The sequence below is a fragment of the Streptomyces sp. NPDC057271 genome (genome assembly GCF_042668715.1).
GTDB lineage: Bacteria > Actinomycetota > Actinomycetes > Streptomycetales > Streptomycetaceae > Streptomyces.
Genome location: NZ_JBHUYJ010000058.1, coordinates 1 through 45,961, shown reverse-complemented (window position 1 = coordinate 45,961; position 45,961 = coordinate 1). Strand labels below are relative to the sequence as shown.

The window sequence follows — 45,961 nt, the reverse complement described above, 5'->3', positions numbered from 1 at the left end:
CCAACCCTCCCCCCCCCCCCCAACAGGGCTGTCACCGGGGGCTCGGCCGTGCCTCGGGAGCGGGCGTCAGTAGCGGAGGGCGGCGGCGATCCGGCCCGAGCCGGACAGGGTCTCGTCGGGGACGAAACGTACCGCCGCCCCGGTCGAGAGGGCCTGTTCGACGATCTCGTCCACGATGTCGTCCCGTGAGTCGAGGTCGGTGGGGTCGGCCGGTTCGAGGTGATCGCCGTAGTCGCGTACGACCGTCTGGTAGTGCTCCTCCACGGCGAGCAGGCGCACCCGGCCCTCCTTCGCGGCCACCCAGACCTCGTCGACTCCTCCGGCGAACTCGCGGCGGCCCTGCGCGGCGTCCAGCTCGGAGACGACGGCGGCCGTGTCGGACTCCTGTCTCGCAGCACGAAGGGGCTCCAGTGCCTGCCGGACAGCCGAGGCCGGTCCGGAGGCCAGGCCGCCGCTCCGGACGGTCGTGGTGTCCTTGGCGAGCGGTCCGACCTCCTCCAGCAGGGCGATCGCCGCCGCCTCGCCGATCACGTACAGGGGCCGGGGGGACGAGCTGAGCACCACGCGCATCGCCTCGTGGGCCTCGCGCAGGAAGTGACGGGTCTGCTCGTCCCGGAAGGTGCTCGGCATGTCACCGATCTGCTGCTTGCGTTCGGCGTCGGGGTCCTCCAGGCTCCGCGTCCGCGGGAAGCCGTCCGCGGTGTGCTCGTGGACGCGTTCCTGGTCGCCGCTCCACAGGGCGATCCGGTCGGCGGCCACGGTCAGCGCCCAGAAGGGCTGCTCGGCGGCCTGGGCGGCGACGAGATTGCGCGTGAGGAAGGTGTCGGCGACGACGACCCGCTCCGGGACCGCCCGGGCCACCGTCCACACCAGGTGCTCTCCGGGCGCCGCGTAGATCACGAGACCGTCCTCGGCACGGGCGAGGTCGACCTCGGCGAGGGCCTGCTCCAGCTGACTCAGCACGTCGAGCCGCCGCTCACGGGTCACGGCCGGGTCCTGCCCGATCTGCTCTCCGGCCCGGGCCACGAGGTTGCGGAGCCGGACGGGATCCTGGGCGTTGTCGGGCTCCCGGCGGTGCGTCGGCATGACGAGCGACACGGCCGGATACGGGCGCGGCTGACGCAGCTTCGTGAGCAGTTCGGTGCTGAGCGCGGGATGCATGGAACCAGGCCTTTCGTGGGCGATCGCAGGGGTGTGGACGGGGCCGCGGCACACGGGCCTCTCGGGAAACCGGCCGATCAGGACGCACGATATGCCCGCATTCGTGTGTCGGCGCGCTGTGCGCTCGCGCGCTGCTCCACCGGGCGCGAACGGGGTTCCGTTCGGGTCCGCCGGACTGCGCGGGCGGGTGGGAGGCGCCAGGCTGGACGTCCCACCCGGAAGGAGCGTGACCAGCGTGGCCCGGAACCGCCGTCTGATCCTGAGCTCACCGTCCGAGGTCTGGCGCCTCCTCTCCGAGGGCCGACGTTACGGGGAGTGGGTGACCGGCACCCGGCAGGTCCTCGCCGCGGACCCCCACTGGCCGGACGTGGGCGCCCGCCTGAAGGTCCGTGTCGGCGTGGGGCCCATGACCCTCGACGACACCTGCGTGGTCCGCGTCTGCGAGCCGGAGCGACGCCTCGAACTGGAGGCGAAGGCCGAGCCCTTCGGCGCGGCCCGAATCGCCATGTACCTGACGCCCTGGGGTGAGAACACCCTCTTCACCCTGGACTGGCATCCCCTCCGCGGCCCGGGCACCCGGATGCACGGCCTCCCGGTGGACTACATCGTCGCCGTCCGCAACGGCATGATGCTGACGAAGCTGGCCCGGATCGCGGTCCGCGAACACATGGCGAGGGTGTGAGCGCGGACCTCGCGGGTACCCGCGAGGTCCCGGACACAGGAAGGACGTCGTCATGGGTAAGGGCAAGGCCAGGATGGACCAGATGAAGGGCAAGGCCAAGGAGAGCGTCGGCGACGCCATGGACGACCGCTCCATGGAAGCCGAGGGCCGCCGTGAGAAGACGGCCGGCAAGGTGAGGGAAGCGGCCGAGGAAGCGGTGGACCGCGCGAAGAAGGGCCGCACGAGCTGATCGCGGCGGCCCGAGCGTCCGAAGCCCGTGGTGCGCGACCCGCGTTCGCGTACCACGGACGTCCGCGCCACGCGGCGCAGGGCTGTCCGAAGGTGCTCGCACAGGGCGCGGGACGGAGAGAGGCGATGAACGCAACCCCGGCTACGGCCCCCTCCCGGGACGGCGCCCTTCCCGCCGATCACACGCAGGCGATCCTGGAGGCAACGAAACGCGTGGGCTCCCTCCTGAAGGCCGTCCGGTCACCCCTTCGCACTGGTCGGCAGCGTCGCGGTCTACGCCCACGGCGTCCCGCTCACGCTCCAGCACGACACCGACTTCGCCGTACGCCGCGAGGACGCCGAGGACGTCGTGAAGGCGCTGGCGGACCATGAGGTCGAGATCGTCAGGCCGCCCGAGGACTGGCTGGTCAAGGCCCGGACACGGGGCGAGGAGATCGACCTCATCTTCGCGCTCGCCAACCGGCCGGTCACCACCGAACTCCTCGAACGCGCCGAGTCGCTGCCCGTCGACTCCGTACACATGCCCGTCCTCGCCCCCACCGATCTCCTCAGCAGCCGCCTGGCGGCGCTGTCGGAGCACCACTGCGACTTCGGCGCCCTGCTGCCCGTCGCCCGCGGGCTGCGCGAGCGCGTGGACTGGGCGCGGCTGCGCGAGGAACACGGCGAGGAACCCATGCCGGACGCCTTCCTGTACCTCCTGGAACGGCTCGGCGTGATCCCGGGCGAGGGGGAGGCGTGATGAACGGGCGCGACGCCGGCGAGTACCGCATCGCCCGGCTGCGTGAGCGGCTGGCGGGCGGGGAGACGGCCGAACTCGGCGTACGGATCGAGATGCGCGGCGAGGCCGTGCTCCTGTCCGGCACCCTGCCGACGGCCGACCACCGGGAGGAGATCCTGCGGATCGCCGACACCGAGCTGGCCGGCATGCCCGTCCTCGCCGACCTGGGCGTCGCGAGCGCCGATCCCCCCGAGGGCCACGAGGACCTGCCGTGAGCGCCGATCCCCCCGAGGGCCACGAGGACCTGCCGTGAGCGCCCCCGTCGACCGCGCGGAACCCGGCGGCTCCGGGCCGGTCGTCCGCGTGGCCGCGGTGGGCGACATCCATCTCGGCCCCGACTCCCGCGGCCTGCTCCGCCCCTCCTTCGCGACCCTTCCGGACCGTGCGGACCTGCTGCTCCTGGCGGGCGACCTGACCCGCCACGGGACCGTGGCCGAGGCCGAGGTGGTGGCCGGCGAGGTCGCCGACGTGGGCGTCCCGGTGGTCGCGGTGCTCGGCAACCACGACCACCACTCCGAGGAGGAGGCCGCGGTGTCCCGTGTCCTCGAGGGCGCCGGTGTCGCCGTCCTCGAAGGCGCGACCGCCGTCCTGTCGCTGCACGGTGAGAAGACCGGTGTCGCGGGAACGAAGGGGTTCTGCGGCGGCTTCGCGGGCCGCTCCGCCGGCGAGTTCGGGGAGCGTGAGATGAAGGACTTCGTACGCGTCACCCGGCGCAGCGCGGAGGCGCTGCGGAGGTCGCTCACCGAGCTGGCCGACGACGGTTGCGCGCTCCGGATCGCGCTGACGCACTTCGCGCCCGTGCCGGACACCCTGGCGGGGGAGCCCCGCGAGATCTACCCCTTCCTCGGCAGCTACCTCCTCGCGGAGGCGATGGACGAGGCAGGTGCCGACCTCGCGGTCCACGGCCACGCCCATCTCGGGACCGAACACGGCATGACGGCGGGCGGCATCAGGGTCCGAAACGTCGCCCAGCCCGTGATCGGCAAGGCCTACGCCCTCTACCACCTCCCGCTCGCGGCCTGACCGACGCGCCGGGCCGCTACCGCGAGGTGCTGTGCGTCGGCCGAAAACCGGGAACGGGGAACGACGTATCCGGTCCGCGGTTCGACCTCTCGAGTTCGAGCCTGCATTCCGGCCGCCGTCGTCAACCCGGGGGCCGTACTCGTCACCGGCCGAGAGCGGCCGGGGCGCGTCCGGCGGAGAACCAGCAGGCCGGGGCGGGAGGCGTGCGGTACCGGGCGCGTGTGGCCCGAAGCGACGCGGAGTGACGAATTCCATGCACGTTCGACCACGCCGTGCTACAGTCGAGTCAGTTGCAGTTGTGGTTCCCATAAACTTCAAGTGCCTTGGGTGAATTCATTTCGCCGGGCACTTTTTGTATTTTCGGTGCTGTTTCCGGACGGGGCAATCGCGCGGCGACGCCGGGATTCACGCGGTGTGGATCCCCGGGTAGTGCCTCGAAGGAGATTTAAAATGGCTAATGGCACCGTGAAGTGGTTCAACTCGGAAAAGGGCTTCGGCTTCATCGAGCAGGAGGGTGGCGGCCCGGACGTGTTCGCCCACTACTCCAACATCGCGACCTCCGGCTTCCGTGAGCTCCAGGAAGGCCAGAAGGTGACCTTCGACGTCACCCAGGGCCAGAAGGGCCCGCAGGCGGAGAACATCCTCCCCGCCTGACGCCGAGCCTTCCGACGCAGCTGGGGTCCTCACCGACGAGGTGAGGGCCTCAGCTCGTCGCATTTTCGGACGAGGTCTCTCTGATGAACGAATTCGCATCCCCGGTCACCCACACCCCGGCTCTTCCCGCGGTCGCCGCCTTCGGCGAGCTCGACCTGCCCGCCGAGGTGCTGGCGCTGCTCACCGAGCTCGGTGTCGACACGCCCTTCCCGATCCAGGCCACCACGCTGCCGAACGCCCTCGCCGGACGTGACGTCCTCGGGCGCGGACGAACCGGTTCGGGAAAGACGCTCGCGTTCGGCCTTCCCCTGCTCGTGCGCACCGCCGGCCGCCGGGCCGAGCCGCGCAAGCCGCGGGCCCTGATCCTCGTCCCCACGCGTGAGCTGGCCCAGCAGGTCACCGACGCGCTCACGCCGTACGCCCGCGTCCTGAAGCTGCGCCTGGCCACCGTCGTCGGCGGCATGTCGATCGGCCGTCAGGCGGCCACTCTGCGCGAAGGCGCCGAGGTCCTCGTCGCGACCCCCGGCCGGCTGAACGACCTCGTCGAGCGCAAGGACTGCCGCCTGGACCGCGTGGACGTCACCGTCCTCGACGAGGCCGACCAGATGGCTGACATGGGCTTCCTTCCGCAGGTCACCGAGGTGCTCGACCTCGTACGCCCCGACGGCCAGCGGATGCTGTTCTCCGCCAGCCTCGACCGCAACGTCGACCACCTGGTGCAGAACTACCTCCACGACCCGGTCGTGCACTCGGTCGACCCCTCGGCCGCCGCCGTCACCACCATGGAGCACCACGTCCTCCAGGTCCACGGCGCCGACAAGTACGCCACGGCCACGGAGATCGCCGCCCGCGACGGTCGCGTGATCATGTTCCTGGACACCAAGGCCTCCGTCGACCGCTTCACCAAGCACCTGCGCGGCAGCGGAGTCCGCGCGGAGGCACTGCACGGCGGCAAGTCGCAGCCGCTGCGCAACCGCACCCTGGAGCGGTTCAGGAGCGGTGACATCACCGTCCTCGTCGCCACCAACGTGGCCGCGCGCGGAATCCACGTCGACCAGCTCGACCTCGTCGTCAACGTCGACCCGCCCGCCGACCACAAGGACTACCTGCACCGCGGCGGCCGGACCGCCCGCGCCGGAGAGTCCGGCAGCGTCGTCACGCTGGTCGTCCCGGACCAGCGCAAGGACGTGGTCCGCCTCATGGGCGAGGCGGGGATCCGCGCACGCGTCACCCAGGTCCGCTCCGGCGAGGCCGAGTTGAGCCGCCTCACCGGCGCCCGGGCCCCGTCCGGCGTGCCCGTCGACGGCGCCGCGCCGAGCACCGAGGGCCCCAAGCGCGGCGGCGCCCCCTTCCGCGGCATCGGAACCGTCCCGGGGAAGCCCGGCCGCGCCAAGAACGAGTCGCGGCGCTCCGCCGAGGCCCGCAAGACCGCCGAGGCCCGGCAAGCCGCCCGGATCCGCCGCGGACGCTAGGGCGGATCGCGAGAGTCCCGCCTGCCCCGCGGCGTCCGGCGCGCACTCCCCGTAGCCCTTCGGGCACGGGAGGTGCCGCCACGCCGCGTTGTCGGGGTCGTCCGCTTGCGCCCGGTACGAGGACGGCCCTCCGCCTTGCGCTCGCACGCTCCCCCACGCTCTCGGCTGCGCTCGAGCAGGGGGGACCCATGACGCCGCGGGGCCCGTCCTTCGGGCGGACGGCGCTCCCTTCGCAACACCCCCCAGGGACGCGCGAGCGCGGCACTGCTCGGCCGGAGCGGCGCTGTCGGACCTGGATGGTGGAATGTTCCTCGTCGCCATATGAGCGCGAGGGGGATCAAGACCATGTCCGGTGCATCCACGGCCCCGGCCGAACTGCGTCGTCTGATCGACGCGTTGATCGGCCCCGGCGGTACGGCCCAGGAGGGCGCGGCCGTCGTGGCGGAGCGGAACGACGACCGTGCGGCCGTCGCGGCGGTCCGGTCGGCGCGCCCCGCGCGCGCCCTGGCGCGAGCACTCGCGCGCGAGCTGCCGCCGACGAGCGCCGCAGCCGTGCTGCTGAGCGAGCTGACGGCTCGCCACCTCGCGGGATCCGGGGCGCGCTGGCGCCGGCTGCACGATGCCCTCACCACCGCACAGGGCACGCTGCCGGAACTGCTTGCCGCGCTGCCCGTTCCGACCGGGGCCGAAGCGGACCGGCTCCCGCCCAGGTCGGTCTGTGACACCCTGGCGTTGCTCCTGGAGCGGGCAGCGCCCACGCATACGGCGGCCGCGCTCGCCGCGCTGCCGGAGCGGACCCTGGAGACGATCCTGGCGGGAGGCTCCCTCCCCGGCCCCCTGCTGACCTCCGCCATCGTGCTGCACGGCGACACCCGGGCCCGCACCGCGCTGGCCCGGCACCCCCGGATCGACGCCAGGGTCCTCAAACAGCTCGTCGCCGCTGACGACCCGCACGTGAACGCGGCCGTCTACCGCAACAACCGCTGCACGCCGTCCCTGCGCCGCGCGATCGTCCAGGCCCACGCGCAGGACCGCGTCTCCCTGGAGGAGACGCTCAGGGCGGAGCTGCTGTCACCCGCCGGCGCCGCGTCACGTGCCCGGACCGCGCCCCTGCTCGTCAGCGGGGACCCGGAACTGGTCGGACAGGCGCTGACCTGGGGCGTACGCGGAGTGGCACAGCGCCACGCCCTGCTGCGGGTCCTGGAGTGCCGGGGCGCCGACACCCTGCGCACCATGCTGGCCGACCCGTCCGTGGTACCGCTCGTCCACCCGGAGATCCGCGCCGAGGTCGCCGGTGCGATGAAAGGCGCGGACGCGGCGCTTCGGCTGCGGGCCTCGGGCGAACCGTACGAGGACCCGGCCGTGCTGCCACGGCTCCTCGGCGTCTCCCGTGGCACCAGCACCCTTCGCGACCTTCTCAACGAGCCGTACGCCCACGACTTCCGGGCACTGGCGGCGGCCAACCGGACGAGCCCCTACATGCCGAAGGCGGCGGAGGAACTGATCCGCCACGAGGACGCCACCGACGCCGAGCGCGCGGAGTTCCGCCTGACCCTGCTCAACGGCCCGTGGCGGGCCGGAGGCCGTATCGCGGGCAACCTCACTCCGCCGGACCGCCGACTGGCCGAGGAGGCGCTGGACGCGTCGGCCGCCGAGTGGGCCGTCGGCATGGTCGAGGCGGGGTTGCTCGACCCCGCCGAGCTGGTGACGACGGCCAGGCCCGCCTCCCGCGCCGTGGAGGCGCTCCGCGCCCTGGCCGAGCGGGGCCTGGCCGTCGATGGACTCAGGAACACGCTCACCGCGCTGTACGAGGAGCATCTGGCGGTCCGCCCCGATGCCGTGGACACCCTCCTGCGGAACCTTCCCGACCACCCGGGCACGCTGAGCGAGGCGGCGAGGGCCGCGGGCGTCCGGCAGCCGCCGCCGCCGCGACCGACGCCGACCCGGACCGACGCCGGCGACGGCGTGTCCCGCGCGGCGAGCGGTCCCGCGCCGGGCGTCGACGCGGCCGCACCGCCGACGCGACCGGTCGGTGAGCGGGCGCGTGCCGCGCTCGGCGCGCTCGACCTGCTCAGGTCGTTGGCCGCTCCCGGCACCGCACCGCTGCCGGACGATCCGGAGGTCCTGCGCCGCCTGTCCGCCCACACCAGGGACGACGCCCCCGGCCGACGCCACCCCGACTGGCTGTACGAGGCCTGCCTGGCCCAGGGGCTGAACGACCTCGCGCACCGGTGCCACGGGCCCACGCGGGCGGACGCGCTCGCACGGATGGCGGAGACACCGGAGTCCGGCTCCCTCGCCCGCGTCGCCGAAGAGGCCTATCTGCACGGCATCGTGACGGCCGACGACCTGCTGCACCATCTCCCGGCCGTCCCTCTGCTGCGCGTGCCCCACGAATGGAACGACCTGGCCTTCCTCGCGGCCTGGCGACGTTCCCTCGCCGCCTTCCTGGAGCGCGAACTGGAGACGGACGCGGACGCCTGGCTGCGGCTCGCAGCCGCCGCCCGACGGTCGATGACCGAGCCGGACGGGGCCGCGACCGCTGGTGGCCGCGCACCCACCTGGCCCGAACTCCTCGACCGGTCGCGGCGCGACGCCCAGCGCACGGCACTCGCTCTGGAAGAGGCGAGCACCCCCGTCGGCCATGCCTCGACATTCGCCCCCACCGAGCCGCCCACCTCGCCCGAGTCGGCGATACGCCTGCTCGCGCGTGGCAACCATCTGTGGGCATGGCCGCTGGGGACGCTGCTCTGCCTGGCGGAGCCCGCCGCCCTCGCCTCGGTGATGGCCCGACTCGGCCCCGACGGGCCGTGGATGCTGGCCGCGTTCGTCCTTCGGTCCCGTGTGACCGAACCCACCCCTTTCGCGTACCTCCTCGACCAGCGAGACCCGTCGGCCCTGACGGTGCTCTCGGAGCAGTCCCGTTGGCTCGACTCCGCCGCCCTGCACCGGCTCCTCGACCTTGCCGACCCGGACGTGGATCTCGCCGTGCTGCGCACCAACGGTGATCCGGACGTGTCCCGGCGCATCGCCGCCCGTCCGGGCGCTCTCACGCCGCGCCTCGCCGCCCGTCTGCGCGCCGACCCCCTCGCCGAACTCCCCGGCGGGCGCACGGCATGGCTCGAGTCGGCCGAACCGGAGCTCATCGAGCTCGTCTTCGACAGGGCCGGCAAGCGCCTGACGATGGCCCAGCAACTCGTGGGCGGGCTCAGTCTGCTGCGCCACGGCGGGCCCGGACGACTGGCCGCGCTCGTGGCGAGCGGACGGCTCGGGGCCGCCGTCACCCGCCTGTGCCAGATGGCGCTGGCCAGCGACGACCCGTCCTCGGTTCTGGCCGCCCGGGCCGCGAAGGAGTCGGCGCCCGGACGCCTCGCGGCGCGGCTGCGGAGGTGCCGTACGCACGGGGATGCCCGCGCCCTCCTCGACAGCACCCCGGGCACCCCGGAATGGGAGGCGCTGGAGGCCGAGCACGCGCGGGACCCCGTCCCCTACTGGGAGGCGGTCGTCCGGCACCCGGCCGCTCCCCGGGACTTCCGGATCCGCCACGCCGGGTACCTCCACCGGCTGTCGGCGTTCGGTACGCCGCCGGACCGGGAGGTGACCCTGGCCCGCGTCCGGCACGGCGTCGACACGTACGGGCGCGAGCCGGTGGACGCCCTGCTGGACCACCTGCTGAGGACCGGTCGGCTGACCGGCCGCGACCTCGTCCGAGAGGCCGCGCCGGCGGCCGTGGTGCTGAGCTATCTGGGCCGCGCCCGCCGCCGGCCCGACGCTCCCGAGGAGGTCGGGGCCGCCCTGGAGGAGTCCGCGCGGCTGGTGGCCGAGCGGCTCGGCGACGACCCCGACGCCTGGCGTGCCCTTCACGCCCGTCTCACCCACCCGGCCGTGAACCGGGCGTCGGCCCTCGCCACGCCCGAGCTGCTCCGGCCCCGAGCGGCCTGACCGGCCCGAGTGGCCCGAGCGCCCGAGTGGCCCGGGCGCCCGGGTGGCCCGGGCCCTGAGCGGCCCGGGCCCTGAGCGGCCCGAGAGGCGAGCTGCTCCGGCCATGAGCGGCCCGGGCGCCCAGGTGGCCCGAGGGTTCCGGGCAGCCCCCGCGGTTTGAGCGACCCCCAGCGTGCCTAGGGAGCCGATTCGCAGCGGTAGGTGAAGCGGGTCTCCGCCGAGTGCCGGGTGGGGGAGACGACGACGAGCCGTGCCGTCGCCCGGTGCTCGCCGGGGCCGTGGAACGTCCACAGCAGATGCAGGCGTGCCTGTGTCTGGTGGCGGGCGAGCCGCTCCCGAAGCAGCCCGGACGAGGTGCCGTCGCTGCGCTCCCAGCGGTACGTGACGGTGCCGGGCCGCCCGTCGGTCTCGAGCACCGCCACGACGTCGGCGGTGCCGTCGCAGCCGGGCGGCCGTGCCGGGGCGGCGACCGTGACCCCGCGTACCGCGACCTCCGGCCCGAGCCGCTGCCAGGCGAGGAACGCGAGGACGGCGAGCAGGACGGCGGCGGGCAGGGCGTACCGGCGCAGTGCCCTACGGCGGCGCGGTGGGGCCTCGGGCGGAGCGCCGTGCCAGATCTGAGCGGTCGTCGGGCCGCCGGCCATCCGGTGCCGGGTGGCCGGAGTCACGCCCGGGCCGAACCGCAGGACCGCGCCCTCCACCCGGTCCGGCTCCGCGTCCCGCGCGGGTCCCTCGAACCAGTGGCTGCCGAGCACCGTGGCGCTGTATTCGTCGGAGTCGTCGCCGCTCATGAGATCGTGCACCTCCATGTGAGGATCTGCTGCGTGGAAGCGCCGTTCGCGGCCGCCGGGTCCGTGGTGGCCCGGACGCCCCAGTAGCAGCCGCCGGCCCTCGGGAAGGTGTGCGGGAGCGTGATCGTGTACCGGGTCGCACCACTGCGCCGCACGGTCTCGGAGCCGTCCGGCACGCCTGCCGAGCCCTTGGCGTCGGCCGTGAACCAGGAGAGCCGCAGGACCACCGGACCGGGCCCGTGCGTCACGACCTCGAACGAGGCCTCCGCCGTGCTCGAACCCGTCTGACGCAGCGCGGTGACGGAGACCGCCTTCACGCCGACCGGACGTGTCGTGGGCGGTGTCGTCGGCGGAGTGGTCGGGGGTGTCGTGGGCGGTGTCGTGGGCGGTGTCGTCGGGGGTGTGGTCGGCGGATCAGTGGTCGGCGTGGGTACGAGGGTCGCCGTCGGCGTCGGGGACACCGTGAGTGTCGGGGTGGCCGACGGGGTCGCCTCCTCGGACATCGAGGGTGTGGTCTCGGGAGACGCCGTGCCCGTGGGCGGGGCGGCCGTGGGGGACGCCGGGGCGGTCGGCAGCGCGCTCGTGGTGGCGAACGCCTCCGCCGTCGTACGGCCCCCCTCGTCGCCCGCCCGGGCGGCGACGGCCGCGAGCAGGGCGAGGATCAGCGCGGTGATACCGGCCGGGACGACGATCTCCGGCCACAGCCGGCGCCCGCGACCGGCCGACCGGGGCAGGGTGGTCGTGGCCAGCGCGGTCGTGCCGGTGGCCGGCTCGCCGCCGCTGGTGGGGAGGCCCAGCGGCAGGAGCGCGGCGAGCGCGGCGAGCCTGCGCTGCCCACGCTCCTCCCAGTCGGGCCCGTAGGTGGCCGTGGCGACCCCTTCCAGCTCGGCCACGAAGGCCGTCGCGTGCGCGGGGCGTTCCCCGGGGGCCTTCGCGAGACCGCGCCGGATCAGCGGCCGCAGCGGCTCCGGGACGTCCGCGTCCGGTACGGGCGCGTCGAGGTGCTGCAGCGCCAGTTCGGCGATGTTCTGGCCGGTGAACGGCTTGCGTCCGGTCAGGCACTCGAAGAACGTCGCTGTCGCCGCGTACACGTCGGCGGCCGGGGACGCGGGCTCGCCGTTCCACTGCTCGGGCGCCATGTACGCGGGTGTGCCGGCGACACCCGGCGTGCTGCCGTGGTCGGTCGCGATGCCGAAGTCCACGAGCGTGGACGAGCCGTCGGCCGCGACCAGGACGTTCTCCGGCTTGTAGTCACGGTGCACGACCCCGGTCCGGTGCGCGGCGGCCAGGCCGAGGAGCGAGCCCTTGAGGACCATGAGCGCGGCCTCGGGGCCGGTGGCGCCCTCCTGGGCGAGCAGCGCGCGCAGGGCGACCCCGTCGACCAGTTCCATCACGATCGCGGCGCCCCACGGCGCCTCCACGTACTCGTACAACCCCACGACGTGCGGCGATTCGAGTGCCGCGAGCCGCTGTGCCTCCGCCCGGAACCCCCGGACGAAGGCGGGATCGGACCGCAGGCGCTCGCCGAGGTACTTCACGGCCACCGGCAGCCCGGTCGCGTCGTGGACGGCGAGCACCACCCGCCCGCTCGCGCCCGCTCCCAGCTCCCGGAACTCCGTGTATCCGGGCACCACCCATGCGTTCATCACGCCCCCCAGTCCTCTTCAACGGGGACAGATTCCGGCCACGACCGGTTCCCGGCAAGGGCGCGCGCGTGGGGTGCGGGCGGCGCGAGGGCGGCGTACGGGCGGCGCACGGACTTCTCGTGCGACTCCGTGGACTCTTCGCACACGGCCCCGCCGGGCGGCGCCCGCGCGGCGGCAAGCGCTGGTACGACCTGTCGGTCGTCGCTGGCGGGAGCAGCACCTTTCTCCGGTGCTTGGCGGGCCATGTCGAGAACGGCACGGCGGGCGTCGGCGCCCCGGGGGAGCATCACCGGCTGAGGCCGGACGGGCGGTGTGGCGGCCGGTCAGACGGTGACGACCCCCGGGCGGTGCGTCGGCCGACGACCCCGTCGGACGGGCGGTGTGGCGGCCGGTCAGACGGTGACGACCCGCACATCGGCGTCGGTCAGCCGCCGCACCGCCTCCGCCGGGAGGGCCGCGTCGGTCACCAGCACGTCGACGCGGTCAAGGCCGCAGATCCGGGCGAAGGCGCGCCGCCCCATCTTCGAGGAGTCGGTGACCACGACGACCCGGCTCGCGCGCTCGGCGAACAGCCGGCTGATCCCCGCCTCGTCCTCGTGGTGCGCCATGATGCCGAGCTCCGGGTCGATGCCGTCGACGCCGAGGACCACGACGTCGAGCACCACCTCGTTCAGGACCCCGGCGGCGAGCGGGCCGACCAGTTCGTACGTCTGTGGGCGGGCCACACCCCCCGAGACGACGATCTTGATCTGGGGTCGTACGGCGAGTTCGCCGGCGATGTTGAGCGCGTTGGTCACCACGGTCAGCGCGGGGGCGGGCGGGGTGCCGGGCGGCTCGGTCCTGCCGCCGCCGAAGCGCAGTGCCAGCGCGCGTGCCACCTCGGTGGTCGTCGTCCCGCCGTTGAGGCCGAGCACCTCGCCCTCGTGGATCAGCTCCGCCACCGCGGCGGCGATGCGCTGCTTCTCCGAGGCGTGCCGGGAGGACTTGTAGCGCAGGGGCAGCTCGTACGAGACGCCGTGCGGGACGGCTCCGCCCCGGGTACGTACCAGGAGCCGCTGTTCGGCGAGTTCGTCCAGGTCCCGGCGGATCGTGGCGGGGGAGACGTCGAGCGTGGCGGCGGCCTCCTCGACCTCCAGCCTGCCGGTGGAGGAGAGGAGTTCGAGGAGCGTGTTCCACCGCTCGTGCTTCGACATGATCGCGATTTTAGCGCCGTGCCGACGCCGTGGGCCCTGGACCGTACGCCGCCGCTGATGGATACTGCGCACAGTGATCGATGCTCGAAGATGCTCGAAAATAATCTCTTACGAGCATGATTGAGCATCTTCTGTCAGTGAAGGAGTCGCACGTGCCCCCTACGGGACCCTCCCGCACCGCCGCCGAAATCGCCTCCCAGCCCGCCTCCTGGCGCAAGGCCGCAGAGACCCTGCCCCAACACCGCGCGGCGCTGCCGGTGCGCGGCGAACGCCTCGCCGTCGTCGGCTGCGGCACCTCCTGGTTCATCGCCCAGGCCTACGCCCAGCTTCGCGAGACCGGCGGCCACGGCGAGACCGACGCCTTCGCCGCCTCCGAGTTCCCGCCCGCACGGAGCTACGACCGGATCCTCGCCATCACCCGCTCCGGCACCACCACCGAGGTCCTCGACCTGCTCCGCCGCGTCCAGGGGACCGTCGCCACCGGTGCCCTCACCGCCGACCCGACGACCCCCGTCATGGCCGCCGCCGACGCCGTGGCCGTCCTCGACTTCGCGGACGAGGAGTCGGTGGTGCAGACCCGCTTCGCCACTACCGCCCTCGCCCTGCTCCGCGCGCACCTGGAGGCGGAGGACGCCCTCCCGGCCGGCGTGCGTACCGTCGAACGGGCGGCCAAGGACGCCGAACGCGCCGTCGACGAACCCCTCGCCGCCGAGATCACCGGTGCCGAGCAGTACACGTTCCTCGGCACCGGATGGACCTACGGACTCGCCCTCGAAGCTGGCCTGAAGATGCGCGAGGCCGCAGGCGCCTGGACCGAGGCCTACCCGGCCATGGAATACCGCCACGGCCCGATCAGCATCACCGCGCCCGGCCGGGTCGCCTGGGCCTTCGGCCCTGTTCCCACCGGCCTCGCCGCCGACGTGGCCCGCGTCGGCGGCACCCTCGTCGCGGAGTCGGGCGCCGCCGACGCCGAACTCGACCCGATGGCCGACCTCATCCGCGCCCAGCGGCTCGCGGTCCTGCTCGCCGAGGCACAGGGCCAGAACCCGGACCGCCCGCGCAACCTCACCCGGTCCGTCGTCCTCGACCACGGCGCGTCGGAGGAGAGCTGATGCCGCTCACCACCACCGGGGAGATCGTCCTCGAAGCCCGCGAGCGCGCCGCCGGCGCCGGGGCGTTCAACGTGATCCAGATCGAGCACGCGCAGGCCATCGTCGCGGGCGCCGAGGCCGCGGACCGTCCCGTGATCCTCCAGATCAGCGAGAACACCGTCCGCTACCACGGGTCCCTGGAGCCCATCGCCCTCGCGACGCTCGCCATCGCCCGCCGCGCCGCCGTCCCGGTCGCCGTCCACCTCGACCACGCCGAGTCGCCCGACCTCGTCCGCGAGGCCGTCGCCCTCGGCTTCGGTTCCGTCATGTTCGACGCCTCGACCCTCCCGTACGAGGAGAACGTCACCGCCACCCGCGAGATGACCGACTACTGCCACCGTGAGAACGTCTGGGTGGAGGCCGAACTGGGCGAGGTGGGCGGCAAGGACGGCGCCCACGCGCCCGGCGTGCGCACCGACCCCGCCGAGGCGCGCGCCTTCGTCGCCGCGACCGGCGTCGACGCCCTCGCCGTCGCCGTCGGCAGCTCCCACGCGATGCTCACCCGGGACGCCGTCCTCGACCTCGACCTCGTCTCCCGACTGCGCGAGGCCGTGGACGTACCCCTCGTTCTGCACGGCTCCTCCGGCGTCGGGGACGCCGACCTCGGCCGGGCCGTCGGCGCCGGGATGACGAAGGTGAACGTGGCCACGCACCTCAACAAGGCGTTCACCGGCGCCGTCCGGACCCACCTGGGGGAGAACGCCACGACCGTCGACCCGCGCCGCTACCTCGGACCGGCGCGCACGGCCGTCGCGGAGGCGGTCTCCCATCTGCTGCGGGTGCTCGGAGCCGAGGCGCCCCTGGTGCGCAGCTCAGTCGCCGGTCCCTGAGCCCTGCGGGGCCGAGTTCTGCGCGGGCGCGTCCTGAGAGCCTCCCGGGTCCTCCCCGGCTCCCGCTTCCTCGCAGGTGACGCGGTCGCGCGGGGTGTAGTGCGTACGGAAGGTCTCCCGGCCGACCTCCGCCCCGCCGTCGCGGAAGACCCGGTCCACGGTGATGTCGAAGCCCTCCAGCGGCGTCTGCGGCTCACACTTCGGACCCGAGCCGGTCCGCTCGGAGGGCTCCGTGAGGTTGGTACGGGGGCCCTCCACCGCCTCGACGGCGTCGAACTTCTTCGTGCCGAGGAAGCTGACGGTCACGGAGGAGTCGGTGGAGCTCGCCTTGACGTAGATCCAGGCGTCGGAGTTGTTGCGGAACTTCAGGTCCAGCGTGCCCCAGGCCACCGTCGCCTCCCGGCCCGGCGGGTACCGCTCGATGTAGAAGGAGTGCGCCCCGTACTCGACCGGCTTGACCCCCGCGAAGAAGATCGCGTTGAAGACCGTGGTGGCGACCGCGGAGACCCCGCCGCCCGGCGCCGAGTGGTACTGCCCGTCCAGGATCATCGTGCCGTCCACGAAGCCGTTGGCCTTGGTGCGCTCCCCGACGGTCCGGTTGAAGCTCCAGACCTCGCCCGGTCGCACCAGCGAGCCGTTGATCAGCTCGACCGCCCGGCCGATGTTGATCGTCCGGTACGGCGCTGTGGGGAAGTCGACCGTGAACGTGGACATCTGCTCCTTGATCCCCATCTCCGCCACCGACTTCCTGGTCAGCACCGGCTGGATCAGTTTGGTGGCCACGGGACCGGTCCGCGCCGTGTCGCCCCGCTTCGGCAGCAGCGGCATGACCGCCGCGCCCAGGGACTCGGCCGTCACCTCGTGTCCCGGCCGCCCGTCCGCGAGGACCACCACCCGACCGTCCTCCACTCCGAGACGCGCCTCGACCGGCCCGGTGGCGACCCTGTCGAGCGGGCGCGCCACGGCCGGGTCACGGATCAGCCCCTGCTCGTCGAGCGTGGGGACGAGCCGGCCCTCGTCGTCCGCCTTCACCGTCAGATGCGCGCCGAGCGTCGTCGGGGTGATCCGCAGGCTCTCGCCGTCGACGGTGAGGGTCACAGGTCCCGACATCGCGGGCGTCCCGAACGCGTCGAGGAAGCGGGCCGTCTCCGCCTCGCCGACCTTGGGCGGGGACACGGCGGTCGGCAGCGCCACCGGGTGCTCGTCCCCGGGCTCGGGATAGTTCGCGCGCAGGGTGTCCACGGCGCCGTCGACGTCCAGCTTCTGTCCGATGCGGGGCTGTACGGTCACCGCCTGACCGTCCTCGAAGGAGACGGCGCCCTCGACGGTCGTCCGGTCGTAGGTACGGGCCGCCTCGGTCATCGCCGCCCGGGCCTCGGACTCGTCGAAGGCGACGACCGGTTCGACGTTCCGCTCGTCGGTGGAGAACAGCCGGCCGATCACGGTCGCCGGATCACGCGAGGGATCCGCCGCCTTGTCGACGGTCTTCTCCACATCGACGCTCAGCCCGGCCGTGGCCGGATCGACGGTGCCGGTGCTCGCGCCGATGCGTACCGGTATCGGAGCCGTCCAGGACGCGGGCGCAGCCGCCGTCAGCGTCGCCCGCGCCTCCTGGCGGCTCATGCCGCCGATGTCCACGCCGTCCACCCGGGTGCCCTCGGAGATGTCGTTCCCCGTGGCGAGGAGACCCGCCGCGTACAGCCCGCCCGCGGCGACGAGGGCCACTCCGGCCGCCGTCACCGCGATGCGTATGCGCCGACCGCGAGAGGACGACGGCGTCGCGTCGTCCTCGTGCCTGGAGTCGCTGGAGTCGCTCACACGGCCTCCCGGTGGGTCGGGGTACCCGAGATCCAAGCGTGACGTTACGCCGAGCGGGTGGCTCACGCATGTCGGACGGCTCTGACCTGCTCCTATGTCACGGAACCCGGCACGTCGCGGCCGGGCCGGGCCGGCGCCGGCACGTCGAGCGAGATCCAGGTGTCGGGAGGTACGTCCGGCCGTCCGGGGACCGGCCTGCGCTCCTCGGACCAGGCCTCGCCGGCGATGTCGGCGGCGACCCGGCGCCAGAACCGCACGGCTCCGGTGTTCTCCTCCTGGAAGGCGACCTCCCAGCGTCCCGGGTGCGCGGCCACGACCTCCCGCACCGCCCGCAGCCCGACTCCCGCCCGCCGCGCGGCGCGCACCACGAAGAAGCTGTTGAGCACGCGCGCCGGGGCGGACAGGCCGCGGACGAAGGCGAGACCCACCGGGTGCCGGCCGCTCGTCACGAGGTACGCGGCCCAGTCGGCGTCCGCGATGGCCGAGTCGAGCCGTTCCCTGCGGAAGGTTCCGTCCAGGTGCGGCAGTACACCGCTGTACTCGGACATGTCATGGCGGAACATCAGCCAGAGGCGTTCCAGGGTGGGGTGGTCGGCAGGACCGGCGCGCCGCACGGACACGCCGGGCAGGGGCCGCCTCGGGGCTCGGGCTCGTGGCAGGGGGCTTCTCGGGTTCTGTGGCATGAAAAAAGCCTCCCGGGCGGGGCGACGGCCCAGCCGGAGAGGCGCATTGACGTACGGACAGATTACCAGCCGCCCCGGAGGCGAAGGAGGCCGGGGGTGGTGCGTGAGGGATGAACTCTCCCTCACACACCACGGTTCAGCCCTCCACCGGGTCCACCAGCTCGTTCGACCGAGCCACGCGCGCGTACCAGTGCGCGCTCGACTTGGGGGTGCGGGCGAGCGAGTCGTAGTCGACGTGGACCGCGCCGAACCGCTTCGCGTAGCCGTACGCCCACTCGAAGTTGTCCATGAGCGACCAGAGGAAGTAGCCGCGGACGTCCGCGCCGTCCCCGATCGCCCGGTGCACGGCCGCCAGGTGACCGTGCACGTAGGCGATCCGGTCGGGGTCGTGGACCGAGCCGTCCGCGCCGACCTCGTCCTCGTACGCGGCGCCGTTCTCCGTGATCAGCAGCGGCAGGTCCGGATACCGTGCGGAGATCCGGGTCAGCAGCTCGTACAACCCGTTCGGGTCCACCGCCCAGCCCATGGCCGTGCGTTCGCCCGGCGCCCGGTGGAAGGCGACGTCGTCCGCGCCGGGCCAGGGGGAGTGGTCGCTCGCCCCGTGTCCGTCGTCCTGCGGCTTCGCCATCCCCTCGGACACCGACGACACCACCGTCGGTGTGTAGTAGTTGATGCCGAGCGCGTCCAGCGGCCGGCCGATCGTGGCCGTGTCGCCTTCGCGTACGAACGCCCAGTCGGTCAGCGACGCGGTGTCGGCGAGGAGGGCCGCCGGATACGCGCCGTCGAGGAGCGGGCCCAGGAAGACTCCGTTGCCGACCGCGTCGATCCGACGCGCCGCCTCCCGGTCCGCCGCCGAGGTGGTGAGCGGACGGACCTCGTGCAGGTTCAGGCTGATGGAGACCTTCGCCCGCCCGGGGTGCGCGGCGCGCAGGGCCTGCGCGGCGAGCCCGTGGCCCAGGTTCAGGTGGTGCGCCGCGCGCAGGGCCGCGACGGGGTCCGTGCGGCCGGGGGCGTGGACCCCGGAGCCGTAGCCGAGAAAGGCGCTGCACCAGGGCTCGTTGAGGGTGGTCCAGCGGGAGACCCGGTCGCCGAGCGCCTCGCCGACCAGCGCCGCGTACGCCCCGAACCGCTCGGCCGTGGCCCGCTCGGGCCAGCCGCCCGCAGTCTCCAGCTCCTGCGGCAGGTCCCAGTGGTAGAGCGTGGCGACCGGCTCGATGCCGGCCGCGAGCAGCTCGTCGACGAGCCGACGGTAGAAGTCCAGGCCCTTCTGGACGGCCGGTCCGCGGCCGGTCGGCTGGACGCGCGGCCACGCCACCGAGAAGCGGTAGGCGCTCAGGCCGAGGTCCGCCATCATCCGGACGTCGTCCCGGAAGCGGTGGTAGTGGTCGACCGCCACATCGCCGGTGTGGCCCTCGAACACTCTCCCCGGGGTGTGCGAGAAGGTGTCCCAGATCGACGGCGTACGGCCGTCCTCGGCCGCCGCTCCCTCGATCTGGTACGCGGCGGTGGCGGCGCCCCACAGGAAGCCGGGCGGGAACTGACGGACCGTCGTGTGCGGTCGGGGATCTGTCGCGGTCATGCGGAGGTGCTCCCGGGTGAGAGGGGTGTACGGGGAAAGGGCAGGGGCCGGTCACCGGTCCGCGAGTCGGCTCGTGACCCCCGGACCGGCCCGTGACCTCAGGTCAGCTCTTGACCGCGCCCGTGGTGATGCCGCCGACGATGTGCTTGCCGAGCACGGCGAAGACCAGCAGCAGTGGCAGGGTGGATATCAGCGCGCCCGTCAGCACGATCGACTGGTCGACGGTGTGGTTGCCCGCTCCCAGACCGGCCAGGGCCACCTGGAGCGTGGGACTGCCGTCCGGGGTCAGCGCGATGAACGGCCAGAAGAAGTCGTTCCAGGCCTGGACGAAGACCAGCATGCCGAGCACCGCCATCGCGGGCCGCGCGACCGGGAACACCACGTGCCAGATGATTCGCAGGCTGTGCGCGCCGTCCACCCGGGCCGCCTCCACGAGCTCCACGGGCAGTGCCTCGATCAGGTACTGGCGCATGAAGAAGACGCCGAACGCGGCGACCAGGGACGGCAGGACGACGGACTGGAGCTGGTCGACCCAGCCCAGGTCGGTGATGATCCGGTACAGCGGGATCACGCTGAGCTGCGGCGGAATCGTCATGGTCGCCACGACGAGTGCCAGCATCGCGCCCCGCCCCTTGAAGGGCAGCTTGGCGAAGGCGAAGCCGGCCAGGGTGGCGAAGAGCACGGTGGACACCGCCACGAGCCCGGCCACGACGGTCGTGTTGACCAGCGCCTCGCCCATGTCGACCTGGTTCCAGGCGAAGGCGAGGTTGTCGAAGAGCCGCGGACCGGGCAGCAGCGGTGCCGGGGGAGAGACGACACGCTCGCCCGAGTGGGAGGCGGCGACCAGGTTCCAGTAGAGCGGGAAGAGCGAGATCAGGGCCGCCAGGCCGAGCAGGACGTAGGTCAGCGGGCCGGCCCCGTGCTGATCACCGGCCGGCGGGCGGGGACGGAGACGGAGAGGAACACGCAGTCGTGACATGAGGTCAGGCCCCCGGCTTCTTGAGGTTCGCCCGGGCGAGGAGCGTGCGGACCGCACCGATCACCAGCAGGAGCAGCAGCATCACCCAGGCGATGGCGGAGGCCTGGCCAAGGGCGCCGGTCACCCAGCCCTTCTCGTACATCAGCAGGCTCAGCGTCTGGAACTGGTTGCCGCTGCCACCGCTGATGCCGAGGCTGCCGCCGAAGATCATCGGTTCGCCGAACAACTGGGTGGCGCCGATCGTGGAGACCACGATCGTGAAGAGGATCGTCGGACGGATCGACGGAATCGTCACGCTGAGGAACTGGCGCCACCGGGACGCCCCGTCCAGCGCCGCCGCCTCGTAGAGGTCCTTCGGCACCGCCTGCATCGCGGCCAGGTAGATGAGCGCGTTGTAGCCGGTCCAGCGCCAGGTCACGATCGTCGAGATCGCGATCTGCGCGGGCCACTTGGAGGACTCCCAGTCGACCGGCTCGAACCCGACCCAGCCCAGGACGGTGTTGATCAGGCCGTAGTCGGTGTTGAAGAGCTGGGCGAAGACGAGGGTCGCCGCCGCGATCGAGGTGGCGTAGGGGGCGAGGACCGCGACCCGGAAGAACCCCCTGGCGCGCAGCCGGTAGTTGAGCAGATGGGCCAGGCCGAGCGCCATCAGCAGTTGGGGGACGGTCGACACGACACCGATCGTGAAGGTGTTGGCCAGCGCGTTCCAGAAGAACTCGCTCTGCGCGAGGGAGCGGTAGTTGTCCAGGCCCCGCCACTCCGCCTCACCGCCGAGCTCCACCCGGTGCAGGGAGAGCCAGCCGGTGTAGATCAGCGGGAAGAGCCCGAAGGCGGCGAAGGTGAGGAAGAACGGGGCGACGAACGCGTAGGGGCTGAACCGCAGGTCCCAGCGGTAGAGCCGGCTGCGGATGCCTGCGCGGGGCGGTGTTGGAGGGGGCGGGGCGGGAGAGGGCGGAGCGGGCGGCGGGGAGCCGTCGGCCGCCGCCCGGAGGGAGGTGGCCACGGGGGCGTCCCTTCGGAATCGGTACGGAGTGCGCGGCGCGCGGTCGGTGCGGTGCGCGCGGCGGTGCGGTGCGCGGTCGGTGCTGCGGTGCCGTGCGGTGCGCGCGGTGCTGCGGTGCCGTGAGGTGCGCGCGGTGTGTGCGGTGCCGTGAGGTAGGTGCGGTGCTGCCGTGCTGTGGTGCTGCGGTGCTGCGGTGCTGCGGTGCTGTGGTGCTGTGGTGCTGCCGTGCTGTGGTGCTGCGGTGCTGCGGTGCTGCGGTGCGTGTGGTGCCGTGCGCTGTGTGCGGTGCTGCGGTGCGAGCGGTGACGTGAGCTACGTGCAGTGCATGCGGCGTGTGAGGTGCTGCGGTGTGTGCGGTGCCTTGCGGCCGTGGCGCGTGCCGTCGGTGCGGGTTCGGGTTGCGGCCGTACGGCTCCGGAGCGTGCCGTCGGCGCGGGCGCGTGACGTCGGCGGGGCGGGGGCCGGTGGCCGCCCGGCGGGGGAGCGCCGGGGCGGCCACCGGCCTCGCGTCCCCGGCTACTGCTCGATCTTGTCCTCGACCAGCTTCCTGACGTTCTCCCAGGCCTTCGCGGGATCCGTGCCACGCTGCTCGATGTCGAGGATGCCGTTGTCGGTGAGGAAGGTCTTCACCTGGCCGTCCCAGCGGCTGATCGGGGCCGGGGTGATGCCGGCCGCGGCCTGCGAGTAGATCCGGCCGACGGGCGTGTCCCCGAAGTACGGCAGCTTCGCGTCCTGCACGGTCGCCGACGAGAGCGTGTCCTTGGTCGAGGGGATGTTGCCGTTCACGCCGAAGACCTTGGCGTGCTGTGCGGGCGCGGTGAGCCAGGCGGCCAGCTCCGCCGCCTCCTTGGCGTGCTTGCCCGACTTGGGGACGGCGAGGAACGAGCCGCCCCAGTTGCCGGCCACCGGCGGCGCGGCGATGTCCCACTTGCCCTGGTTGCCCGCGCCCGCCTGGTCCTTGATGATGCCGGTCATCCAGCTCGGGCAGGCGACCGTGGCGAACGTGGAGTTCTTGAAGGCCGCGTTCCAGGTGCCCTTCTCGTCGAACTGGCGGAGCTTGGCCGTGAGGCCGCCCTGCGCCGCCGCGACGGCGGTGTCCCAGGCCTTCTTCACGCCCGGGCTGTTCTCGTAGTCCAACTCGCCCTTGGTGTCGGCGTACTGCACGGCCTCGCTGGAGACGACGGCGTTGAACAGACCGCTCGCGGAGTCGTGGAACGACGTTCCGGGCGGAGCGGCCTTCTTGTACGTCTCGCCCGTCGTCAGGAACTTGGCCCAGTCCCCCTGCCACAGCGCGCCGACGGCGGCCCGGTCGGTGGGCAGCCCGGCCTTGGCGAAGAGCTCCTTGTTGTAGCAGATCGCCATCGGGCCGATGTCGGTGCCGAGTCCGATGACCTTGCCGTCGGCGGTGGTGGCCTGCTTGACCTTCCAGTCGAGGTAGGCGCCCAGGTCCGCGCCGCCGGTCGTGCCGAGGTCGACCCACTTGTCCGCCATGGCGGGGCCGGTGGCCTCCGCCACGTAACCGACCTCCAGGGCCTGGATGTCGGCGAGTCCGCTGTTGCGGGAGAGCCGCAGCTTGAGGGTGTCCCAGTACTTCTGTCCGTCGGCGACGTTCGACTCGACGATCTTGATGTTCGGGTGTGCCTTCTCGTACTCGGCGTAGAGCTTGGCGCCCGTCTTGTCGTCGTAGCCGAACGACCCGAACGTTCCGATGCGCAAGGTGATCTGTCCGTCGCCGCCGGCCTCGTCGGAACCGCCGTCGCCGCCGCAGCCGGTGATCAGGGCGGCGCAGACGGCGACCCCGGCGACCGCGGCCCGCGCGGTGCGGCGCTGTGCCTGTCTGCTGCGGCTCGTGCTGGAAGTGCGCATTCGACTCTCCTCGTCCGGGGTGGTGCGATGCGTGGCTCGGTACGGCCCGCGGCTCATTGTGTGGGAGCGCTCCCACTGCGTCTCGCCCGAAGGTTGCTGTCTGGTCCGTACGGGTGTCAAGAGGCGGGCCGGAATTCGTTACGCCCCGCCTGGGAGCGCTCCCACGCTTGGTACAGTCACGGGACACAGGGGGATACGAGGGGAGACGGCAGATGGTGGTGAACGGGCGCCAGACCGGCAGGCCCACCCTGGAGGAGGTCGCGGCCAGGGCCGGCGTCGGCCGGGGCACGGTCTCGCGGGTGATCAACGGCTCCCCGCGGGTGAGCGAACACGCCAAGGCCGCCGTCGCCCGGGCCGTCGCCGAGCTCGGCTACGTACCCAACCGCGCCGCCCGGGCGCTGGCGGGCAGCCGTACGGACGCGGTGGCGCTCGTGATCCCCGAGACCGAGGCCCGGCTCTTCGCCGAGCCGTACTTCCTCGACATCATCCGTGGAGTCAGCGCCGAACTCGCCGACGCCGACAAGCAGTTGCTGCTCACGCTGATCCGGAACGACAAGGAGAGGCAGCGCTTCGAGCAGTACCTCGCCGCCCAGCGGGTGGACGGCGTGCTGCTCGTCTCGGTCCACGGCGACGATCCCCTGCCGGACCAGGTGCGGGCGCTCGGGCTGCCGGCCGTGCTGAACGGACGGCGTACCGGGGCGGAGGAGGTGGCCTACGTGGACTCCGACAACGTCGGTGCCGGGCGGTCGGCCGTCGCCCATCTCGCCGGGCGCGGCCGTCGCCGTATCGCGACCATCTCCGGCCCCCTGGACATGTACGTCGCCCGCTGCCGCCTCGACGGCTACCGCCGGGGTCTCGCGGAGGCCGCGATCGCCGCGGACGAGCGGCTCGTGGCCACGGGAGACTTCACCGAGGAGGGCGGACGGCGGGCGATGCGGGAGCTGCTCGACCGCGTACCGGACCTCGACGCCGTCTTCGCCGCCTCGGACGTGATGGCGGCCGGAGCGCGCGGTGTGCTGAGGGAGTCGGGGCGCCGGGTCCCGCAGGACGTGGCCCTCGTCGGGGTCGACGACTCGGCCGTGGCCCGTCACATGGACCCGCCGCTGACCAGCGTGCGGCAGCCCATCGAGGAGATGGGGCGCACGATGGCCCGGCTGCTGCTGCAGGAGATCGCGGAGGAGTCCGGGGAGCAGTCCCACCGGGTGCTGCCGACGGAGCTGGTCGTCCGCGAGTCGTCCTGAACCGCCTCCCAAGATGCACCGGGCCCTCGATGCCCGGAGAATTGCAGCAACAGGGCCCGTTTCCGCCACCGGGCGCAACCTGGCAAGGGGGCGGTCGACGATGCCGCTGCGACAGGAGTACCGGTCGTTCACGGCCGGGACTCTGCGGCGGTGGGTCGTCCTCTATGCGTGCGTCGTCGCCCTGCTCACGGCCTTGTACCTCACGGTGCCGTCCCGGCACACGCTTCTCTGGGCGCTGATCGGCCTCAGCGGCGTCGTGGCGATCCTCACCGGTGTCCACATCCACAAGCCCGCCAGACGGTGGCCGTGGCTCGTGCTCGCAGGCGCCAATCTCACCTTCGTCGCCGGCGACACCGCGTACAACCTTCTGGAGAACCTGTTCGGCCAGACCAATCCCTTCCCCTCGGTCGCGGACGCCCTGTACCTGGCCACGTACCCGCTGTTCGCCATCGGGCTCTTCGGTTTCATCCGCTACCGCGCCGCCGGGCGCGACCTCGCCGTGGCGCTCGACGCTCTCATCCTCACCTCGGGGCTGGCCCTGCTCTCCTGGGTGTACCTGATCACCCCGCTCAGCAAGTCGCCCGACATGACGTGGACCGAGAAGGCCATCTCGATCGCCTATCCGCTCGGCGACGTCCTGATGCTCGCGATGCTCGCCCGCCTCCTGGTGCCCGGCGGGCTGAGGTCGCGAGCGGTGCAGCTGCTCACCGTGGGGACGTGCGGAATCCTCGCGTCCGACGTCATCTACGGAACGCTCCAGCTGCAGGGGACCTGGACGGTCGGGACCGGCTGGGACCTCGGCTGGGTCGTCTTCTTCACGGCCTGGGGCCTCGCGGCGCTGCACCCCTCCATGACCGGGCTGACGGAGCGTGTCCCCCAGCCGCCGCCGGTCATCGCCGAACGACGCCTGGCCCTGCTCGCCGCCGCCTCGCTCGTCGCACCCGTCCTGCTGCTCTACCAGTCGCTGCGTGACCACCGGGAACAGGACATCGGCGTCATCGCCGTCTTCTCCGCGATCATGTTCCTTCTGGTCCTCACCCGCCTCTGGTACATGATGGCCGAACACCGGAGCGCCGAGGCCCGCGAGCGCAGTCTGCGGGTGGCCGCCGCCTCCCTGGTGGCGGCGCTGAGCCCACGCGAGGTCGCCAGCGCCGTCGAGGCGGCCGCCGCCACCCTCGTCGGGCCCGGCACGCCGCACAAGACGATGCTCCTCGCCCGCGACCGCAGGCGCTTGCTCTACGCCGTCCCGACCGGGCACCTGCCCTGGAACTTCCGCGGCACGGACCTGTCCGGTCCGCGGAGCCCTCCGTGGGCGGAGCTTCTCGCCCAGGGGAGCCGGCTCGTCGGCACCGACGAGCTCGATCCGGTCGTCGCGCACGCCCTCGGACCGCTGTCGCACGCGCTGCTGTGCCCGCTGGCCCTGCAGGCCCCCGCCGCGGGCGAATCCCAGCTCGGTGTGCTGCTGCTCGCGGCTCCCGAGAAGAAGCTCCGCGAGATCTCCGGGTCCGCGCAGTCCCTCGCCTCCCAGGCGGCCCTCGCCCTGGAGCGTTTCGGGCTCAGCGAGGAGGTCAACCGCCGCACCAGCGAGGCGTACTTCCGCACCCTCGTGCACAACACCTCGGACGTCATCCTGATCGTCGACGACGACGACACCGTGCGGTACGCCAGCCCGTCGGCCGAGTCGATGTTCGGACACTCGCTGATGCCCGGGACGCCGCTGACCGAACTCCTGGCTCCGGGCGATGCCGCCAGCGCGCTGCGGATCCTCGCCGGCGTCCGCTCCCGCGACGACGTGGACGCCCGGGACGACTGGAAGCTGCGCCGCGGCGAGTCCACGGACCTGCACGTCGAGGTCCGGTGCAGCAATCTCCGTAACGAACGGACCGTCCACGGTCTCGTCCTCACCCTGAGGGACGTGACGGAGCAGCGGAAGCTGGAGCGGGAGCTCACCCACCGTGCCTTCCACGACTCGCTCACCGGACTCCCCAACCGGGTCCTGCTCCTCGAACGGATCGAGCGGGCACTGCTGCGGGGCCGCCGCGACTCCACCCTGACCTGCATGCTCTTCGTCGACCTCGACGACTTCAAGGTCGTCAACGACACCATGGGGCACTCGGTCGGCGACGAACTGCTCGTCGCCGTGGCCCGTCGGCTGACCTCCGTCCTGCGGCTCAGCGACACCGCCGCGCGGCTGGGCGGGGACGAGTTCGCCGTCCTGATCGAGGGAGCCAAGGAGCCCGGCGACGCCGAAGCCCTCGCCGCCCAGATCGTGCACACCCTGAGCCAGCCCTTCCACCTCACCGACGGCGCCGTCTCCGTGTCGACGAGCGTCGGCATCGCCACTGTCCTGGACAGCGCCCACGCCGAGGAGCTCCTCGGCCACGCCGACCTCGCGCTGTACGCCGCCAAGGCCGCGGGCAAGAAGCGGTGGCGGCGGTTCCGGCCGGAGCTGCACGCCCGCCTCGTCGCGCGCCACGAGCTGCAGGAGGGTATGGACACGGCCATCGCCGACCACGCCTTCGCCCTGCGCTACCAGCCGATCGTCGATGTCGCCGCCGGGGCCGTCGCCGGCTTCGAGGCACTGATCCGCTGGCCGCACGCACGGCGCGGGATGGTCCCGCCCGACCAGTTCATCACCCTGGCCGAGGAGAGCGGACACATCATGCCGCTCGGTGCCTGGGTGCTGGAACACGCCGCACTCGACGTCGCCCGCTGGCAGCGGGCCCGCCCGGGGCGTCAGCCACCGCTGTACGTCAACGTCAACGTCTCGCCCCGGCAGTTCCGCGACCCGGGTCTCCTCGACGACGTGCGCCGTACCCTCAGCTCCTCCGGGCTCGCCCCCGGCACCCTGGTCCTGGAACTCACCGAGACCGTGCTGATGCGCAGGGACGAGCAGATCCGCACCACCATGCGGGAGCTGCGGGAACTCGGGGTCTCCATCGCGATCGACGACTTCGGCACCGGGTTCTCCTCGCTCAGCTATCTGCGGGAGTTCCCCATCGACGTGCTCAAGGTCGACAAGTCGTTCATCGACGACATCACCACCGACCGGCAGCAGCTGGCACTCGTCGAGGGGATCGTCCGGATCGCCGACGTCCTCGGCCTGAACGTGGTCGCGGAGGGCATCGAGCACGAGGGGCAGCGCGAGCTCCTCGCCGACATGGGCTGCCAGTACGGCCAGGGTTTTCTCTTCGCCCGGCCCATGACCGCCCACCAGGCCGAGTCCTTCCTGCGCCGCGCCTCGCCCGGCCTCACGTCCGCACCGGCCGGGACCGCCGTCGCCGAGCGACCCCGTGCGTCCGTCCGGCCTATGACGGCGCAGCAGGCCGCGGCCGAGGCGGCGCAGGCACAGGCGGCCGCGGCGCAGACGGCCGGCACCCGGCCGACCGGCAGCGCGCCGCGCGGTCCGGCGCAGCGCGATCGCCGGTGGCGCGACCTGGAGCGGCTGAAGCGAACCAGCCCGATGTGCGACGCCGTCATCGACGAGATCGACGGCCGCAAGGTGCGCGTCGAGAACGATTGGCTCGTCGACTTCGCCTCCTGCAACTACCTCGGCTTCGACCTCGAACCGGAGATCATGGCGTCGATCGGCCCGCAGGTCGGCAGCTGGGGCACGCACCCCAGCTGGTCCCGTCTGATCGGCAGCCCCCGGCTGTACCCCCGGATCGAGGAGCGGCTGACCGAACTGCTCGGCGCGCCGGACACCCTCCTGCTGCCGACGATCACCCTCATCCACCAGTCGGTGATCCCGCTTCTCGCCGGCGACGGACGGGTCTTCGTCGAGGCGACGGCCCACCGCACGGTCTACGACGGATGTGTGGTGGCCCGCGGCCAGGGGGCGAGAGTGCAGCGCTTCCACGCCGACAGCCCGTGGGAGCTGGACATGCAACTGCGTTCCGTCCCCGGCGGGGAGAGCCGCCTGGTCTGCATGGACGGCGTCAACAGCATGACCGGCAACTTCCCGGACCTCGGCGAGATCGCCCGGATCTGCCGCGAGAACGGCGCCCTGCTCTACGTGGACGACGCCCACGGCTTCGGGGTGATCGGCGAACGGGCAGACGGCGAGTCCTCACCCTGGGGCTCCCGGGGGAACAGCATCATCCGCCATCTCGGCGAGTCCTACGACGGTGTCGTCCTGGTCGGCGGATTCTCCAAGGCGTACTCGTCGCTGCTCGCCTTCCTCGCCGTACCGAAGTGGCTGAAGGACCACCTCAAGGTCGCGGCCGCGCCCTATCTCTACTCCGGGCCCTCCCCGACGGCCTCGCTCGCCACCGCACTCGCCGGACTCGACGTCAACGCCGAGCGCGGGGACGCCATCCGGGCCGACCTGTTCCGCAAGACCGCGCGGATCCTCGACCACGTGCGCGCCCTGGACATCGCGACCCCCAACACCGACGGACTTCCGATCATCGAGATCCCGCTCGGCGACGCACAGGATCTCGAAGCGGTCGCCTCGTTCCTGTGGGGGCGCGGGATCTACGTCACGCTGGCCAGCTATCCCCTCGTCCCGCGCGACCGTGTGGGCTTCCGCATCCAGGTCACGGCCGCCAACACCGACGAGGAGATCGACCAGCTCAACGCGGCGCTGACCGACCTCTCGCAGCGCTTCGCCCTGCAGCGGGTGCACGCAAGCTCCCATCCCGGCGTCACCGCCGGCCGGCCCGCGGACTCCCGATGAGCTCCTCGGCGCGGGCGCTCCGGCACAACCGCGACGCGGACTGGGACTCCTGGCCTGTCGCCGACTACCTGGCGGAGAACTACCGGCAGCTGCACCCGTGCGACATCGGCGTCATCCACCACCACGCGGCCTTCTACCGGCGGTTCGCGCCCGGCAGCATCGCCCGCGCCCTGGAGTTCGGCGCCGGGCCCAATCTGTATCCCCTGATGCTGGCCGCCGCCGCGAGCCGGCGCGTCGACGCCCTCGAACCCAGCAGGGCGAGCGTCGGATATCTCCGCGAGCAGCTGGCCCACGGGCCCGACGCGAGCTGGCAGGCGTTCTACGCCCTCTGCCGCGAACTCGACCCGAACCTCCCCGAGACGCCCGCCGAGGCCCTGGCGCGGGTACGGATCGTCCCCGGCGGCGCCGACGACGTCCCCCCGGGGACGTACGACCTGGCCTCGATGAACTTCGTCGCCGAGAGCGTCACCGAGGACTTCGCCGAGGTCGCCGCGCTGTGCGCCGACTTCGTCCGCTCGGTACGGCCGGGAGGGCATCTCGTGGCCGCTTTCATGGAACGCATGCCCAGCTACCGCATCGGCGACGGCCCGGACTGGCCGGCCTGCCCGGTGGACGCGGGCGCGGTCCGCTCCGTCTTCGCGCCGCTGACCGAGGAGCTGCGCATCAGCCGGCTGGCGAAGGACCGCACCCTTCCCGAGTACGGCGACACGGGCGTGCTCCTGCTGACGGCCCGGCGACCGGAGACGCCGTCGCGCTCGTGGCGCCGGTGACCTGACCCCCGTGACCTCATGCGATCCGCCCGTGCGATCCGCCCGTGACGTCACCCGATGCGCCCGTGACCTCAGCCGTGCCGCCGGATCATCCCCGCGTAGTCCTTCAGCGACGAGCCCGGCGTCCCGTCGTAGAGGTTCTGGTCGAAGGCCCACATCATGCCTTCGAGGCCGCAGGAGGCCATCTGACGCGCCGCCGTGTCCATCACTCCGGGGTGGTACGCCGCCACCTGCGGCCCCGCGCTCTCCCCGCTGAGCCGGGTGAAGCCCTCGGCGCGCGCGACGGCCGCCACCCAGCGGGTGGACGACCAGCTCCGTACCGTCGCCTCGTCCGGGGCGTCGACGTCGACGGCCGCGTCCGCGGGCGCGCAGCCGTTGTCCCCCGGCGCGCCCGTGCCGTCGACGAGCGCCGTCGACACCAGGACCACGTTGCTCTGCCGCTGGACCAGCCCGATCGTCTCGAAGAACGCGACCCCGCGACCGACCAGCCGCGCCGGATCCGTGACGCCCAGCCGGACGGCGAGCGCCGCCCGCTGATCGGAGGGGAGGATACCGGCCCCGGGGATCAGCACCTTCAGCGGACCGGCGTGGCCCAGGGCCGTGTACACCCCGATCTGCCAGTTCACGGCGTCGGCCAGCGACGCGAGGTACCAGTCGTACCAGAGCCGTACCTGCCGCTCGGTGAACGCCTCGCCCCGGTACGCGTGCTCGCCGGGGCGCCAGCCGGGGAAGGGGTTCTGCGGCACCGTCGCCGGGCGGTCCGTGTCCGGGCTCGTGGACTGGGCGTTGTCGTCGAACGCCCAGAACTCGTCCTCGTCCCGGTCCCGGGAGACCGGCGTCGGATAGCTGAACTCCCCGGACTCGTTCACCCCGATCCGCAGGGCCCAGAAGTCGTCCAGACCGATGCGTGCCTTCACCTCCGTCAGATACTGCTCGGCCTCGAAGCGGACACTGTGGCTGAAGACGATGTTCGGGGTCCAGGGGGACTGCTCGCCGAACTGGTTGACGTACACAGCCCATGGATAGACCTCTCCGAGCCAGTCCGGCGGGTGATGGAGGCCGAGGCCGGCCTCGATCAGCAGCCCCGCGTCCCGGAACGAGCGGATCCGCTCCCTGATCTCCTCGGCGTAGGCTTCGTCGAAGACGTCCTGCTCCGGTTCGAACCGGTCCCAGTCGATCTGTAGATGGGCGACCCGGATACCGTTCGCGTACTCGGTCCGCGCCTGGTCCGACTCGGTCTGCAAGGTGCCGAACCAGTACGCCTCCGACGCACTGCCCGCCGTCTCGTCGCGCCGCAGCAGCCCGACCGTCGCCAGCACCAGGATCAGGGCGACGAGCGCTCCGAGCGCGGCACGGCGGCGGTCCGGCGGCCTCATGCCAGCAACTCCCGGTAAAGGGCCCCGTACTGGGCCGCGAACCGCTCGGGCCCGAAGGACTCCTCCACGTTCGCTCGGCCGCGTTCCGCGAGCATGTCCCAGACCCGGGGCTGACCGAGCAGCCAGCCCAGCTGCTGCCCGGTCCTGCGGGCGTCACCTGCGGGAGCCCGCAGGACCGCGTCCCCGAAGTCGGCGAACTGCGGAAGGTCGCTCAGGATGGCCGGCCGCCCGGTGGCCAGCGCCTGCAGCACCGTGAAGGGGATGTCCGCCGTGCCGCCGATCACCGGCGGCGGGAAGAGCAGGACATGCGCCGAGGCCAGCAGGGCACGCATGTCGTCGACATAACCCCGCACCTCCACATCGGCCAGACCCCCGGCCCAGGCCCGCTCCCTCAGTTCCTCCCGCAGCGCGGCCGCGTTCTGCCCCGGCCGCCCGCGCATGGCCAGGACGAGCCGGAAGAGCGCCCCGGACCGCGTCGCCTCGGCCGCCGCCTCGACGGCGGTCACGGCCCCGCCCAGCGGGTCGAGATGGCCGGCGAAGAGGACGATCGGCATCCCCTCGGGGCGCGGCAGGAAGGGCCACTCGCTCAGCCGGATCATCGGCGGGATCACCCGGACGTCGCCGAAGTCCGCGGCGCGCAGCCGCCGGGCCATCGACTCCGACAGCGCGACCGTCGTCCCCAGCGGCCGGGTCCTCGTGAGCAGCCGCGCCTCCATCACACCGGGCACGGTGTGGACGACCGGCCGCGCCCCCAGCATCAGAGGACGCAGCCAGGAGAAGGCGGGGAACGCCCGCCCGATCGTCACGAACGCGTGGACCAGATTGGCGCGGCGTGCCGCTACGGCCCCGGCGAGCGCCGCCTGCAGGCGGACCGGCGCGTGCGGTGAGCCGTCCGGGGACCAGAGGCGGACCGCCCGCCCGACGGGCGGCGGCGGCCGGCCACGCCGCGCGGGCCACCGGCAGAACCAGAGGAACTCCACGTCGGGCAGGGCTCCCAGAACATCCCTGGCCAGCGCCACGTCCGAGCCGTCCGCGCCGTCCAGCGGGCTGCTGGTCAGGAGCAGGACACGCGGCGGCCGCGCGCTGACGGTCATGATCCGTTTCCGGGGACGGCCGCCGGGTCGGTTCCGTCCGGCAGCGGGATCCGGTAGAGGGCCAGCGTCCCGTACATCTCCCCCTCGAAGGAGAACAGGAGCTCGCCCTGCTCGGCGAGCCGCTCGACCTCGGCCAGGCTGGAGTTGCCGTACCCCTGCTCGATCACCTTCCAGGGGACGATCAGGTACTCGACGCGCTGGAAGGCCCGGTCCTCCGCCGACACCCAGTGGTCCAGCCGGTACCGGTCCGTCAGCGCGTAGTAGGACACGCCCCGGCTCGTGCCGCCGTCGACGGTCGCGATGGCGGTCCCCCGTGGGAGGTGCTCGGTCACATAGGACCGGAGCCGCACGAATCCGTCGTCGGCCTGCCCGCGCTCCGCCGCGTACACGGCGGCGGGCGCGAGCACGGCGACGGAGAGCAGCGCGGCGGACAGGCCGGCCGCGACGGCCGCGCGGCGGCTCACGGCGCGCCGGGAAGGCAGGGGCAGCGTCAACGCCAGCGCCATCAGGTTGGGCACCATGAGGAGATAGAGCGCCTGCTCCTCCAGCGTCCCCAGGGTCAGCGCGTAGAGGAGCGTCAGGATCGCCGAGGCGTGGAAGAGGGCCAGCAGGCGGTGGACCGGGTCCCGGCGCCGCAGCAGCAGGAAGAGGGCCAGCGGCGTGAGGGCGAGCAGCAGGTAGCTCATGGCGTAGTCGGGGAGCTGCGCGGTCAGCCGGCTCGTCAGCGAAGGCGCTCCGGGCGCGTTGAATCCGGTCTCCTGCACGATGCCCAGGAGCCTCTGCAGGCCCATCGTCTTCGCGTACCAGAAGGCGTCGAGGTGGCCGAAGGCGGTGAGCAGAAGGACGTACGCGGTGTACGGCACCGCCGCCGTCGCCAGCGTGACGGCCACCAGCCTGCGCGGCGGCCCCCAGTTGAGCGCGAGCGCGACCAGCAGCGGCAGCACGGTGATCAGCGCCGCGTGGTCCTTCGTCAGGATCGCGAGCCCGAAGAAGAGCCCGGCGAGCAGGGCCGCACCGTCCGCCCTGCGGGGCGGTTCGCTCCGGGCCAGGGAGACCAGCACCAGGTATCCGGCCAGGACCCAGACCATCGTCCCGGTCTCCAGGAGCGCCCGGTCGTTCTGCCGGATGCAGTACTGGTCCACGGCGAAGACGAGACCGGCCACCAGCCCGGCGGGGCGCGACCTGACGCGGGCGACCAGGTAGACCAGCAGTGCCGCCGTGGCGCCCGCGAGCAGCGCGTTGAGTACCCGGACACCGTGCACCTCGGTGAGGACGTCGGAGTCGAGACCGATCAGCCGGACCCAGGCGGCCTGGAGGTAGAAGAACCCCGGCGGGTGCAGGAAGAACAGGCCTTCGTCCGTACGGGGAAAGCCGCCCTCACCCGCGCTCCTGCCCAGCTCCGTGTAGATCAGCTCGTCCACGAACACGTCCCCCGAGCGATCGACGGCGACGAGGCGCAGGGCCATGGTGAGAGCCGCGGCCAGGGCGGCCAGGACCGCCGTCGGCACGGGGCGCCGCGCGTCGCGGCCCCGGACCTGATCGGACCGGCCCGGACCGGGGTCCGCGGACGGGGCGGGGGGCGCGGTCGTGGGGGGCGAGTTCACGGCCCGCCTCCCGCAAGTGGCGGCGCCGCGGCGTCGACGTCCTTCGGCATCAGGAAGACCTCGGCCGCCGGCGGGATGGACCCGCCCGGGAACAGCGCGTCCGCCTGGGTGCGGTAGCCCCGGATCAGCTCCCGCTTGTCGGCGAGCCCCTCCTCCCAGGCGCACGCGACGAACGCGTGGCGCCCGGTGAAGGAGGCGTCGGGCTCGAACTGCTGGTTGTACGGGAAGTCGCTGTAGTACGCGACCCGGCGGCCGCTCAGCTCCGCCGCCGTACGGACCAGGACGTGGTCGGCGTGTCCGCCGACGCCCAGCGGCGCGAGGACGAGCCCCCGGTCCGAGGGCGGCAGCGCCCCGATCGCGTCGGCGACCGTACGCAGGGTCCGGGCGTCGTGACGGGAGACCCGGCCACGCGACAGATGCAGCCGGTACGTGGGGTACACGTGATCGATCTCCGGCAGCCGCCCCGCGAGGCCTCCCGTGCGCGGCGACCGGCCCTCCTTGCGACGGAACAGCCCGTCCACCAGGCCGAAGTGGCGCCAGGCGACGCCCATCTCCGCCATCACGGACCGGTCCTCCTCGCGCCGGGAGGCGTACAGTTCCTCCGCGTCCGAGGCCCTGGTCTGCCGCAGGTACTGGCGCCCGGACAGGGTGTACGGAGGCGGGGCCGCCTCGGTGAAGAAGGACACGACGGTGACCGGGGCCCGCCGACGGGCCCGCAGCAGCAGCGCCCCGCACGACAGCACCCCGTCGTCGAGGTGCGGCGACAGCACGACCAGCGGGTGGCCCGACGCGATCGCGGCGGTCAGCGGGTCGTCGGCCATGGCTCACCCCTCCTGTCCTTCCTCGGCCGTCGCCCGCGGACGGAACCGTCCACCAGGCGGCGGGTCAGGGCCAGATACCGGCCCGTCATCTCGTCCCATGTGTAGTGCTGCGCCGCATGTCCGGCCTGGCGCCCGAGCGCGCGCCGCGCCCGCTCGTCGGAGGCCAGCATCCGCATCCGGTCGCCCAGCGCGGCGACGTCGAACGGCGGCACGGCGACATCGCCTCCGTCGCGCATCCACCGCAGCGCGGGCAGATCGAAGTGGAGGATCGGCTTCCCGTACGACATGCCTTCGAGCGCCACCAGGCCGAAGGTCTCGTGCCGCGACGGCATGACCAGGAAGGCGCTGTTCCGCAGGAGGTCCCGCTTGCACTCCTCCCCGGCGAACCCCACCCAGCGGACGCTGCCCGGATGCGCGGCGAGCAGCGCCGCCAGCTTGCGTTCCTCCGGCTGCGTACCGCTGCCCGCCAGCACCAGCGGCAGCGGAGGACGGCTCCGCCGGTACGCCTCCAGGAGCAGGTCGAGCCCCTTGACCCAGGTGTCGATCCGCCCCAGGAACAGGATGTAGTCGCCCGCGCCGATCCGGGCGTCGTCGATCTGACGCTGCTCGACACCGTTGGCGATCACCTGGACGTCCGCCCGGGGGCTGAGCCGCCGGACGGCGGAGGCGTCGGCCTCGTTCATCACCACGATGTGCCGGTAACAGCGCAGCCCGAGCCGCTCCACCAGGAAGAACGGGATGTGGTAGCGGCGCCACAGCGCCTCGGCGCTGCGGCCCTGGTCGATCCCGACGACCGGCGCGCGCGAGAACAGCGGCAGGAAGCTCGTCGAGAACGGCGGCGTGAAGCTCTCCAGCCACGCGTCGTGCGGAAGCCTTCGGGCCAGGAAGGGGAGCAGCGTCAGGAAGAGCAGCTGCCCGGCGCGCGGACCGGCCCAGCGGACCGGGAGACAGATGTAGCGGATGCCGTCACGGCGGAGAGAGACACCGCGTCTGCCCGCCGTCACCACCGTCACGTCGAAGTCGTCCGACAGCCGCCGGGCGACCTTCTCGACCACCAGGGCGCCCCCGCCCCGGTAGTCGGGATTGCCCGCGTCGTCGTAGATCGAGACGACGATCCGCTTCCGCCGCGCCGGGCGCGCCCCCTCCCCGGCGTCCGGGAGACGCCGCGTCCGGACGGTGTCGAGCACCCGCTCCAGCGCCTCGTCCGCCACCCGCGACGGGGCACGCTCGCCGTCGAGCCGCACCACCCGGGGCAGGCGCGAGGCCCAGGCGCGGTAGCGCGCCCACCGGAAGGCCGGCGACCCGGCCGCGCGCTCGCCGGCGCGCCCACGCGACGTGGCGGGAGCCGTCTCCACCAGCAGGGTCAGGTCGTTGCGGCGGACGAGCCGGGTGAAGCGGTCCGAGGCCCGGTGCCCCGGCGGGAAGCCGAACGCCACCAGCCTGTCCAGCGGCCCACCGTCGGTCAGGACGATCGCCGGACGGACCCGGGAACGTGCCGACAGCGCACGGCGGGTGGCACGCGTCCGTACGGACAGGTCACCGGCGTCGAGCACGGCGTGGGTACGGCGCGCCCACGATCCCCGGCGCGTGGGATCGTCAGGGCGCCGTACCGTCTCCTCCTCGTCCCTCACCCGCGGAGGAGAGCCGGATCCACGGCACAGGACGCAGCCGCGGCAGTCGAGCGTGGTCACCGCGAAGCCGCGCTGCCGCAGCAGCCCGGCCACGCGCCGGACCAGCGAGGACCTGCCCGCGCCGTCGGGGCCGGACACCGCGATCAGGAGAGGCCGCGCCGTGTTCATGAGGTGCGCCTCCGCAGTCGCTCGGTGACGACGAGCGGCACCCGCAGAGCGACCTCACGTGCCGCCGTGGAGGGCCGCCCGTGGGTCAGCAGGTGCCCGGCGTGCGCCATGCCGGTGCGCAGCGACGCCGATACGGGCAGCGGCAGGGGGAGCCGTACGGGCTCGCCCCGGTCGAGCGCGGCCATCGCCTCGGTCGCGAGGTCCAGGGCCCGGTCCGCGCCCGCGGACCAGCCCTCCCGAGCGGTCTGGGTGCGCGCCTCGGTCACGACCTCGGGCGCCAGCAGCTCGCGCAGCGCGAGAAGTTCGGACAGGTCGAGCGACTGGTTCCGGAACAGCCCGTGGGCCAGCCAGATCCTCAGCCGGTCGGCGGGGCACGGGACGAGCCAGGCGCGGCCGTCGTGGTCGGGGACGGCGTGGGCGAAGAGACGGTCCGGCGCCATGACCTGGACGCCGCGCCAGGCCACGGAGGTGTGGAGCTGGGCCGAGGGGCCGTCGGGCGGCTCCAGCAGCACCGAGGTGGACCGCTCCAGCCAGTGCGCCGACCGCTCCGCGTACCAGCCGCTGAGCACCACGGGGGCGTCCTTCCAGCGGTCCGGGGGGACGACCAGGTCGAAGTCCCCGTGCACGAGATCGCCGGAGAGGCCGGCCTTGATGAGCACCGTGGGGATGTCCGCCGCGTCCAGCCGGTCCGTCGACTCGACGAGGTTGCGCCGGAAGAGGCGGGCGGCGTCGGTCACCGCGTCGAGCGTCGTGGCCAGTTGGCGGGGGTAGGCCCGCGCGAGCCGGCCCTCGACCTGGTTGTCGCGGGCGACGGCCAGCGCGGCCCGCAGCTCCTCGTCCGACGCCGGCCCGGCGTCGCCGCGCCAGACGGCGTCGACGAGCAGGCGGACGGCGCGCTCGGGGTCCTGGCCGGTGCCCCACCCGTGCCCCACCCCGTCCGGCCTGGTCTCGCCCGGTCCGGTCTCGTGGGGCCTGGTCTCGTGCGGTCCGGTCTCGTAGGGCCTTGTCCCGTCCGGTCCGGTCTCGTAGGGCCTTGTCCCGTCCGGTCCGGTCTCGTAGGGCCTGGTCTCGTGCGGCCCCACCCCGTCCGGCCTCACCCCGTCCGGCCTCACCTCGTCCGGCCCTGCCTCGTACGGCTCCGTCCCGTCCTGCCCCGCCTCGTGCGGTCCGGGGTCATCCGGTGCGGTCCCGTCCGGGCCGGTTCCGTCGGGGTCGGGGGCGCCGCGGTGGCGGAAGAACCGCCACAGCGCCACGGTCGTGGTCAGGACCGCGGCGATCAGCCACAGCACCGGATGCGGCCGGAGCACCACCAGCACGCCGGCGAGGACCAGGGCGGGGCCCAGGGCCTTGAGCACGGCGGCGCGTGGCGCTCCGGCGTGGCCGGCGGACCCATGAAGGCCCGCCTCGCGGACGAGCAGGACGCCCAGAGCGACCACCGTCCCGCACATCCCGCCGATCGCCATCCCCAGCACGCCGTCGGCGGACCAGCCGGCCGTCAGGCCGGACACGTAACAGAGCAGGCCGACGAGCAGCGGACGCAGCACCGCGTAGTCGTTCACCGCCTGCGAGAAGGTCACCAGGAGGCTCAGCGCGCCGAGCGCGAGCCCTGCGACCGCCGTGCACGCCATGAGCGTGCTCATCTTCGTGTACTCGTCAGGGAAGACCGTGTTGAGCACGGCGCCCGGCGCCGTGGCGCCGACGGCGGTCAGCGGCAGCGCCACCGTGAGGTACATGCCCATGGCCCGCGCGGCGAGCGGTGACCCGGCGCGCCGCCGCGAGAGAGCCGGCAGGAAGGCGATGGCGACGGCTCCGGCGAGGAAGAGCGGGATCCGGCCCAGCATCACGGCTGCCTGGTAACTGGCGGCGTCCGAGCGGTCGGTGGGCAGCATCGCCACCAGCACCACGTCCAGGGCCGCCATCACGGCGATGACACCCTGGAGGGAGGCGACACCGACGGCGCGATGCCACAGCGCGCGGTTGGCGGTCGCCGCCTGCCACGGGCGTCGCCCGGTGCCGCGGAACCGGCGCGGCCTGAAGATCACGAAAGGTGCCACGGCGATGCCGAAGGCCGCCAGGGCGCCGGTCGCGCCCAGGTCGAGCGCCGCCACCAGGAACAGCCCGATGCCGAGCTTCAGTACGGCTTCCACCACGGTGAGGGACGCGAGGGTCCGCAGCCGCTCGGTGCCCTGCAACCAGCCGACACAGACCCGGGTCACATAGATGAGCAGGGTGCTGGCACCGATCACCAGGGTGGTCCAGAGCCCCGCGAACTCCGTGGCCACGGCGCTCACCAGCGTTGCCGCCAGGACGCCGCCCGCGACCCCCGTCACCACGGCGAACCGGACCGCTTCCCCTCGCTCGCCGTCCGAGCGGGCCCGCGCCAGCGCCTGAGCCAGCATCCACGGCACGGTCACCACCGCGATCGCCGCCGTACACACGATCAGCCCCTGGCCCGCCGCGAACGTGGCGTACGAGCCGACGTCGAGCAGCCGGGTGAGCGCCAGCGCGTAGATGTAGTTGACCGTTCCGACGGTGACCGCCGCGGTGGCGATCCAGCGCGCCCCGTGCACCGCCGTGACCTCGTCCTGGAGGACGGGCGCGCGCATGGCGACGGGGCCGGCGGTGGTCATGGCCGGATCCCCCGCGGAGGGCTCGGCGTGCCGACGAGTACGTCCTGGCCGCCGGCGAGCGAAACGGTCGCCTCGCGTACGTCGAGCCTCCTCAGGGCCTCCAGCGCCTGCACCTCGTCACAGCCGTGCAGCAGCAGCCGGAAGCTGTCTCCGTCGCGGTCCCACGCGTCGGTCTGGCGCAGCGCCCGGCGCAGCGCCCGCACCGTCGCCTCGGCGTCCCGCGCCGTGAAGCGCGTGACGACCGAGAGATCGCTCGACGTGCGCCGCGAGCGCCGGTGACGGTGGATCCGCCGGAGGTCTTCGAGAACCACCTGCGCGAGGCGCTCGGCGCTGTCGTCCCAGGAGAACGCGGCGGCCCAGGCACGGCAGCGTTCGGCCACGCGCGTACGCGCCTCCTCCGTGGCCAGCACGTCGAGGGCCGTGGCGACACCGTCGGCGAGATCGGTCGCGGGCGGCAGCAGCCAGCCGTTGACGCCCGGCTGAACGGCGTCGCGCAGTCCGGGCACGTCGTAGGCGAGGGCGGGTGTTCCGACGGCGTTCGCCTCGATGACGGTGAGGCCCCAGCCCTCGGCGACGGACGGCACGACGGTGAGCCACGCGCGGCGGAAGAGTTCCTGCTTGCGCTCCTCGGACACGCGACCGTGGAGGACGACGGCGGAGCTGACGCCGAGTTCGGCGGCGAGCGCGCCCAGCCGTTCCCGCTCGGGTCCGTCCCCGCAGATGTCCACCGTGAGGTCAGGCACCTTCCCCAGCAGCCTCGGCAGGGCCCTGACCAGCAGGTCGACCCGCTTCTGCGGCATCAGCCGGCTCACCACCGTGATGGCGGGCGCCGGGCTGCGCGAGACGCCGGGGGAGATGTCCGCGGTGCGGGGGCTGCCGTTGGGCACGATGTGGATCGGATTGCCGAAGCCGAGTTCGCGCCGGGCGCCCTCCCGCGTGGACGGCGAGACCACGACCACCGGCCGCCCCCGGTACACCCGTCTGCTGACCTGCTTCTCCAGCAGCCGGCCGACCGCGTTGAGGGGCCATGGGAAGCGCAGGTCGAACTGGCGCTGGTGGATGTGGTGAATCACGCAGATGTCCGCGGTCCAGCGCGGGGTGAAGAGCGGTGAGAAGAACGGGATCCCGTTCTGGAAGTCGACCACCGTGTCGTACGCGTGACGGTTCCGCAGCAGATGAGCCGCGGCCGACGCGTACACGCCGAACGTCCCGCCGCCCCGCACGATCCGGATGCCGTCGCGGTACTCGCGCTGCCGCGCCCCCGGAGCGCGGGAGGAGACGAGCGTGACGTGCGCCCCGGCAGCCGAGAAACGGCGGGCGATCTCCCAGCAGTACGCCTCTGCGCCGCCGGCGTCGGGATGCGAGGGGTCGCGCCAGTTCAGGAAGGCGATGTCGGTACGGGCGAGTTGGTCGAGGGCGCTCATCGTGATCACCGGGCCAGCGAGATCCGCAGCAGATCGGCCATCGAGCGCAGGCCGTCGCGGCGGGCGGAGAACGTCGATCCGGGCACGTCCGACCAGTCCACCGGTACCTCGACGACATCGCGCCCGGCCCGGACGACATGGGCGAGCATCTCGACGTCGAACGCGAATCCGTCGATGTGGCAGTCGTGCACGACCTCCCGGATCAGCGGGCCGGAGAAGAACTTGAACCCGCACTGGGTGTCCGCGATCCCGGGGAGCGTCAGATGGGCGAGCGTACGGAAGAGCAGTCCGCCGCCGCGCCGGAGCACCGACTGCTCGACCTCCAGGTGGGCGCCGGGCGTGTGCCGGGAGGCGATGACGGCGCCGTGGCCCGCGCGGAGCAGCTCCATGACCCGGTCGAGGGTCTCGATGGGGGTGGCGTTGTCGGCGTCGGCGAAGCCGATGTAACGGGCGGAGGAGGTGACGATCCCGCGCCGGACGGCGGCGCCCTTGCCCTGGTGGCTGCAGCCGATGACGTGCAGGGGCACGGGCGGGTCGGCGAATCGGCCGAGCGCGTCCCGGGTGCCGTCGGCGCTGTTGTTGTCCACCACGACGACCGCGGACGACCACGGGCGCGCGGCGAGGTACTCCCTCGTCGCGGCGATGGTCGCGGGCAGCCGACGCCGCTCGTTGAAGGCCGGGATGATCAGTTCGAGGTCCACCACGGGCCGGGTGAGCCAGTGGGGGAGCGGTGCGTGCGCGCGCACGGCGGCCATCACGCCTCGCCTCCTTCGGGGGCGCGGCGCGGTCGGCGTCGCGGAGTCGTACGGCGGCGGACCGGGGCGTACGCGAAGCCCGCGCCCGGTCCCGTGTGATCTGCGGGGTTCGCCGGTGCGATGGGTCGGGCGGGGCCCGCGGGCGCGGGGTGTCCGGCGGGTTCGAGAGGCCCTGTGCGTCGGGCGGGTCCGGCGGGTCCGGCAGGTCCGGCAGGTCCGGCGGGTTCGGAGGGTGCGCCGTGTGATCCGCCGCCGCGTCGGTCGTGCGCGGCGCGGGCGCGGACGGTACGAGAACGCCGGCGCCGGGCCGCCGTACGCGGGCGGCGCACGGCGCAACGGCGGGTGCGGACCGCGGGCAGAAGCCGGTCGGTCGCCCGTCGTCCGGGATGGGACGTGGGGCGGCGGGCCGGGACGCACGGGCTACGGCGCCGGGACTCGGCGGAGGGCCAGTCGGTCACCCGTCGCAGCGGATGCGGAGCGGGTGCCGCCGGTGTCCTGCCGATCAGATGTGACCTCACGACGAGCTTCTTCCGGCAACCGACCCTGCCAAGGGTCTGTCATGCGTCCAAAATGCCTGACTTCAAGCGTTAGCATCGGATTTCTGATCCGTCAAGCGTGGTCGGTTCGCCCCGCTCGGCCCGCGAGACGCGGCGACGGCGCCAGGCGGTGCAGCGCGTTGTGCGGGCGCTCGTCGAGCAGCCCGCCGAGGATGCGCGACCCGTCACGGAACGTGCGAGCGTGCGGCAGGCCGTGGTGGCGGGGCAGTTCGAGACTCGGCACCTCGGTGATCCGCAGACCGTAGTGCAGGGCGTGGGTGACCAGCTCGGCGCCCAGCTCCACCCCGTCCTCCCGCAGGTCGAGGAGGTCGACGAAGCCGCGGCGGAAGGCGCAGAAGCCGTACCAGAGGTCGGTCAGATGCTGACCGTAGAGCTGCCGGGCGAGGCGGAGCAGCGCGCTGTGACCGAGTCTGCGCAGGAGCGGGTAGTCGGCGAAGTCGCCGCCGGCGATGAAGCGCGAGCCCTTGACGAAGTCGTATCCGCTGTCCAGGTAGTGCAGGTAGTGCGGGATCTCCATCGGCGACATGCTGCCGTCGGCCCCCATCAGCACGATGAACTCGCCGGTGGCTGCGAGCAACCCCGCGTGCGGGACGTCGCCCGCCGCGCAGTCCCACGGCCCGAGCCGGCGTACGGTCGCGGCGGTGCGGGCACCGCTCGCGTCGGCGCTCCTGCCACCGCCCGTCTCCGCCACCCTCGCCGTCTCCGGCCCCCTCGTCGACACGCCTTCCGGGGCCCCGACCAGAACCACCTCGCGGACTTCGGCCGGAATCTGCTCCAGCAGCCGGTCGGTGTCGTGGTCCCCGGGGCGCACCGCGATCACCACGCTCACCGTGCGGGTGTCCGCGTAGGGTGAACGATCGGTCGACCGGCGCATCGGATGTGGCCCGTTACCCATTGGTACGGCTTTCTCCAGAGTCGCGGGAGCGACTTTCAGCATCCTGCGCGGAATGCCGTGACGTCAAGGTCTCACCTCCCCGTCCGTGCGCCGCGTTCCTCACGGGACTACAATCCGTTCATGGCAGGGCGAATTGAGGACTACGCCCTCATAGGCGATCTGGAGACGGCTGCCCTCATCGGGAAGGATGGGGCTGTCGACTGGTGGTGCGTACCTCGATTCGACTCGCCCGCCTGTTTCGCCGCCCTCCTCGGAGACGAGTCCCACGGGGCGTGGAGTCTGGCGCCGGTCGGAAATCGTCCGTGCAGTCGCCGGAGTTACCGAGGCGCTTCACTCGTCCTGGAATCGGTCTGGGAATCCGTCTCGGGCACGGTGCGCATCATCGACTTCATGCCCCCGCGTGAACAGACGCCCCGGATCATCCGGTTGGTGGAGGGTGTCTCCGGACGTGTCGACCTGCACGGCGAGTTGCGGATGCGTTTCAACCACGGCAGCGTGGTCCCCTGGTCGCGGCGGGTCGACCGGCGTACGGTCGCGACCGTGGCCGGCCCGGACGCCACCCATCTGCGGTGCGGACCGGGCGTGGAGATCGGCGTCACCGACGAATGCATCACTCTCGACGTGTCGGTGAAGGCGGGTCAGCGCATTCCCTTCGTCCTCGGCTGGAGCCCTTCCCATTCCGCGCCGCCTCCGGCACCCGACGTGGCGGCGGAATTGACGCGTACGCTCGCCTTCTGGAGCGAATGGACCGCACAATTCCGATATGAAGGCCCGTTCCGCGAGGCCGTCATCCGATCGCTCGTCACCCTCAAAGCCCTCACCTACGAACCGACCGGCGGCATCATCGCCGCGGCCACCGCCTCGCTCCCCGAACGTATCGGGGGGGAACGGAATTGGGACTATCGGTTCTGCTGGCTGCGCGACTCCACCTTCACCCTGTCCTGCCTTCTGCGCAGTGGATTCCGGCGCGAGGCGCTGGCATGGAAGGACTGGCTCGTCCGCGCCGTCGCGGGCGACCCCGCCGACCTCCAGCCGATCTACGGCGTGGCCGGCCAGCGCAACCTCCCCGAGGTGCACGCCGACTGGCTGCCCGGCTACGAGGACTCCAGACCGGTCCGGTTCGGCAACGCGGCCGTCGAACAGTTCCAACTGGACATCTACGGGGAGGTGTTGAACACGATCTACTCGGCCGTCCGCGCCGGGGTCGCCATCGACCCGCACGTCTGGAGCCTGATGGCCTCACTCCTGGACTACGTGGACAAGCGGCGGAGGGAACCGGACGAGGGCATCTGGGAAGTGCGCGGCCCGCGCCGCCACTTCGTCCACTCCAAGATCATGGCCTGGGTCGCCGCCGACCGCGCCGTGCGCCTGGCCCGCGTCGCAGGCCTGCGCGCATCCGTCGAGCGCTGGCAGACCGTGCGGCGCGAACTGCGCGACGAGGTGTGCGCGCGGGGCTGGAGCGACGAGCAGCAGTCGTTCGTCCAGTACTACGGCGCCCGGCGCATCGACGCGACGGCGCTGCTGATCCCCAGGCTCGGCTTCCTCCCACCGTCCGATCCGCGTGTCCTGAGCACGGTCGAGGCGATGGGCCGGCTCGACGACCGCGGATTCGTCCGCCGGTACGCGGACGTCGACAACGGCGCGGTGCACGAGGTGGACGGCCTGGACGGGGCCGAAGGGGCCTTCCTGGCCTGTACGTTCTGGTACGCCGACGCCCTGGCGATGACGGGGCGTCCGGCCGACGCCCGTACCGCCTTCGAGCGCGTTCTCGACATCCGCAACGACGTGGGACTGCTCGCCGAGGAGTGGGATCCGCACGCGGGCCGCCAGCTCGGGAACACCCCCCAGGCGCTCAGTCATGTGGCCCTGGTGAACACGGCGTTCACCCTCTTCGGAACACGCCGACACGATCGTTCACCCGCAGGACGGTCCGCCGTGGCATGATCCGGCCGACGTCGGGGGGAGGGGTGAACAACAGTCGCATTTTTCATCAGTAGTTATCTGTCTTCATCAGCTTTTATCCTGATGGTGTGAAGCTTTCCGAGTGGGCGGCGCGCAACGGTGTGCACTACCAGACGGCATGGGCCTGGGCGAAGGAGGGCCGTATGCCGGTCCCTGTCGTGCAGACGCCGTCCGGTATGTGGCTGGTCGAAGAGTCCGCTCCCGAGATCGGCAGGCGGGTGAGCGGGGCGGAGCCTGCCGGGAGCGGGAAGAAGAAGCGCCGGGGGTTCGAGGCGCGGCCCGGCTTTCACGTCGTGGGCCACAGGCTCGCCCTCGACCCCAACGCGTCCGCCCTGCAGGCTCTGGCCTCGCATTGCGGGGCGGCGCGGGTCGCCTACAACTGGGCGGTGCGGCATGTGCTGGCGAGTTGGTCGCAGCGCGCAGCGGAGGAGACCTACGGCGTCCCCGAGGCAGAGCGCGTTCCGTGGCGGTCGTGCGTCGTTGCCGTCGTTGCGGAAGGCGTTCAACGAGGCCAAACAAACGGACCCGTTCCTGCGGGAGTGGTGGGCGGAGAACTCGAAGGAGGCCTACAACACCGGCCTCGCGAACGCTGCCGCCGCGTTCGACAACTACGCCAAGTCCAGGCGCGGCGAGCGCAAGGGCGCCCGGATGGGCAGGCCCCGTTTCAAGTCGAAGCGGAAGGCTCGCCTGGCGTGCAAGTTCACCACCGGCACCATCCGCCTCGATGACCGGCGGCATATCGTCCTGCCCCGCCTCGGCCGGATCCGCCTCCACGAGGGCGTCCAGCCCCTCGTGGACGCGATCGCCGAAGGCGGGACGCGGATTGTGTCGGTGACGGTGCGGTTCGAGCGGGGCCGCTGGTTCGCGGTCCTGCAG

At 72.7% G+C, this 45,961-nt stretch carries 33 protein-coding genes and 1 pseudogene; 15 read left to right on the top strand and 19 right to left on the bottom strand.

Annotated elements, in window-relative coordinates; genetic code table 11:
• Positions 1 to 66: 66 nt before the first annotated feature.
• Positions 67 to 1,161, bottom strand: a complete 1,095-nt coding sequence (locus ACFUJR_RS24580; RefSeq protein ID WP_383174131.1) for a chemotaxis protein — start codon at positions 1,159 to 1,161, stop codon at positions 67 to 69.
• A gap of 235 nt (positions 1,162 to 1,396) precedes the next feature.
• Here ACFUJR_RS24580 and ACFUJR_RS24575 point away from each other — a divergent pair, with 235 nt between their 5' ends.
• The 8 genes from ACFUJR_RS24575 (at position 1,397) to ACFUJR_RS24540 (ending at position 9,940) form a co-directional block, all read left to right on the top strand.
• On the top strand, positions 1,397 to 1,843 hold the full coding sequence (locus tag ACFUJR_RS24575) for an SRPBCC family protein (RefSeq protein ID WP_383174128.1): 447 nt from the start codon (positions 1,397 to 1,399) through the stop codon (positions 1,841 to 1,843).
• Positions 1,844 to 1,895: 52 nt separating this feature from the next.
• Entirely contained in the window at positions 1,896 to 2,072 is a 177-nt protein-coding gene (locus ACFUJR_RS24570; RefSeq protein WP_383174125.1) for a CsbD family protein, read from the top strand.
• Positions 2,073 to 2,420: 348 nt separating this feature from the next.
• The gene (locus ACFUJR_RS24565; protein WP_383174122.1) at positions 2,421 to 2,810 is read left to right on the top strand and encodes a hypothetical protein; all 390 of its coding nucleotides are present in this window, start codon (positions 2,421 to 2,423) and stop codon (positions 2,808 to 2,810) included.
• Positions 2,810 to 3,064: a hypothetical protein gene (locus tag ACFUJR_RS24560; protein ID WP_383174119.1), complete on the top strand. Its 255-nt coding sequence runs from the start codon at positions 2,810 to 2,812 to the stop codon at positions 3,062 to 3,064. Before ACFUJR_RS24565 ends, ACFUJR_RS24560 begins: the two co-directional genes overlap by 1 nt.
• 34 nt (positions 3,065 to 3,098) lie before the next feature.
• Positions 3,099 to 3,872 carry a metallophosphoesterase gene (locus ACFUJR_RS24555; protein WP_383174116.1) on the top strand — a complete coding sequence of 258 codons (774 nt, stop codon included), beginning with the start codon at positions 3,099 to 3,101 and terminating at the stop codon, positions 3,870 to 3,872.
• Between the two features lie 450 nt (positions 3,873 to 4,322).
• A complete protein-coding gene (locus ACFUJR_RS24550; RefSeq protein ID WP_015031667.1) occupies positions 4,323 to 4,526 on the top strand; it encodes a cold-shock protein in 204 nt (67 codons plus the stop codon).
• Positions 4,527 to 4,609: 83 nt separating this feature from the next.
• Positions 4,610 to 5,998, top strand: coding sequence for a DEAD/DEAH box helicase (locus ACFUJR_RS24545; RefSeq protein ID WP_383174113.1), 1,389 nt, complete (start codon positions 4,610 to 4,612; stop codon positions 5,996 to 5,998).
• A gap of 345 nt (positions 5,999 to 6,343) precedes the next feature.
• Entirely contained in the window at positions 6,344 to 9,940 is a 3,597-nt protein-coding gene (locus tag ACFUJR_RS24540; RefSeq protein WP_383174109.1) for a hypothetical protein, read from the top strand.
• A gap of 176 nt (positions 9,941 to 10,116) precedes the next feature.
• On the opposite strand, the gene ACFUJR_RS24535 is transcribed toward ACFUJR_RS24540, so the two are convergent.
• The 3 genes from ACFUJR_RS24535 to ACFUJR_RS24525 form a co-directional block, all read right to left on the bottom strand.
• On the bottom strand, positions 10,117 to 10,731 hold the full coding sequence (locus ACFUJR_RS24535) for a hypothetical protein (RefSeq protein WP_383174106.1): 615 nt from the start codon (positions 10,729 to 10,731) through the stop codon (positions 10,117 to 10,119).
• On the bottom strand, positions 10,728 to 12,377 hold the full coding sequence (locus ACFUJR_RS24530) for a serine/threonine-protein kinase (RefSeq protein WP_383174103.1): 1,650 nt from the start codon (positions 12,375 to 12,377) through the stop codon (positions 10,728 to 10,730). Before ACFUJR_RS24530 ends, ACFUJR_RS24535 begins: the two co-directional genes overlap by 4 nt.
• Before the next feature lie 392 nt (positions 12,378 to 12,769).
• Positions 12,770 to 13,570: a DeoR/GlpR family DNA-binding transcription regulator gene (locus tag ACFUJR_RS24525; RefSeq protein WP_383174100.1), complete on the bottom strand. Its 801-nt coding sequence runs from the start codon at positions 13,568 to 13,570 to the stop codon at positions 12,770 to 12,772.
• Between the two features lie 152 nt (positions 13,571 to 13,722).
• On the opposite strand from ACFUJR_RS24525, the gene ACFUJR_RS24520 reads away from it, so the two are divergent.
• On the top strand, positions 13,723 to 14,682 hold the full coding sequence (locus tag ACFUJR_RS24520; RefSeq protein ID WP_383174097.1) for an SIS domain-containing protein: 960 nt from the start codon (positions 13,723 to 13,725) through the stop codon (positions 14,680 to 14,682).
• On the top strand, positions 14,682 to 15,551 hold the full coding sequence (locus ACFUJR_RS24515) for a ketose-bisphosphate aldolase (protein WP_383174094.1): 870 nt from the start codon (positions 14,682 to 14,684) through the stop codon (positions 15,549 to 15,551). Before ACFUJR_RS24520 ends, ACFUJR_RS24515 begins: the two co-directional genes overlap by 1 nt.
• Here ACFUJR_RS24515 and ACFUJR_RS24510 read toward each other — a convergent pair.
• The 6 genes from ACFUJR_RS24510 to ACFUJR_RS24485 form a co-directional block, all read right to left on the bottom strand.
• Positions 15,534 to 17,369 (bottom strand): VanW family protein, encoded by a 1,836-nt coding sequence (locus tag ACFUJR_RS24510; protein ID WP_383174091.1) that lies wholly within the window; start codon positions 17,367 to 17,369, stop codon positions 15,534 to 15,536. The genes ACFUJR_RS24515 and ACFUJR_RS24510 overlap by 18 nt on opposite strands.
• Before the next feature lie 92 nt (positions 17,370 to 17,461).
• On the bottom strand, positions 17,462 to 17,998 hold the full coding sequence (locus tag ACFUJR_RS24505) for a GNAT family N-acetyltransferase (protein WP_383174140.1): 537 nt from the start codon (positions 17,996 to 17,998) through the stop codon (positions 17,462 to 17,464).
• 190 nt (positions 17,999 to 18,188) lie between these two features.
• Entirely contained in the window at positions 18,189 to 19,631 is a 1,443-nt protein-coding gene (locus ACFUJR_RS24500) for a GH1 family beta-glucosidase (protein ID WP_383174088.1), read from the bottom strand.
• A gap of 103 nt (positions 19,632 to 19,734) precedes the next feature.
• Positions 19,735 to 20,610, bottom strand: coding sequence for a carbohydrate ABC transporter permease (locus ACFUJR_RS24495; RefSeq protein WP_383174085.1), 876 nt, complete (start codon positions 20,608 to 20,610; stop codon positions 19,735 to 19,737).
• Between the two features lie 4 nt (positions 20,611 to 20,614).
• Entirely contained in the window at positions 20,615 to 21,613 is a 999-nt protein-coding gene (locus ACFUJR_RS24490; RefSeq protein WP_383174082.1) for a carbohydrate ABC transporter permease, read from the bottom strand.
• Positions 21,614 to 22,129: 516 nt separating this feature from the next.
• Entirely contained in the window at positions 22,130 to 23,479 is a 1,350-nt protein-coding gene (locus tag ACFUJR_RS24485; RefSeq protein ID WP_383174459.1) for an ABC transporter substrate-binding protein, read from the bottom strand.
• 212 nt (positions 23,480 to 23,691) lie between these two features.
• Here ACFUJR_RS24485 and ACFUJR_RS24480 point away from each other — a divergent pair, with 212 nt between their 5' ends.
• The 3 genes from ACFUJR_RS24480 to ACFUJR_RS24470 all read left to right on the top strand — a co-directional run bounded on the left by ACFUJR_RS24480 (position 23,692) and on the right by ACFUJR_RS24470 (position 30,168).
• Positions 23,692 to 24,720: a LacI family DNA-binding transcriptional regulator gene (locus ACFUJR_RS24480; protein WP_383174456.1), complete on the top strand. Its 1,029-nt coding sequence runs from the start codon at positions 23,692 to 23,694 to the stop codon at positions 24,718 to 24,720.
• Positions 24,721 to 24,820: 100 nt separating this feature from the next.
• Positions 24,821 to 29,398: an aminotransferase class I/II-fold pyridoxal phosphate-dependent enzyme gene (locus ACFUJR_RS24475; RefSeq protein ID WP_383174453.1), complete on the top strand. Its 4,578-nt coding sequence runs from the start codon at positions 24,821 to 24,823 to the stop codon at positions 29,396 to 29,398.
• Positions 29,395 to 30,168, top strand: coding sequence for a class I SAM-dependent methyltransferase (locus tag ACFUJR_RS24470; RefSeq protein WP_383174450.1), 774 nt, complete (start codon positions 29,395 to 29,397; stop codon positions 30,166 to 30,168). The genes ACFUJR_RS24475 and ACFUJR_RS24470 overlap by 4 nt, the downstream gene beginning before the upstream one ends.
• Positions 30,169 to 30,239: 71 nt before the next feature.
• On the opposite strand, the gene ACFUJR_RS24465 is transcribed toward ACFUJR_RS24470, so the two are convergent.
• The 9 genes from ACFUJR_RS24465 to ACFUJR_RS24425 all read right to left on the bottom strand — a co-directional run bounded on the left by ACFUJR_RS24465 (position 30,240) and on the right by ACFUJR_RS24425 (position 43,057).
• A complete protein-coding gene (locus ACFUJR_RS24465) occupies positions 30,240 to 31,544 on the bottom strand; it encodes a hypothetical protein (RefSeq protein WP_383174447.1) in 1,305 nt (434 codons plus the stop codon).
• On the bottom strand, positions 31,541 to 32,638 hold the full coding sequence (locus ACFUJR_RS24460; protein WP_383174444.1) for a glycosyltransferase family 4 protein: 1,098 nt from the start codon (positions 32,636 to 32,638) through the stop codon (positions 31,541 to 31,543). The genes ACFUJR_RS24465 and ACFUJR_RS24460 overlap by 4 nt, the downstream gene beginning before the upstream one ends.
• Positions 32,635 to 34,242: an ArnT family glycosyltransferase gene (locus tag ACFUJR_RS24455; protein ID WP_383174441.1), complete on the bottom strand. Its 1,608-nt coding sequence runs from the start codon at positions 34,240 to 34,242 to the stop codon at positions 32,635 to 32,637. The genes ACFUJR_RS24460 and ACFUJR_RS24455 overlap by 4 nt, the downstream gene beginning before the upstream one ends.
• Complete coding sequence (locus ACFUJR_RS24450; protein ID WP_383174439.1) at positions 34,239 to 35,063, bottom strand: PIG-L deacetylase family protein; 825 nt, start codon at positions 35,061 to 35,063, stop codon at positions 34,239 to 34,241. Before ACFUJR_RS24450 ends, ACFUJR_RS24455 begins: the two co-directional genes overlap by 4 nt.
• Entirely contained in the window at positions 35,045 to 36,862 is a 1,818-nt protein-coding gene (locus ACFUJR_RS24445; RefSeq protein WP_383174436.1) for a glycosyltransferase, read from the bottom strand. Before ACFUJR_RS24445 ends, ACFUJR_RS24450 begins: the two co-directional genes overlap by 19 nt.
• Positions 36,859 to 39,492 (bottom strand): hypothetical protein, encoded by a 2,634-nt coding sequence (locus tag ACFUJR_RS24440; RefSeq protein WP_383174433.1) that lies wholly within the window; start codon positions 39,490 to 39,492, stop codon positions 36,859 to 36,861. The genes ACFUJR_RS24445 and ACFUJR_RS24440 overlap by 4 nt, the downstream gene beginning before the upstream one ends.
• Positions 39,489 to 40,916, bottom strand: coding sequence for a glycosyltransferase family 4 protein (locus ACFUJR_RS24435; protein WP_383174462.1), 1,428 nt, complete (start codon positions 40,914 to 40,916; stop codon positions 39,489 to 39,491). The genes ACFUJR_RS24440 and ACFUJR_RS24435 overlap by 4 nt, the downstream gene beginning before the upstream one ends.
• Before the next feature lie 5 nt (positions 40,917 to 40,921).
• On the bottom strand, positions 40,922 to 41,671 hold the full coding sequence (locus ACFUJR_RS24430; protein WP_383174430.1) for a glycosyltransferase: 750 nt from the start codon (positions 41,669 to 41,671) through the stop codon (positions 40,922 to 40,924).
• Between the two features lie 609 nt (positions 41,672 to 42,280).
• Positions 42,281 to 43,057 carry a glycosyltransferase gene (locus ACFUJR_RS24425; RefSeq protein ID WP_383174427.1) on the bottom strand — a complete coding sequence of 259 codons (777 nt, stop codon included), beginning with the start codon at positions 43,055 to 43,057 and terminating at the stop codon, positions 42,281 to 42,283.
• Between the two features lie 186 nt (positions 43,058 to 43,243).
• On the opposite strand from ACFUJR_RS24425, the gene ACFUJR_RS24420 reads away from it, so the two are divergent.
• Both ACFUJR_RS24420 and ACFUJR_RS24415 read left to right on the top strand, forming a co-directional pair.
• Complete coding sequence (locus tag ACFUJR_RS24420) at positions 43,244 to 45,067, top strand: glycoside hydrolase family 15 protein (protein WP_383174424.1); 1,824 nt, start codon at positions 43,244 to 43,246, stop codon at positions 45,065 to 45,067.
• 498 nt (positions 45,068 to 45,565) lie between these two features.
• Positions 45,566 to 45,961: pseudogene (locus tag ACFUJR_RS24415) on the top strand (IS607 family element RNA-guided endonuclease TnpB); the annotation flags it as partial.

Bases quoted from the DNA above. Each gene is read 5' to 3' on its own strand.
- ACFUJR_RS24580 (WP_383174131.1), bottom strand. From the start codon at position 1,161: ATGCATCCCGCGCTCAGCACCGAACTGCTCACGAAGCTGCGTCAGCCG.
- ACFUJR_RS24570 (WP_383174125.1), top strand. From the start codon at position 1,896: ATGGGTAAGGGCAAGGCCAGGATGGACCAGATGAAGGGCAAGGCCAAG.
- ACFUJR_RS24560 (WP_383174119.1), top strand. From the start codon at position 2,810: ATGAACGGGCGCGACGCCGGCGAGTACCGCATCGCCCGGCTGCGTGAG.
- ACFUJR_RS24550 (WP_015031667.1), top strand. From the start codon at position 4,323: ATGGCTAATGGCACCGTGAAGTGGTTCAACTCGGAAAAGGGCTTCGGC.
- ACFUJR_RS24545 (WP_383174113.1), top strand. From the start codon at position 4,610: ATGAACGAATTCGCATCCCCGGTCACCCACACCCCGGCTCTTCCCGCG.
- ACFUJR_RS24540 (WP_383174109.1), top strand. From the start codon at position 6,344: ATGTCCGGTGCATCCACGGCCCCGGCCGAACTGCGTCGTCTGATCGAC.
- ACFUJR_RS24535 (WP_383174106.1), bottom strand. From the start codon at position 10,731: ATGAGCGGCGACGACTCCGACGAATACAGCGCCACGGTGCTCGGCAGC.
- ACFUJR_RS24530 (WP_383174103.1), bottom strand. From the start codon at position 12,377: ATGAACGCATGGGTGGTGCCCGGATACACGGAGTTCCGGGAGCTGGGA.
- ACFUJR_RS24525 (WP_383174100.1), bottom strand. From the start codon at position 13,570: ATGTCGAAGCACGAGCGGTGGAACACGCTCCTCGAACTCCTCTCCTCC.
- ACFUJR_RS24515 (WP_383174094.1), top strand. From the start codon at position 14,682: ATGCCGCTCACCACCACCGGGGAGATCGTCCTCGAAGCCCGCGAGCGC.
- ACFUJR_RS24500 (WP_383174088.1), bottom strand. From the start codon at position 19,631: ATGACCGCGACAGATCCCCGACCGCACACGACGGTCCGTCAGTTCCCG.
- ACFUJR_RS24495 (WP_383174085.1), bottom strand. From the start codon at position 20,610: ATGTCACGACTGCGTGTTCCTCTCCGTCTCCGTCCCCGCCCGCCGGCC.
- ACFUJR_RS24485 (WP_383174459.1), bottom strand. From the start codon at position 23,479: ATGCGCACTTCCAGCACGAGCCGCAGCAGACAGGCACAGCGCCGCACC.
- ACFUJR_RS24480 (WP_383174456.1), top strand. From the start codon at position 23,692: ATGGTGGTGAACGGGCGCCAGACCGGCAGGCCCACCCTGGAGGAGGTC.
- ACFUJR_RS24475 (WP_383174453.1), top strand. From the start codon at position 24,821: ATGCCGCTGCGACAGGAGTACCGGTCGTTCACGGCCGGGACTCTGCGG.
- ACFUJR_RS24470 (WP_383174450.1), top strand. From the start codon at position 29,395: ATGAGCTCCTCGGCGCGGGCGCTCCGGCACAACCGCGACGCGGACTGG.
- ACFUJR_RS24465 (WP_383174447.1), bottom strand. From the start codon at position 31,544: ATGAGGCCGCCGGACCGCCGCCGTGCCGCGCTCGGAGCGCTCGTCGCC.
- ACFUJR_RS24460 (WP_383174444.1), bottom strand. From the start codon at position 32,638: ATGACCGTCAGCGCGCGGCCGCCGCGTGTCCTGCTCCTGACCAGCAGC.
- ACFUJR_RS24450 (WP_383174439.1), bottom strand. From the start codon at position 35,063: ATGGCCGACGACCCGCTGACCGCCGCGATCGCGTCGGGCCACCCGCTG.
- ACFUJR_RS24445 (WP_383174436.1), bottom strand. From the start codon at position 36,862: ATGAACACGGCGCGGCCTCTCCTGATCGCGGTGTCCGGCCCCGACGGC.
- ACFUJR_RS24440 (WP_383174433.1), bottom strand. From the start codon at position 39,492: ATGACCACCGCCGGCCCCGTCGCCATGCGCGCGCCCGTCCTCCAGGAC.
- ACFUJR_RS24435 (WP_383174462.1), bottom strand. From the start codon at position 40,916: ATGAGCGCCCTCGACCAACTCGCCCGTACCGACATCGCCTTCCTGAAC.
- ACFUJR_RS24430 (WP_383174430.1), bottom strand. From the start codon at position 41,671: ATGGCCGCCGTGCGCGCGCACGCACCGCTCCCCCACTGGCTCACCCGG.
- ACFUJR_RS24420 (WP_383174424.1), top strand. From the start codon at position 43,244: ATGGCAGGGCGAATTGAGGACTACGCCCTCATAGGCGATCTGGAGACG.